The sequence below is a fragment of the Gilliamella sp. W8145 genome (assembly GCF_016101145.1).
In the GTDB taxonomy this organism is placed as follows: domain Bacteria; phylum Pseudomonadota; class Gammaproteobacteria; order Enterobacterales; family Orbaceae; genus Gilliamella; species Gilliamella apis_A.
The window spans coordinates 115,343-172,748 of sequence record NZ_JACFRC010000003.1 but is presented as its reverse complement, the minus strand read 5'-3'; the positions used below and the strand labels follow the sequence as shown (position 1 = coordinate 172,748).

At 33.3% G+C, this 57,406-nt stretch carries 64 protein-coding genes, 3 tRNA genes and 1 pseudogene (1 of these 68 only partly in view); 38 read left to right on the top strand and 30 right to left on the bottom strand.

Translation table 11 applies throughout. The annotated features are described in order from the left end of the window. The first annotated feature begins 211 nt into the window (after positions 1–211). Positions 212–1,219, top strand: a complete 1,008-nt coding sequence (argF, locus tag H3T80_RS09885) for an ornithine carbamoyltransferase (protein WP_086363536.1) — start codon at positions 212–214, stop codon at positions 1,217–1,219. Positions 1,220–1,321: 102 nt separating this feature from the next. After that, the gene (locus H3T80_RS09880) at positions 1,322–1,819 is read left to right on the top strand and encodes a phosphatidylglycerophosphatase A (RefSeq protein WP_198201571.1); all 498 of its coding nucleotides are present in this window, start codon (positions 1,322–1,324) and stop codon (positions 1,817–1,819) included. Positions 1,820–1,883: 64 nt separating this feature from the next. On the opposite strand, the gene nadK is transcribed toward H3T80_RS09880, so the two are convergent. Then, positions 1,884–2,762 (bottom strand): NAD(+) kinase, encoded by an 879-nt coding sequence (gene nadK / locus H3T80_RS09875; protein WP_086358329.1) that lies wholly within the window; start codon positions 2,760–2,762, stop codon positions 1,884–1,886. A 154-nt stretch (positions 2,763–2,916) separates the two neighbouring features. Between nadK and grpE the strand changes: the two genes are divergently transcribed. After that, positions 2,917–3,501, top strand: a complete 585-nt coding sequence (gene grpE, locus H3T80_RS09870) for a nucleotide exchange factor GrpE (RefSeq protein ID WP_086363534.1) — start codon at positions 2,917–2,919, stop codon at positions 3,499–3,501. Positions 3,502–3,548: 47 nt separating this feature from the next. On the opposite strand, the gene def is transcribed toward grpE, so the two are convergent. Continuing rightward, positions 3,549–4,061, bottom strand: a complete 513-nt coding sequence (gene def, locus H3T80_RS09865) for a peptide deformylase (RefSeq protein WP_110448742.1) — start codon at positions 4,059–4,061, stop codon at positions 3,549–3,551. Positions 4,062–4,219: 158 nt separating this feature from the next. On the opposite strand from def, the gene dprA reads away from it, so the two are divergent. Then, positions 4,220–5,320 (top strand): DNA-processing protein DprA, encoded by a 1,101-nt coding sequence (gene dprA / locus H3T80_RS09860; RefSeq protein ID WP_181414709.1) that lies wholly within the window; start codon positions 4,220–4,222, stop codon positions 5,318–5,320. Positions 5,321–5,418: 98 nt separating this feature from the next. On the opposite strand, the gene rraA is transcribed toward dprA, so the two are convergent. The 5 genes from rraA to H3T80_RS09835 all read right to left on the bottom strand — a co-directional run bounded on the left by rraA (position 5,419) and on the right by H3T80_RS09835 (position 10,270). Beyond that, positions 5,419–5,910 (bottom strand): ribonuclease E activity regulator RraA, encoded by a 492-nt coding sequence (rraA, locus tag H3T80_RS09855; protein ID WP_086358333.1) that lies wholly within the window; start codon positions 5,908–5,910, stop codon positions 5,419–5,421. Between the two features lie 89 nt (positions 5,911–5,999). Next, positions 6,000–6,935, bottom strand: a complete 936-nt coding sequence (locus tag H3T80_RS09850; RefSeq protein ID WP_232350174.1) for a 1,4-dihydroxy-2-naphthoate polyprenyltransferase — start codon at positions 6,933–6,935, stop codon at positions 6,000–6,002. Between the two features lie 40 nt (positions 6,936–6,975). Further along, entirely contained in the window at positions 6,976–8,163 is a 1,188-nt protein-coding gene (locus tag H3T80_RS09845; protein ID WP_065652037.1) for an ABC transporter permease, read from the bottom strand. A gap of 14 nt (positions 8,164–8,177) precedes the next feature. Next, the gene (locus tag H3T80_RS09840; protein ID WP_198201569.1) at positions 8,178–9,317 is read right to left on the bottom strand and encodes an ABC transporter permease; all 1,140 of its coding nucleotides are present in this window, start codon (positions 9,315–9,317) and stop codon (positions 8,178–8,180) included. Further along, positions 9,299–10,270 (bottom strand): HlyD family secretion protein, encoded by a 972-nt coding sequence (locus H3T80_RS09835; RefSeq protein ID WP_065579101.1) that lies wholly within the window; start codon positions 10,268–10,270, stop codon positions 9,299–9,301. The genes H3T80_RS09840 and H3T80_RS09835 overlap by 19 nt, the downstream gene beginning before the upstream one ends. Positions 10,271–10,605: 335 nt before the next feature. Between H3T80_RS09835 and H3T80_RS09830 the strand changes: the two genes are divergently transcribed. Together H3T80_RS09830 and H3T80_RS09825 are read left to right on the top strand one after the other, a co-directional pair. Continuing rightward, positions 10,606–11,895, top strand: coding sequence for an NAD(P)/FAD-dependent oxidoreductase (locus tag H3T80_RS09830; RefSeq protein ID WP_198201568.1), 1,290 nt, complete (start codon positions 10,606–10,608; stop codon positions 11,893–11,895). Between the two features lie 96 nt (positions 11,896–11,991). Beyond that, entirely contained in the window at positions 11,992–12,591 is a 600-nt protein-coding gene (locus H3T80_RS09825) for a YiiX family permuted papain-like enzyme (protein ID WP_370527384.1), read from the top strand. On the opposite strand, the gene rnhB is transcribed toward H3T80_RS09825, so the two are convergent. From rnhB to fabZ, 4 genes are read right to left on the bottom strand one after another with little or no spacing between them, the layout of a single operon-like run. After that, positions 12,588–13,178 carry a ribonuclease HII gene (rnhB, locus tag H3T80_RS09820; RefSeq protein ID WP_110448749.1) on the bottom strand — a complete coding sequence of 197 codons (591 nt, stop codon included), beginning with the start codon at positions 13,176–13,178 and terminating at the stop codon, positions 12,588–12,590. The two genes, H3T80_RS09825 and rnhB, sit on opposite strands and share 4 nt — an antisense overlap. Beyond that, the gene (gene lpxB / locus H3T80_RS09815) at positions 13,172–14,326 is read right to left on the bottom strand and encodes a lipid-A-disaccharide synthase (protein WP_198201567.1); all 1,155 of its coding nucleotides are present in this window, start codon (positions 14,324–14,326) and stop codon (positions 13,172–13,174) included. Before lpxB ends, rnhB begins: the two co-directional genes overlap by 7 nt. Continuing rightward, positions 14,326–15,105, bottom strand: coding sequence for an acyl-ACP--UDP-N-acetylglucosamine O-acyltransferase (gene lpxA / locus H3T80_RS09810; RefSeq protein WP_110448751.1), 780 nt, complete (start codon positions 15,103–15,105; stop codon positions 14,326–14,328). Before lpxA ends, lpxB begins: the two co-directional genes overlap by 1 nt. 40 nt (positions 15,106–15,145) lie before the next feature. Continuing rightward, complete coding sequence (fabZ, locus tag H3T80_RS09805) at positions 15,146–15,592, bottom strand: 3-hydroxyacyl-ACP dehydratase FabZ (protein ID WP_110448752.1); 447 nt, start codon at positions 15,590–15,592, stop codon at positions 15,146–15,148. A 231-nt stretch (positions 15,593–15,823) separates the two neighbouring features. Between fabZ and fkpA the strand changes: the two genes are divergently transcribed. Genes fkpA through tusC form a run of 3 tightly spaced genes read left to right on the top strand, consistent with a single transcriptional unit; the run spans position 15,824 to position 17,472 of the window. Continuing rightward, positions 15,824–16,714, top strand: a complete 891-nt coding sequence (gene fkpA / locus H3T80_RS09800; protein ID WP_198201566.1) for an FKBP-type peptidyl-prolyl cis-trans isomerase — start codon at positions 15,824–15,826, stop codon at positions 16,712–16,714. A 22-nt stretch (positions 16,715–16,736) separates the two neighbouring features. Then, positions 16,737–17,102, top strand: a complete 366-nt coding sequence (gene tusD / locus H3T80_RS09795) for a sulfurtransferase complex subunit TusD (RefSeq protein WP_198201565.1) — start codon at positions 16,737–16,739, stop codon at positions 17,100–17,102. 16 nt (positions 17,103–17,118) lie between these two features. Continuing rightward, positions 17,119–17,472 carry a sulfurtransferase complex subunit TusC gene (gene tusC / locus H3T80_RS09790; RefSeq protein ID WP_198201564.1) on the top strand — a complete coding sequence of 118 codons (354 nt, stop codon included), beginning with the start codon at positions 17,119–17,121 and terminating at the stop codon, positions 17,470–17,472. Between the two features lie 171 nt (positions 17,473–17,643). On the opposite strand, the gene nagE is transcribed toward tusC, so the two are convergent. Continuing rightward, the gene (gene nagE, locus H3T80_RS09785; protein WP_198201563.1) at positions 17,644–19,149 is read right to left on the bottom strand and encodes an N-acetylglucosamine-specific PTS transporter subunit IIBC; all 1,506 of its coding nucleotides are present in this window, start codon (positions 19,147–19,149) and stop codon (positions 17,644–17,646) included. Between the two features lie 246 nt (positions 19,150–19,395). Here nagE and nagB point away from each other — a divergent pair, with 246 nt between their 5' ends. From nagB to H3T80_RS09770, 3 genes are read left to right on the top strand one after another with little or no spacing between them, the layout of a single operon-like run. Continuing rightward, positions 19,396–20,202: a glucosamine-6-phosphate deaminase gene (gene nagB, locus H3T80_RS09780; RefSeq protein ID WP_110448757.1), complete on the top strand. Its 807-nt coding sequence runs from the start codon at positions 19,396–19,398 to the stop codon at positions 20,200–20,202. 11 nt (positions 20,203–20,213) lie between these two features. Further along, positions 20,214–21,356, top strand: coding sequence for an N-acetylglucosamine-6-phosphate deacetylase (gene nagA, locus H3T80_RS09775; protein WP_034903256.1), 1,143 nt, complete (start codon positions 20,214–20,216; stop codon positions 21,354–21,356). 36 nt (positions 21,357–21,392) lie between these two features. Continuing rightward, positions 21,393–22,616, top strand: a complete 1,224-nt coding sequence (locus H3T80_RS09770) for an ROK family protein (RefSeq protein WP_198201562.1) — start codon at positions 21,393–21,395, stop codon at positions 22,614–22,616. 56 nt (positions 22,617–22,672) lie between these two features. On the opposite strand, the gene asd is transcribed toward H3T80_RS09770, so the two are convergent. The 13 genes from asd to H3T80_RS09705 form a co-directional block, all read right to left on the bottom strand. Next, positions 22,673–23,776 (bottom strand): aspartate-semialdehyde dehydrogenase, encoded by a 1,104-nt coding sequence (gene asd, locus H3T80_RS09765; protein WP_110448759.1) that lies wholly within the window; start codon positions 23,774–23,776, stop codon positions 22,673–22,675. A 294-nt stretch (positions 23,777–24,070) separates the two neighbouring features. Next, positions 24,071–24,220, bottom strand: a complete 150-nt coding sequence (locus H3T80_RS09760) for a hypothetical protein (RefSeq protein ID WP_198201561.1) — start codon at positions 24,218–24,220, stop codon at positions 24,071–24,073. A gap of 215 nt (positions 24,221–24,435) precedes the next feature. Continuing rightward, a complete protein-coding gene (locus H3T80_RS09755; protein ID WP_198201560.1) occupies positions 24,436–24,867 on the bottom strand; it encodes a PTS sugar transporter subunit IIA in 432 nt (143 codons plus the stop codon). A gap of 17 nt (positions 24,868–24,884) precedes the next feature. Next, on the bottom strand, positions 24,885–25,883 hold the full coding sequence (locus H3T80_RS09750; RefSeq protein WP_065613650.1) for an SIS domain-containing protein: 999 nt from the start codon (positions 25,881–25,883) through the stop codon (positions 24,885–24,887). 2 nt (positions 25,884–25,885) lie between these two features. Beyond that, on the bottom strand, positions 25,886–26,965 hold the full coding sequence (locus H3T80_RS09745; protein ID WP_198201559.1) for an SIS domain-containing protein: 1,080 nt from the start codon (positions 26,963–26,965) through the stop codon (positions 25,886–25,888). Between the two features lie 13 nt (positions 26,966–26,978). After that, positions 26,979–27,803 carry a PTS system mannose/fructose/sorbose family transporter subunit IID gene (locus H3T80_RS09740; protein ID WP_110448763.1) on the bottom strand — a complete coding sequence of 275 codons (825 nt, stop codon included), beginning with the start codon at positions 27,801–27,803 and terminating at the stop codon, positions 26,979–26,981. Further along, on the bottom strand, positions 27,784–28,617 hold the full coding sequence (locus tag H3T80_RS09735; RefSeq protein ID WP_198201558.1) for a PTS sugar transporter subunit IIC: 834 nt from the start codon (positions 28,615–28,617) through the stop codon (positions 27,784–27,786). Before H3T80_RS09735 ends, H3T80_RS09740 begins: the two co-directional genes overlap by 20 nt. Before the next feature lie 17 nt (positions 28,618–28,634). After that, positions 28,635–29,102: a PTS sugar transporter subunit IIB gene (locus H3T80_RS09730; RefSeq protein WP_065613642.1), complete on the bottom strand. Its 468-nt coding sequence runs from the start codon at positions 29,100–29,102 to the stop codon at positions 28,635–28,637. Positions 29,103–29,116: 14 nt separating this feature from the next. Further along, on the bottom strand, positions 29,117–29,800 hold the full coding sequence (locus H3T80_RS09725) for a GntR family transcriptional regulator (RefSeq protein WP_110448765.1): 684 nt from the start codon (positions 29,798–29,800) through the stop codon (positions 29,117–29,119). Then, complete coding sequence (locus H3T80_RS09720) at positions 29,797–30,519, bottom strand: GntR family transcriptional regulator (protein WP_198201557.1); 723 nt, start codon at positions 30,517–30,519, stop codon at positions 29,797–29,799. The genes H3T80_RS09725 and H3T80_RS09720 overlap by 4 nt, the downstream gene beginning before the upstream one ends. 473 nt (positions 30,520–30,992) lie before the next feature. After that, positions 30,993–31,069 (bottom strand) — tRNA-Pro (locus tag H3T80_RS09715). A gap of 31 nt (positions 31,070–31,100) precedes the next feature. Further along, positions 31,101–31,176, bottom strand: a tRNA-His gene (locus H3T80_RS09710). A 124-nt stretch (positions 31,177–31,300) separates the two neighbouring features. Next, positions 31,301–32,596 carry a serine dehydratase subunit alpha family protein gene (locus H3T80_RS09705; RefSeq protein WP_198201556.1) on the bottom strand — a complete coding sequence of 432 codons (1,296 nt, stop codon included), beginning with the start codon at positions 32,594–32,596 and terminating at the stop codon, positions 31,301–31,303. A 381-nt stretch (positions 32,597–32,977) separates the two neighbouring features. Between H3T80_RS09705 and H3T80_RS09700 the strand changes: the two genes are divergently transcribed. Further along, positions 32,978–33,658 (top strand): response regulator transcription factor, encoded by a 681-nt coding sequence (locus H3T80_RS09700; RefSeq protein ID WP_034901087.1) that lies wholly within the window; start codon positions 32,978–32,980, stop codon positions 33,656–33,658. Between the two features lie 18 nt (positions 33,659–33,676). Continuing rightward, entirely contained in the window at positions 33,677–34,981 is a 1,305-nt protein-coding gene (locus H3T80_RS09695; RefSeq protein WP_110448768.1) for an ATP-binding protein, read from the top strand. Here H3T80_RS09695 and H3T80_RS09690 read toward each other — a convergent pair. Next, entirely contained in the window at positions 34,978–35,727 is a 750-nt protein-coding gene (locus tag H3T80_RS09690; protein ID WP_198201555.1) for a M15 family metallopeptidase, read from the bottom strand. The genes H3T80_RS09695 and H3T80_RS09690 overlap by 4 nt on opposite strands. Positions 35,728–35,830: 103 nt before the next feature. Here H3T80_RS09690 and H3T80_RS09685 point away from each other — a divergent pair, with 103 nt between their 5' ends. From H3T80_RS09685 to H3T80_RS09675, 3 genes are read left to right on the top strand one after another with little or no spacing between them, the layout of a single operon-like run. Beyond that, positions 35,831–37,021, top strand: a complete 1,191-nt coding sequence (locus H3T80_RS09685; protein WP_198201554.1) for a bifunctional tRNA (adenosine(37)-C2)-methyltransferase TrmG/ribosomal RNA large subunit methyltransferase RlmN — start codon at positions 35,831–35,833, stop codon at positions 37,019–37,021. A 19-nt stretch (positions 37,022–37,040) separates the two neighbouring features. Then, positions 37,041–37,655 carry a hypothetical protein gene (locus H3T80_RS09680; RefSeq protein ID WP_198201553.1) on the top strand — a complete coding sequence of 205 codons (615 nt, stop codon included), beginning with the start codon at positions 37,041–37,043 and terminating at the stop codon, positions 37,653–37,655. 51 nt (positions 37,656–37,706) lie between these two features. After that, the gene (locus H3T80_RS09675) at positions 37,707–38,285 is read left to right on the top strand and encodes a manganese efflux pump MntP family protein (protein ID WP_198201552.1); all 579 of its coding nucleotides are present in this window, start codon (positions 37,707–37,709) and stop codon (positions 38,283–38,285) included. Between the two features lie 84 nt (positions 38,286–38,369). On the opposite strand, the gene groL is transcribed toward H3T80_RS09675, so the two are convergent. The 3 genes from groL to H3T80_RS09660 all read right to left on the bottom strand — a co-directional run bounded on the left by groL (position 38,370) and on the right by H3T80_RS09660 (position 40,944). Continuing rightward, entirely contained in the window at positions 38,370–40,016 is a 1,647-nt protein-coding gene (gene groL, locus H3T80_RS09670) for a chaperonin GroEL (RefSeq protein ID WP_065613631.1), read from the bottom strand. A gap of 47 nt (positions 40,017–40,063) precedes the next feature. Then, positions 40,064–40,357, bottom strand: a complete 294-nt coding sequence (locus H3T80_RS09665) for a co-chaperone GroES (RefSeq protein WP_034901049.1) — start codon at positions 40,355–40,357, stop codon at positions 40,064–40,066. Positions 40,358–40,503: 146 nt separating this feature from the next. Continuing rightward, positions 40,504–40,944 carry an FxsA family protein gene (locus H3T80_RS09660; RefSeq protein ID WP_110448772.1) on the bottom strand — a complete coding sequence of 147 codons (441 nt, stop codon included), beginning with the start codon at positions 40,942–40,944 and terminating at the stop codon, positions 40,504–40,506. A 159-nt stretch (positions 40,945–41,103) separates the two neighbouring features. Between H3T80_RS09660 and H3T80_RS09655 the strand changes: the two genes are divergently transcribed. The 4 genes from H3T80_RS09655 (at position 41,104) to H3T80_RS09640 (ending at position 43,647) form a co-directional block, all read left to right on the top strand. Further along, positions 41,104–41,179 (top strand) — tRNA-Phe (locus H3T80_RS09655). Between the two features lie 341 nt (positions 41,180–41,520). Continuing rightward, the gene (locus tag H3T80_RS09650) at positions 41,521–42,393 is read left to right on the top strand and encodes a phosphorothioated DNA-binding restriction endonuclease (protein WP_198201551.1); all 873 of its coding nucleotides are present in this window, start codon (positions 41,521–41,523) and stop codon (positions 42,391–42,393) included. 14 nt (positions 42,394–42,407) lie between these two features. Then, entirely contained in the window at positions 42,408–43,247 is an 840-nt protein-coding gene (locus tag H3T80_RS09645) for an HNH endonuclease signature motif containing protein (protein WP_198201550.1), read from the top strand. Next, positions 43,240–43,647 carry a (deoxy)nucleoside triphosphate pyrophosphohydrolase gene (locus H3T80_RS09640; RefSeq protein ID WP_144190118.1) on the top strand — a complete coding sequence of 136 codons (408 nt, stop codon included), beginning with the start codon at positions 43,240–43,242 and terminating at the stop codon, positions 43,645–43,647. Before H3T80_RS09645 ends, H3T80_RS09640 begins: the two co-directional genes overlap by 8 nt. A 51-nt stretch (positions 43,648–43,698) precedes the next feature. Here the strand turns inward: H3T80_RS09640 and H3T80_RS09635 are convergent, their stop codons facing one another. Next, positions 43,699–44,802 carry a hypothetical protein gene (locus H3T80_RS09635; protein WP_198201549.1) on the bottom strand — a complete coding sequence of 368 codons (1,104 nt, stop codon included), beginning with the start codon at positions 44,800–44,802 and terminating at the stop codon, positions 43,699–43,701. Between the two features lie 169 nt (positions 44,803–44,971). Here H3T80_RS09635 and H3T80_RS12265 point away from each other — a divergent pair, with 169 nt between their 5' ends. The 17 genes and pseudogenes from H3T80_RS12265 to H3T80_RS09550 form a co-directional block, all read left to right on the top strand. Beyond that, positions 44,972–45,097: a hypothetical protein gene (locus H3T80_RS12265; protein ID WP_255547894.1), complete on the top strand. Its 126-nt coding sequence runs from the start codon at positions 44,972–44,974 to the stop codon at positions 45,095–45,097. A 110-nt stretch (positions 45,098–45,207) separates the two neighbouring features. Continuing rightward, a complete protein-coding gene (locus tag H3T80_RS09630; RefSeq protein WP_198201548.1) occupies positions 45,208–45,423 on the top strand; it encodes a hypothetical protein in 216 nt (71 codons plus the stop codon). A 333-nt stretch (positions 45,424–45,756) separates the two neighbouring features. Beyond that, a complete protein-coding gene (locus H3T80_RS09625; protein ID WP_086358381.1) occupies positions 45,757–46,206 on the top strand; it encodes an STY0301 family protein in 450 nt (149 codons plus the stop codon). A 902-nt stretch (positions 46,207–47,108) separates the two neighbouring features. Then, on the top strand, positions 47,109–47,708 hold the full coding sequence (locus H3T80_RS09620; protein ID WP_086356974.1) for an inovirus-type Gp2 protein: 600 nt from the start codon (positions 47,109–47,111) through the stop codon (positions 47,706–47,708). A gap of 414 nt (positions 47,709–48,122) precedes the next feature. Continuing rightward, positions 48,123–48,713 carry an EcsC family protein gene (locus H3T80_RS09615; protein WP_198201547.1) on the top strand — a complete coding sequence of 197 codons (591 nt, stop codon included), beginning with the start codon at positions 48,123–48,125 and terminating at the stop codon, positions 48,711–48,713. Positions 48,714–48,937: 224 nt separating this feature from the next. Further along, positions 48,938–49,012, top strand: coding sequence for a JAB domain-containing protein (locus H3T80_RS12435; protein ID WP_198201614.1), 75 nt, complete (start codon positions 48,938–48,940; stop codon positions 49,010–49,012). Between the two features lie 273 nt (positions 49,013–49,285). After that, on the top strand, positions 49,286–50,467 hold the full coding sequence (locus H3T80_RS09600; RefSeq protein WP_198201546.1) for a hypothetical protein: 1,182 nt from the start codon (positions 49,286–49,288) through the stop codon (positions 50,465–50,467). Positions 50,468–50,490: 23 nt separating this feature from the next. Next, positions 50,491–50,640, top strand: coding sequence for a hypothetical protein (locus tag H3T80_RS09595; RefSeq protein ID WP_198201545.1), 150 nt, complete (start codon positions 50,491–50,493; stop codon positions 50,638–50,640). Positions 50,641–50,649: 9 nt separating this feature from the next. Further along, the gene (locus tag H3T80_RS09590) at positions 50,650–50,949 is read left to right on the top strand and encodes a hypothetical protein (protein WP_198201544.1); all 300 of its coding nucleotides are present in this window, start codon (positions 50,650–50,652) and stop codon (positions 50,947–50,949) included. Positions 50,950–51,006: 57 nt separating this feature from the next. Further along, positions 51,007–51,633 (top strand): hypothetical protein, encoded by a 627-nt coding sequence (locus tag H3T80_RS09585; RefSeq protein ID WP_198201543.1) that lies wholly within the window; start codon positions 51,007–51,009, stop codon positions 51,631–51,633. Between the two features lie 54 nt (positions 51,634–51,687). Next, positions 51,688–52,233, top strand: coding sequence for a hypothetical protein (locus H3T80_RS09580; protein ID WP_198196422.1), 546 nt, complete (start codon positions 51,688–51,690; stop codon positions 52,231–52,233). Between the two features lie 30 nt (positions 52,234–52,263). Next, positions 52,264–52,590 (top strand): hypothetical protein, encoded by a 327-nt coding sequence (locus H3T80_RS09575; protein WP_198201542.1) that lies wholly within the window; start codon positions 52,264–52,266, stop codon positions 52,588–52,590. 15 nt (positions 52,591–52,605) lie between these two features. Next, positions 52,606–53,790, top strand: coding sequence for a hypothetical protein (locus H3T80_RS09570; RefSeq protein WP_198201541.1), 1,185 nt, complete (start codon positions 52,606–52,608; stop codon positions 53,788–53,790). 304 nt (positions 53,791–54,094) lie between these two features. After that, complete coding sequence (locus tag H3T80_RS09565) at positions 54,095–54,304, top strand: AlpA family transcriptional regulator (protein ID WP_198201540.1); 210 nt, start codon at positions 54,095–54,097, stop codon at positions 54,302–54,304. A gap of 83 nt (positions 54,305–54,387) precedes the next feature. After that, a complete protein-coding gene (locus H3T80_RS09560) occupies positions 54,388–55,635 on the top strand; it encodes an integrase arm-type DNA-binding domain-containing protein (protein WP_198201539.1) in 1,248 nt (415 codons plus the stop codon). A gap of 72 nt (positions 55,636–55,707) precedes the next feature. Further along, positions 55,708–55,902 (top strand): annotated as a pseudogene (locus tag H3T80_RS09555) (antirestriction protein ArdA); the annotation flags it as partial. Positions 55,903–56,091: 189 nt separating this feature from the next. Next, positions 56,092–57,406, top strand: the 5' portion of a protein-coding gene (locus H3T80_RS09550) for an N-6 DNA methylase (protein WP_198201537.1). The gene runs 536 nt beyond the window's last position; only the first 1,315 of its 1,851 coding nucleotides appear in the window; its start codon is at positions 56,092–56,094; its stop codon lies beyond the right edge, outside the window.

Here is a 57,406-nt window from a genome sequence, read left to right as displayed (position 1 = left end):
TTTTCTAAAGAGACAATATTTGGCCATTTTATTACAATTTTTTAAACAAAAAAAGCGATATTATAAAAAATAATTAAACAATAAAGTCTAATTTTTTAGACTATTCCATAATTTAACACCAATATCACATAAATATGAAATGTTTAACTTGAAATTGCATAATTATTCAAATAAAATCTTAATAATTTTTTACGGCTATTAGGAGCTCTGTATGCACGGTTTTTATCAACGTCATTTTTTACGTTTACTTGACTTTACTCCAGCAGAAATCAATCAATTGATTAATCTAGCTATTGAATTAAAAAAAGCCAAAAAACAAGGTACCGAAAAACAACATTTAGTCGGTAAAAATATTGCGCTTATTTTTGAAAAAGACTCAACTCGCACTCGTTGTGCATTTGAAGTTGGTGCATTTGATCAAGGTGCACAAGTTACCTATTTAGGGCCAAGTGGCAGCCAAATTGGACACAAAGAATCAATTGCGGACACGGCTCGAGTATTAGGCAGAATGTATGATGGCATTGAATACCGTGGCTATGGGCAAGAAATTGTTGAAACCTTAGCTAAATATTCTGGTGTTCCGGTTTGGAATGGTTTAACCACTGAAGCACATCCAACTCAAATTTTAGCTGATTTTATGACCATGCAAGAACATATTGGTGAGCGAGCATTAAGCAGTGTTAAATTTGCTTATTTAGGTGATGCCCGTAATAACATGGGTAACTCATTAATGGAAGGTGCTGCACTTATGGGCATGGAAATTCGTTTGGTGGCCCCTAAAGCTTGTCAGCCAGAAGCAGAATTGGTACAAAAATGTCAAGAAATAGCTAAAACGACTGGCGCAAAAATCATTTTAACGCAAGACGTTGCTGATGGTGTTAAAGATGTGGATTTTCTATATACCGATGTTTGGGTATCGATGGGCGAACCAAAAGAAGTTTGGGACGAAAGAGTCAAATTATTAACGCCATATCAAGTAAATCAGGATGTCATCAATTTAACTGGTAATCCAGAAGTCAAATTTATGCACTGTTTACCAGCATTTCATGATATGAATACCACTGTTGGTAAACAAATGGCAGCTCAGTATGGTTTAAAAAATGGTTTAGAAGTCACAGATGAAGTCTTTGAATCTAAACATAGCATCGTTTTTGATGAAGCTGAAAACCGCTTGCATACGATTAAAGCAGTAATGGTTGCAACGTTAGCTAAAGACTAATAATATATTTGATTATCATCATTGCTTGCTTAGCTTAACTTGGCTAAGAAACTTTTTGCCGACCTAATGTCGGCATAATTTTATCAAAAGATTTTTATCATAATGACTAAAAAACAGCGCAATAAAGATTTTAGAAAGTACCTTAAGCTAACTAATCCCATTCACTTTTTGGCTGTTGGCTTAGGTAGTGGTTTATCGCCAATCATGCCGGGTACTATGGGATCATTAATGGCGATCCCATTATGGCTGTTATTCTACGGTTTAACGCCAACGTTATATTGGGTGTTTATTTTAGTAACCTTTATTTTTGGTTGTTTTGTTTGCCAAAAAACTTCAGATGATACTCATACTCATGATTCAGGCCATATTGTCTGGGATGAATTTGTCGGTATGTGGATAACTTTATTTTTTATTCCACAGATTTCGATTTTATGGGTAACGATTGCTTTTGTTGCATTTAGAATCTTTGATATGGCCAAACCTTGGCCAATCCGTTGGTTTGATAAACGCGTACCAGGGGGATTTGGCATTATGGTTGATGATGTGATCGCGGCAATCTTTTCATCATTATCGGTTTATCTTTTAACCTTTATCATTTAAAGATAAATCTATCTTTAAATGATAATTTCAATATGAAAATAAGGGTTACTTAGCATAGCAACCCTTAAAACATTTTTTGTGACCATCCTAACTTACTCGATAAATTATTAAAATAATCATAGTCTTTAGTATGGATTAAATTAAATTCATAATTGGAGCGACGGATTATCACATCTTGGGTTGGCCTAACCGGTAAAATAATTTGGCTATCACAAGCTATATTAAGATCCAAAGCGGTAGTTGGAAATTTAAGATGAATAGGATCATCACTCTTAATCACTAAAGGTCTAACTGCCAAAGAGTGTGGAAACATTGGCGTAATAATTAACGCATCTAAATGTGGCGCCAGTATTGGCCCGCCAGCAGAAAGTGAATAAGCGGTCGAACCTGTCGGCGTGGCAATAATTAAACCATCAGCACGTTGTGAGAAAGCATTACGCTCATTGATATACACATCATAATCAATCATATGCGCAACAGTATTGGGGGTAACCACAATTTCGTTTACCGCAAAACCAGAATTAATCAATTGACCATCACTATAGATAGATACTTCTAGTAAAAATCGTGAATCTTCGTCATATTCACCTTTAATAACCGGTGTTAATTGTTCGATGACATGGTCGTGAGAAATATCAGTTAAAAAACCTAAATTACCTCGATTCACCCCAATTACTTTGATTTTATAGTGTGATAAGTGACGAGCGGAACGTAACATATTACCGTCACCCCCCACCACAATGGCTAAATCTGCTTGTTCACCAATAGTATCGAGAGATGCATAGACATTGCTAGGTAATTTAATATATTGAGCTAATCGATCTTCTACTAAAACTTCAATACCTAAGTTAACTAGCCAGTCATAAAGTACCTGATGAGTTTCTATCGCCTCTAACTTACGTGGAATCCCAACCAAACCAATACATTTAAATGGTCTACCCATAAAATATCCTTGTTCATTTTTGACTTAAGTATCATTATTTTTTAGTTATCAATTAAAAAACACGATATCATCTTATCGTTAAACTTGTAATAATAAAATTTGTCCCCATAATAACTGTTATTCACTAAGTTTTCGACTAAATTTGGAGTACCGTATGACAGAACAAGAGAACAATATGTCAGAAAATGAAACAAACATTGAAACCCCAGCTGAGCAAAGTACTGAAGAGCAAACCCCATCACAACCAAGTGTTGAAGATCAGTTAAAGGCCAAAGATGCTCGCATTAGCGAACTTGAACAAGCACTGCAACTTGCTAAGAAAAACGAGAGTGAAGCAATGATTCGTGCTCGTGCTGAAATCGATAATGTACGCAAACGTGTTGAACAAGATGTTGATAAAGCACGTAAATTTGCTCTTGAAAAATTCTCAAATGAACTTTTACCGGTGATTGATAATCTTGAACGGGCATTAGAATCTACCGATAAAAATAATCCTGAACATAAAGCAACGGTAGAAGGATTAGAATTAACACTTAAATCATTTTTAGATACGGTCAAAAAATTTGGTATTGAAGTTATCAATACAGCTGATTCACAGCTAAATCCTGATCTGCATCAAGCAATTAGTATGGTTGAATCACCAGAACATCAATCAGGACAAATTGTTAATACTATTCAAAAAGGCTATACACTTAATGGCCGATTAATTCGACCAGCAATGGTAATTGTAGCTAAATAAAGTTAGGCTATATAGTAAAAAACCGCCAAAATAGCTGGCGGTTTTTTTTATCGATTTTTCTGCTCCTCACGAGTCAGTTTTCTCATCTTTTGTTCAATACGTTGTCGCTTTAATGGCGAGAGATAATCAACAAACAGTTTACCTTTTAAATGATCCATTTCATGCTGTATACAGATGGCTAACAATTCATCAGCATCGATTTCGTAAGGATTACCATTACGATCTAACGCTTTAATCTTGATTTTTTCCGATCTAGGCACAAATCCACGGCAGTCAGGTATCGATAAGCATCCTTCTTCAATGCCTGTTTCACCCTCTTGACTAATCACTTCTGGATTAATAATCACATAAAGTTGGCTTTTATCTTCTGACACGTCAATGACAATAATTTGCTCATGCACATCAACTTGCGTTGCGGCAAGCCCAATGCCATGTTCAGCGTACATGGTTTCAACCATATTATCGATAATTTCTTGTAGCTCAGGTGTAAAATTAGAGACAGGCTTAGCGACTGTGCGAAGTCGTTCGTCTGGGAAACGTAATACCGGTAAAATAGCCATAAATTCTTCGATCTACTCCTCAATTTGGTGTTTTCTCAATTTCGTATACATTGTAAACATTTATTATGCCCATGAATAGCCTTAGTTGGCTATTGGTAAAATATATCTAATCAATTCTAGATATGGTTCAAGCTAACGATGTATATAAAAGGACTGTAATGAGTAAATATGAATTTTTATTGCGAATTTCAATGCTTGGCCATAAAAGAATAAGATATTTTGAAAAAATAGGTCTATATTTTAGTGCTGGTCTACCTAATAAAATAAATAATGTACCACTATTATTGGAAAAGATAGGCGTTTGTAAAACTCTTCAAAGTCGTTTTTTTGCCATTTCCTATCTTCATTTTGAACCCATCCTTGATTGGTTAGCTACTGCTAACCCAGCTAAACATTTGATTGCTTATTGTGACTCAGATTATCCAACATTACTTAAACAAATCAGTTCACCACCGTTATTGCTATTTGTTATGGGTAATAAACAACTATTACACTCTCCACAAATTGCAATGGTGGGTAGTCGTGAATTTAGTGAATATGGCGCTCAGTGGGGGCGCTATTTTGCTAGCGAATTAGCCATTAATGGTTTAACTGTTACTAGTGGGCTCGCTCTCGGTTTAGATGCCATTTGTCATCGTGGTGCACTAGAAGTATCCGGCAATACCATTGCTGTATTAGGTAGCGGTTTAGCGGAAATTACACCACGCGCCAATCTAAGATTGGCAAATGATATTTTAGCTCAAAATGGAGCGCTCATTTCAGAATTTAGCCCATTTGAAAAAGCAAGAGCAGTATACTTTCCTCGTCGAAATCGAATTATTAGTGGATTGAGCTTAGGGACATTTGTGCTTGAAGCTTCTGAGCAAAGTGGTTCACTTATTACCGCACGTTATGCTCTTGAGCAGAATCGTGATGTTTTTGCTTTACCTGGTGATATTGATAATCCAAATAGCCATGGTAGCCATTATTTAATCCAACAAGGCGCTTATCTGGTTACTAAACCAACCGATATTTTAGAACATTATAGTGGCTTTTTATCATCACTTAATCGACAGAATAATCATGAAAACAAAGAGGGTAATACCGTTTTATATCCAGAAATTTTTGCTGTTATTCATCATCAGCCTATTGCTGTTGATACAATCGCTACGCTAGTTGATTTACCCATTCCTGAGTTAACCATTAAATTATTAGATATGGAAATAGCTGGCTTAATTATCACCGTCACTGGAGGCTATATTCGTAACCGCACGATATAAAGTTATCGAAAAAATTGAGGAACGGGGTTTTTCAACATAAAAAACCGCTGTAAAAATACTGCGGTTTATTTTAAAAATAATAACGAAGAAGAACCAAGTTATTTATCGTCTACTTCAAGTGCAATTTCAGATAAGATAATGCCAGTATTATCAGCATAAACAAAATCACCTGAGAAGAAAGTTACACCGCCAAAATTGACACGAATATCAACTTCGCCAACACCTTGATCTTCTGCACCAACAGGAATTGCAGCTAGTGCTTGAATACCAATTTCAGCATCAGCAAGATAATCTACTTGGCGCACTGCACCATAAACAATAATGCCTTCCCATTGGTTTTGTAGGGCAATATCAATTAATTCGGCATCTATCAATGCTCGACGCACCGAACCACCGCCATCAATAACCAATACTTTCCCAGCACCATTGGATTGTAACACTTCGTACAAAATGCCGTTATCTTCAAAACATTTAACGGTGACAACTTGGCCAGAAAATGAAGCCACACCACCAAAGTTACTAAATATCGGTTCGACAACGTTCACATCTTCTGGGTAGTAATCGCAAAGAATTGATGTATCAAATTCCATGGTCGAGTCTCCTTATACAGTAATATCTATTCGATTCTAGTATAACGCTAACATGAAGTAAAACGATATAAATTTGGAATAAACGTGAGCTAGCTCAAAATAATACCTAAACAATAAAGTAAATTAGTCAATAAAGCAAGTTTGACCATTTGTACTAATAGTGGCACAGCGTCTTTATTCGTATTAAATTTAAACACCATGTACATATGTTTAAGATACAACGGCAGTGTTAATAAAAAGATACCACTGCAATAAGTGTGTAACTGTTGATAAGCAAATAAACCAAAGAAACATAATGATACAATTAACAAAACTAACTGATAACAACAACCATAAGTTTTACCAATCAGCACAATCAAAGTCCGTTTATGATGTTGTTTATCACTTTCATAATCACGCAAATTATTAATATTCAGCACTCCCACTGCCAACAAACCACTAGCTATTGCAGGAAAAACTATTGATGCCGATAAAGTTTTAGTCTGTAAATAATAACTGCCCATCACACCAACTAAGCCAAAGAAGATTAACACCGATAGATCACCTAAGCCAATATAGCCATAAGGTTTTTTACCGACGGTATAAGTAATTGCTGCGATGATTGAAGATAAACCTAATAAGATAAAAATTAATAATTGATAAGCGTTATTACAGGCTAACCAAAGTAGAGTCAATCCAGAGCAAACACACAATATAATGGTGATCCAGATAGCTATTTTTAACTGATTAAGAGTGATTAGACCTAGCTGTAAACCACGTTGATGGCCGATTAAATTGTGTTTATCGCCACCTTTAACCGCATCACCATAATCGTTGGCTAAATTGGATAAAATTTGTAACAACGCTGCAGTAATCATTGCTAACAACATAATAATTAGATCAAAAGAATGTTGCCAATACGCAAGCGCATTGCCCAACAAAATAGCAGAAAACGATAAAGCTAATGTTTTCGGACGTAAACTAATAATCCATGGATAACATTTATTGGCCATATAACTGTTTTTTTTTGCGAAAAAATCAATCATTCATCATATCAGTAATTGATAGTATATTCATCCATTAGCACTAACTAATAGATGGTTTATTATCAATTTTTTTATTATTGGAATGCATAAATTTCTTTATTTTTCTGATGTATCCTCTGATTTTACCCTCTCGCAATGCTGCAATAAAAAAGCCTAACGAACCATAAATTGCACCAAGAAATAGAATCATAAAGATATTAAATAAATTATCTGACAAACCTAATCCCATCTGATTTACGCCAGCAATCATATTGGTTGCCCAAGTTGATGGTAACATCCGTGATACCGTTTGTACCCATAACGGCATGGCATCAAGTGGCCATATGGTACCGGATAGATAAAATACCGGTGTTGTCAAAAAAGCTAAAGTTAAGTAAATCATCTCGGTTCGATGTAAACATTCAGTCAGTAATTTACTTAAGCCTAATACACCTAATAATAGCGGAAATGTCATCACCAAAATCGCTGGTATGCTAGCTAATTGCCGATAACCAAGCACCCATGGCCATAATCCAAACAGAACTAAAGACAAAAATAACCATATCGGAATAAGACCACACAAGCTACCAAATATGACAATTTTTGGCGGTTTTCCTTGTGGCAGTGAATGCAAAGTTAGATTAGTTCGTGTTGAAGCTATTAAAAAGGTATGTTGCAATAACATAACTAACAAACCAGGAAACGTTATCGCCGCAAAACTGATACCAGCATTATAAAGCGGCATAGTTTGCCCTTTAATTGGTGATAAGATGATATTAATCTGTGGATCAGAAAAACCACTATTCCGCATCACACGGGTATTATATTCGGTCAATATTTGTTGATATATTCCTCTAATATCCACCTGTATCAGACCATTTGCTAAACGGCTAGAGGCATCACCATAAGCTGGGATTGTCACATCCTCACCATTCAATAGTCGCTTTTCAAAATCCCGTGGAATGGTGAACACCGCAAATAACTTACGGCTGTTAATATCATCGTAGGCTTGCAATGAATTTTCATAAGTAAGCACATCAATTTTGGAACTGGTATTTAAAGAACGAATCAGACTTCGACTGGTGGTAGTATGATCTTGATCAACAATCGCAACCGGCAAATTGGTGATGGTACCATTCACATATACTAAACTCATTAACGAGACAGACACCAACAGCAACAGCCACATTGGTCGCATTAGCATATAAAAAAACATCTTTACTGCTGAAGATAAAAATAGCTTAAGCATGCCAATATAGCCTCTTACTGTGAATGTAAACGTTTGACTAAACGTTTTCTTACTAATACTGTAATAATTATTGGATAGATCATTAAAATAGCACAGGTTTTCAATACCGATATATAACTAGAATGCCGTAAAAATAGATCGAATAATTTATTTAGCGCATAGGTTAAAGGTTCAAGTGACGAGATAAATCTCGCTATCCACGGCATCGACAATTCTGGCACAACCACCCCCGAATAAGTTAATGCCAATCCAACTAACACCCCAATATAGGTATAGGCATCTAATACATTTTTGGTAAACGTATAAAGTAAAATACCGATACTTTGTGCTGCAATCACATAAAAAAACACCACTAGCATCATAGCGAATGGAGAACCTGATACCCTAGCATCAGAAAATAACACCAGCATGGCTATTTCAAACATTAATAACATAGTATACCAAATGGTATAAGGTGCTAATTTACCCAAAACAAACGGATAATTAGGCCGAGTTCGCTTAGGCAAGCGAGATAAAATATAAATAGTTGTTGTTACAACAAATAATTGTAATAAATGTACAACTGCAGAAAACTGCTGAAAGTACATTGAGTTACCACTGGCATTAAATAGCCCATCATAATTGAAATTAACTTGTGCAAGTTTCGGTACCGGCAAACCAATACTTGTTGCCATTGTGGTACGATATTGAGTGTTTAATGAGGCTATTAAACCTGAATAATCCATTATAGAATAGAGGCCAGCACTATAGTATAAAGCATTATAATAGAGCATCGGTGTTGGTTGACGACCCGCTAACACATCAGCTTCAAAATTAGGTGGAATATACAAAATAGCGTAGATTTTTGCTTTTTCTAAATCGCGTTCTGCGCTCTCAAGCTGATTATCATAATTGAATAAATTTGCATGCGCACCCGCATTAAGATCGCGAACAATTTCACGAGATAAAGTACTTTTATCTTGATCGACATAGCCTACTGGCAGATCAAATAACACACCTCGGTAAAAGATACTACTGATGATCACAAAGATAATCAGCGGTAAAATCCACATTAACCAGTGGAAAGTAAAGCGCTTAAATATATCTGGGATTTCATCGTTAAATGCGTCTTTAAAGCGATGCCAGAAGTCTAAAATTAGTCGTCGATTTTCCATAATGTACTCATACCTGCACGTAAGCCTTCTACAGGTTTAGTTGGATAAAGTCTAATTTCAAACGTTTTTAAATCAAAATCACCAGTCGCTCGCGTTGCCCGTTTAGTCGCATAATCTCCCATTGGTGCAATAAAACGAATTTCAGCTTCAATTTCTTTATTACCAAGCGCAGGAACTTCCAGCTTAACATGATCACCTTTGTGAATATTAGGCATAATATTTTCACGCAGATTAAACACAAAATAAGCTTGCGGTAAGCGAATAACCGTTAATAGTGGACTATTAGGATTAAATAGCTCGCCAACTTCAGCAGGAATTGAACCTACCTCCCCATCTACTGGCGCTTTAACTTGCAAATCATCATATTGGATCTGTAGTTGTTTAAGCTGCTCTTCAGCCTCTTTTAATTTAGCATTATAGATTTCACGTTGTTCAACCCGATCGCCATTTTTGGCTTGATCTAAATTAGCTTGAGCTGACAACACTTGTTGATAAGCCGCATCGCGAGTTTTTAGCGCACTATCTAATATTGATTGCGAGACAAAGCCTTTGGCCGAAATCGCTTTGTTACGATTGTATTCTTTAGAAGCATTATCGTAAGCAACTTTAGCTTGTTCAAGTAATGCTTCATAATAACGAATACTCTCTTCACGAGTACCATTTTGAGAAAGTTGCACTTGTGCTTGCGCTTGCTCTCTAGCTGCTTCAGCGGCTTTAACTTGCGCTAACAATTCAGGACTATCGAGTGTAATTAAGATGTCATTTTGCTTAACATCATCACCTCGATTGACATGAATAGTCTGCACTCGCCCCTTTGCTTTTGAGGAAATGCTAACATTAGGTGCATCCACTTCACCTTGCAAAATTAGCTGGCTACTATGAGCACGAATTAAAATCGTCATTGAAATTAAAATAACAATCAATGCAACTACAATAAAAATTTTTTTATTCATATATTTTTTAGATTAATAAGTATCAGATAAGACCTAAACAACTAGGATAATTGTATGTAATAAAGAATTAGCATACTTCAATTACAAATATTATATCATGGGATATCGTGCTGAATTTAAACAATCAAAGCTATATTTTATGCTCAAATAACAATTAGAAGGAATTATTTACAACTATATTACAGATTATTCTATTTTAGACTTAGATAAATTTCAATAATTGTAAACCATCATTTTAATAGATTTTATTTATAAATGTTATCAGTCAAAAGAAATAGATAAAAACCTACTTATTTAGTATGATATTTTTTAATTGAAATAATAAGGCTTAAAATATGCAAAAAATAATTATTATTGGCGGTGGTGCTGGCGGTTTAGAGCTTGCTACCGACCTAGGCGATAAATTAGGCAAAACGGATAAAGCTCAAATTACCTTAATTGATAAAAACAGTTATCATCTATGGAAACCACTATTACATGAAGTAGCAACTGGTGTACTTGATGAGCAAGTTGATAATATTTATTATGCATCGCAAGGACAACAGCATAATTTCGAATTTACTCAAGGTACCTTCACCAACCTTGATCGCAACCAAAAGCAAATTAGCATTATCAATCATAACGATGAAACTGTTCTTGTTGATTATGATATTTTAGTTATTGCTATTGGTAGCACTTCTAATGACTTTGGTACCCCTGGTGTGAAAGAACATTGTATCTTCTTAGATGACCAAAATGCCGCTATTCGCCTACGTGAAACCTTAATTAATAAACTTACTGGTTTTTGTTCGATCATTGATGACGATCAAACCACAAAAGAAGATAAAATTCATATTGCTATCGTTGGAGGTGGTGCGACTGGAGTTGAATTAGCCTCTGAACTACCTCATATGGTGGAAACATTTGGTGCTTGCGGTCGTAATAAAATGTGTTCCGATCTATTAGATGTTTCAGTCATTGAAGCAACCGATCGTATTTTACCGGCTTTACCAGAAAAAACCGCAGCTAGTATTACTAAAACACTTAAAAAACAAGGGATTCATGTATTAACCAATACTATGATTACTAAAGCGGAAAGCGATGGATTTTATCCGAAAGAAGGTGAAACCATTAAAGCCGATATGATGATTTGGACTGCTGGCGTTAAAGCGCCTGATTATTTAAAAGAGATCGCAGGTCTAGAATCAAGCCGATCAAATCAATTAGTGGTAAAACCAACATTACAAACATCTCGTGATGACAGTATTTTTGTTATTGGTGATTGCGCATACGCAATGCAAGACAATGGTCATGCTTCACCACCTACCGCTCAAGCAGCTCATCAAATGGCAAAAGTTTGCTATGAAAATATCGTTAGATTATTAAACAACCAATCATTAAAAACATTTAAATATACTGATAAAGGTACTGTGATTTCATTACATGATACCGCTGAAGGTGTAGTCAAATTAATTGGTAATAGTGAAATGGGAGTGAGAGGATTTTTCGCTTTAATGATCCACAAACTACTCTATCGTATGCATCAAGCAAGCTTACTTGGTATTTTTAAAACTATTCGTTTTGCCAGTGCTAGCAAATTTATGTATAAAACCAAATCAACTTCGATTTTTAGTAATCGTGATTAATTGCTAAAAAATATTTAACAGCTACTGAAAAATTTTGTTAAGTAGCTGTTTTCGCTTATACTATTATTTTAATTACAACTATATAGATAATAGATGATGCGTTTTATTTTCATTTTTAGTTTACTTTTCGCTAGTTACACAGCTATAGCAAATTATCAGCCACACGATGGCGATATTATTTTCCAATCTTCTCAATCAAACCAAAGTAAAGCCATTGAGCAAGCAACAAATTCACCTTATAGTCATGTAGGAATAATTTTTATTAAAAATGGCAAACCTTATGTTTTTGAAGCCGCAAGTAAAGTTATTTATACCCCGTTAGATAAATGGATAAATCGTGGCAAAAATAAAACATATGTGATTAAACGATTAAAAAATCATCCATTATCTCAGCAAGAAATTACCAGTTTAAAACAAGTCGCCCATAAATTTGAAAATAAACCTTACGATATTTGGTTTGGTTGGGATGACAAATATATTTATTGTTCAGAATTAGTGTGGAAAATTTATAATCGAGCGCTTAAATTAAAAATTGGTCAATTACAAACAATTAAAGATTTTAATTTATCATCGCCGGCGGTTAAACAAAAACTAAAAGAACGTTATGGTAATAACATTCCATATCAAGAAACAGTGATATCACCGGTTGCGATATTTAATTCACCACTACTTAGCACAGTTGATAAGCGCGATTAAATTAGTAATAATCTTTTTATTGGTGCAAAGCTTTTACGATATAGATGATTCACGCCATGTTGTTCAATGGCGTTTAAATGATCTTTGGTTGGATAGCCTTTATGTTTGGCTAAACCATATTGAGGGTATAACTTATCAAGCTCAACCATTTCACGATCACGCGTCACTTTGGCTAAAATCGATGCAGCACTAATTTCAGCCACTAACAGATCGCCTTTAACCACTGCTTGGGTTCGAATACCAAAATTAGGGCAACGATTACCATCAACTAATACATAATTTGGTTTAATGTTTAAGCCTGACACCGCTCGTTGCATCGCCAGCATAGTAGCATGTAGGATATTGAGTTCATCAATCTCATCTACAGATGCCCTAGCCACACACCATGCTAATGCATTTTTTTTAATAACATCGAAGAGCGCTTCACGTTTTTTTTCTGACAATTTTTTCGAATCAGTTAATCCAACAATGGGGTTATTTGGATCTAAAATAACAGCAGCAGTAACAACATCACCACAAAGTGGACCACGACCGACTTCATCAACACCAGCAATTAACGTTGCATCTGGATAAGTAAATTTTAACAATTAGAGGGATCCTTTAATACATCTAACACCGCTTGCGCAGCTTGTTCATCAGCATTACAACGAATTTGTTTATGCAAAGCCAAAAATGTTGCTTTTAATTCGCTATTATCACTTTTTAACAAGGGAACAATATGGTTAGCAATATTTTCTGGCGTACAATCATGCTGTAGTAATTCCGGAACAATTTCCTTGCCAGCAAGAATATTCGGTAATGAAACATAAGGTGTTTTAATTAGTTTTTTCGCCAACCAAAAGGTGAAAGCCTTCATTTTATAGCCAACAACCATTGGGCATTTAGCCAGCATACACTCAAGTGCCACTGTTCCCGAAGCTAAAATTGAAGCATTACTGGCAATCATCGCTTCCCGAGCATGACCATCTAATAATTGCAGATTAAGTTTTGGTGCAATCTCTGCCTTTATTTGTTCAAATTCCGCTCTTCTTTTACCATTTACTAACGGAACTACAATATGCAGATCAGGAAATTTATCACGTAACAATTGCGCTGCTTTTAAAAAAGGTTCAGATAATAACGTTACTTCGGCATGACGACTACCGGGCAATAAGGCTAAGCATTGGCAATCAACAGGAATACCTAACTGTTGACGCATAGCTGTTTGATCGGGTTCGAGAGGAATATCATCAGCCATTTTATGACCAATAAATCGACAAGGTACATCAAATTTATCATAAAAGGCTTTTTCAAAAGGAAGAAAAGCTAAAATCAAATTAGTATTGCGTTTAATCTTAAATACTCGTTTTTGCTTCCAAGCCCAAACAGAAGGACTGACATAATGAATCGTTTTAATACCAGCTTGTTTAAGTTTACCTTCTAAAGAGAGATTAAAATCCGGCGCATCAATACCAATAAAAACATCGGGTTTGAGATCAATTAAACGTTTAGTAATATCACGACGAATAGCTAAAATACGCCGTAGCCGACCTAATACCTCGACAATCCCCATCACTGATAGCTCTTCCATTTCATACCAAGCTTGGCAACCTTCAGCTTGCATTCGTGGACCAGCAATACCGACAAATTTAATATTAGGATGATGTTTTTTAAGAGTACGAATTAAACCAGCACCGAGAATATCGCCAGATGTTTCACCGGCGACCAGAGCAATTGTTAACTGCTTATCTGTCATTAACGGATAATGCCTCGGGTTGAACGATCAAAAAAGTCAATAAACAGCTGCACTTCTGGGTGCTGTTTAGCAAGCGTTGCAATTTCAACTTTAGCATCGTCAAGCGTTAACCCATTTCGATATAGAATTTTGTATGTGTTACGGATGGCTTGTAGTGCTTCTTTACTAAAGCCTCGACGTTTCAAGCCTTCATAATTGACGCCATGTGGTGTTGCGTGATTTCCTTGAGCAATAACATAAGGAGGTACATCTTGAGCAACGCCAGAACAACCGCCAACCATAACGTGAGAACCGATTACACAAAATTGGTGTACTGCTGTCATACCGCCAATAATCACATGATTATCTAACTGAACATGACCACCAAGTGTGGCATTATTAGCTAAAATACAACGATCACCAATAATACAGTCATGCGCAACATGGGCATTAATCATCAATAAATTATCACTGCCTATACGGGTTAATTCACCTCCTTGAACGGTACCACGATGAATCGTCACACTTTCACGAATCATATTGCGATCACCTATTTCGGTGCGAGTTGGTTCACCACGATATTTCAGATCTTGGTTAACTTCACCAATTGAAGCAAATTGATAGATTTGATTATTTTGACCAATTTTGGTGTGTCCGTTAACCACTACATGTGATTTTAAAAAGGTACCATCACCTATTTCAACATTTTCACCAATATAACAAAAAGGCCCGATTTTGACATTATCACCAATCTTTGCCCCCTTTTCTACTACTGAACTTGGGTGTATTTCCGTTGCCATAGCAATTCCTTAATACGTTTGGGATATTTCAAAATCAAAATTATTTACGAGCACACATCATCTCTGCTTCGCAAACTAATTTGCCATCGACGGTTGCAACACCATGGAACAATGCAATGCCTCGACGCTCTTTAATATATTCAACATCAAGCATAATTTGATCACCTGGTACCACCGGTCGTTTAAAGCGAGCTTTATCAATTGAAGCAAAATAATAAAGTTGACCTGGTGACAATTCTTCAATACTTTTAAACGCTAAAATTCCAGTTGCTTGTGCCATCGCTTCTAAAATCAATACGCCAGGAAAAATAGGTTTATTCGGGAAGTGACCTTGGAAGAATGGTTCATTTACAGTTACATTTTTAATGGCTTTTAATGTTTTACCTTTCTCATAACTAATTACGCGATCAACCATCAAAAACGGATAACGGTGTGGAAGTAAACTGATAATTTCTTCAATATCAAGGGTATTAAGTTCGGTAGTCAAAATAGCTATCCTTATACATTATTTTCTATAAATTTTTTCTATTATAACTGAGGATACCACTTTCACTCAAGGAGTGATTTAAACTGCAGATTTTAAAATTTGTGCTGACTAAAAAATCAAATAAATGCAATAAATTATCTAAATGATATGTAAATACTATTTTATACTATATTAGATCATATATAATAAGTTTAATATTTAGCTAAAAAGATGTTTAACCTGGAGAGTAGAATGAAATCATTTATAAAAATGACATTAGTAAGTAGTGCTATCGTATTAGCATTAGCTGGCTGTGATGACAAAAAGACCACCGAAGAAAACAAAGCACCAGCAACAACCACTGCAACGGCAAATAGTGCTGAAAATACCAATGCGACAGAAAGCAAAACTGAAGCAGCTACTGCACAAAACTCAGCAGATAAAGCGACAATTTCAACTGATGCGCAAAAAGAAGCCTATGCATTAGGTTCTTCATTTGCTAATTATATGAAATCAAATTTAGAACAAAATGAAGTAACTGCCGATCAAGAATACCTAATCAGTGGTTTTAATGAAACCATGCGTGGCGCCTCACAACTTAGCCAAGATGAAGTTAAAAATGTGTTAGATGCATTTGGTAAACGAATTCAAGAAGAAAGCCAAGCCCGTTTTGAAAAACAAAAAACCGAAAATACCGCTGCTGGTGAAAAATACCGCGAGGATTTTGCTAAGCAAGAAGGTGTAATTAAAACTAAATCTGGTTTAATGTATAAAGTCATTAATGAAGGAACTGGTCGTCATCCGACAGCAGAAGATACTGTTATTGTCCATTATGTTGGTACATTAACAGATGGTCGTACATTTGACAGTTCTTATGATCATAATGAACCAGCAACTTTCCCACTTAATGGGGTAATTAAAGGTTGGACAGAAGGCATCCAATTAATCGGTGTCGGTGGTAAAATTAAACTAGTTGTGCCACCTGAATTAGCATATGGTGACCAAAGTTTCCCTGCTCAAGGTGATAAAGCGAGAATTACACCAGCATCAACTTTAGTTTTTGACGTTGAGCTACTTGGTATTGATAACGATAAGGAAGAAATTCCAGCATCAGCTCCTACTAAAGCAGATCAAGCTAAATAATAACTATCAGCAAACTAATTCGATGAAACCATTAGATTATACACTGGTTATTATGGGTCCCGCTTATGGGACCCAATCTGCTTATTGTGCCTTTCAATTTGCTCAAACATTACTTTCAAGTAGCAACCATTCGATTGCTAACATATTTTTCTATGCTGATGGCGTTTATAATGCTAACTGTTATAGTGATCCAGCCAATGATGAATTTGATTTAGTCAAAGCTTGGCAGAGCTTAGCAAAACAATATTCGTTAAAACTAACTGTTTGTGTAGCTGCCGCGCAAAGACGTGGTATCGGTGTAAATAATCTTGCCGAACATTTTGAATTAACCGGCCTTGGCGAGTTAAGTGAAGCTGTAGCAAGTTCAGATCGAGTTCTACAATTTTAAATAATAGGCAGATAACATGAAAAAAGTAGCAATCATTATTAGCTCAGCACCACATGGCTGTGCCAAAGGCCGAGAAGCATTAGATACCGCTTTAGCCCTTTCAACATTCAATCATATATCTGTCTTTTTTATCGGCGATGGTGTATTTCATCTATTAGCTAATCAACATCCAGAGTTGATATTGATGCGTGATTACATTGCTACTTTCAATATGTTGGAACTTTATGACATTGAAGATGTTTATGTCTGTAAAGCATCATTAGATGAACGAAACTTAAACCAAACTCCTCTCAATATTGCAAACCAATTAATTGATGATAAACAGTTAACTCAACTATTAGCCAATCAAGACGCTGTTTTACGCTTCTAAAACCTGCTAAAAACCCCTCTCCTCAAAATTCTTATATAATCTTATCGATAATTTAGTGACCAGAAAATAGATTAATCACTTTTAAAACGATATAAAAATCCCCATGACTTTTATCATTACTGATTAAGTCACGGGGATAATTTTACTAAAAATTGCTAGATAAAATTTCGATTAAACGAGTTTTTTCATTTGATCTGCAATCTTTTCAGCTTGTTGACCAACCACGATTTGCACACCTGTTTTACCTAATTTTATGACAGCCATTGCACCTAGCGCTTTAGCTGCTTGTTCATCAATTAGATCGGTATCATGAACATTCAAACGTAAACGAGTAATACATGAATCAATATTAGTTAAGTTATCTTTACCACCAATAACTACTAAATATTGTTCAGCAAGTTTAGATAAATCACCACCAGCTGGTGCATTTTCTTGTGCTAATGTTTCTTCAGTAACTACCGTTGCATTAGCAATTTCATCTTCACGACCTGGTGTTTTAAGATTGAATTTCACAATTACAAAGCGGAATACGATATAGTAAACAAAGAAGAATACGATACCTTGTAGAATTAACATATACCAATGTACTGCTAATGGATTACGAGATTGTAACAACATATCGATTAGACCTGCACTGAATGCAAATCCAGATATCCATTGCATTGTTGCAGCAATAAATAGTGAGATACCCGTTAAAACAGCATGAATTACATATAACACAGGCGCAACAAACATAAACGCAAACTCTAATGGTTCAGTAATACCAGTAAAGAAGGCCGCAAAAGACGCCGCTAACATGATTGAAGCTGTTTTATCTTTATTACCTTTTTTAGCAGTATGATAAATTGCCAATGCCGCACCAGGTAAACCAAACATCATAATAGGGAAGAAACCTGCTTGATAACGACCAGTTATACCTGCAATCGCTTTACCAGAATCAATAGAACCTTGTCCGCCTAAGAAGTTAGGAATATCATTAACACCAGCAACGTCAAACCAAAATACTGAGTTTAAAGCGTGGTGTAGACCAACAGGAATTAATAACCGGTTAAAGAAACCATAAATACCTGCACCTATTGAACCTAAATTTTTAATCCATTCACCAAAAGAAACTAATGCGCTAAATACCATAGGCCAAATAAAATATAGCACTACTGAAACAAGTAACATAACAATAGAAACAATGATAGGAACTAGACGTTTACCACTGAAAAAAGCTAAGGTTTTATGTAGTTCAACAGAACTAAAGCGGTTATATAGTTCAGCAGAAATAATTCCAACTAAAATACCGATAAATTGGTTATTTATCTTACTAAAAGCTGGTGATATTTGTGCATTCCAACCGTCCACACTGGTATCAACCCCTTCAAATAGAGCAATAGTATTTGGTGATAATAGTGTAGTAATGATTAAAAAGCCTACCAATCCAGATAATGCTGCTGCACCATCTTTATCTTTAGACATACCATACGCAACACCAATTGCGAAAAGGATTGGCATATTATCGATGATAGCACCGCCGGATTTAATCAAAAATGCCGCAGCAATATTGTTGGTTCCCCAACCATTTGGATCAATCCAATAACCAATACCTAAAAGTATTGCAGCAGCAGGTAATACTGCCACAGGCACCATTAGCGAGCGCCCAATTCGTTGTAAATAAGCTAAAATTCCCATAGTTTTGCCTCATATTATCATTCGGGAGTTACTTAAAAATAATAAAATCTCACATCATTAAGTAAAAGAAGTAAGTCAAATACATTTGACATTATATTATTTTACTTCGCAAATTAAATGTTTGCCTTTTGTGATTTATATCACGCTTTTTTTTTGCTTAATTAGTTTAATATAGTAAAATAACCACAACATATTTTACTTTAAAAAAAAAGATTTATTCAATTATATCAGAAGAGATTATATTTTATGAGACTTATTCCTTTAAAAAATGCGCAAGAAGTTGGCGCGTGGGTTGCTCAGCGCATCGTAAACAAAATTAATCAATTTAATCCAACTGCAGATCGTCCTTTTTTACTAGGTTTACCAACGGGAAGTTCACCATTAGTGATGTATCAACAACTAATTAAACAGTACCAAGCGGGTAAAGTAAGTTTTAAACATGTTGTGACATTTAATATGGACGAATATGTCGGTATTCCTGAAGATCATCCACAAAGTTATCACACTTTTATGTATGAAAATTTCTTCAACCATATTGATATTGATAAAAACAACATCCATATATTAAATGGTAATGCAGCTGATATCGAAAAAGAATGCCAAGAATATGAAGAAAAAATCAAATCCTACGGCAAAATCAATATTTTCCTTGGTGGCGTAGGCCAAGATGGACATATTGCATTTAATGAGCCAGGTTCTTCACTTTGTTCACGAACTCGTATCAAAACTTTAACTGAAGATACCATTATTGCCAACTCACGCTTTTTTGATAATGATATCAAACAAGTGCCAAAACATGCATTAACCATTGGTGTTGCAACATTAATGGATGCCGAAGAGGTAATTTTATTAGTTTGTGGACACAACAAAAGTTTAGCATTACAAGCAGCGGTAGAAGGAAGTGTTAACCATTTATGGACTGTTTCCGCATTACAAATGCATCCAAAATCAATTATTGTTTGTGATGAGACAAGCACTGATGATCTAAAGGTAAAAACATTAAAATATTTTAAACAAATGGAAGCAGATAATCTTCAAGTAACCATTTTATAAAGGATAACTCAATGTACGCATTAACCAATTGTCGTATTTACACTGGTTATGAAATTCTTGATAATCACGCTGTTATTATTGACGGTGATAAAATTGCAAAAATTTGTAAACAAGAACAATTACCAGCTGATATCACCATTAAAGATTTACAAGGTGCAAATGTTGCACCAGGCTTGATTGATATTCAAGTCAATGGCTGTGGTGGTGTGCAATTTAATGAAACTCTTGATGCACTAAGTATTGAAACCTTAGAAGCTATGCAGGCAACTAACCTCGTGTATGGTTGTACTAGCTATTTACCAACCTTAATCACTTCAACTGATGAGTTTATGATCAAAGCAGTAAACGTGATGCGTGAATATTTAGCTAAGCACCCTAACCAAGCATTAGGTTTACATCTTGAAGGGCCTTATATTAATCCTGAGAAGAAAGGTATTCATAATATAAATTACATTCGTCAACCTTCACAGGAGATGATCGACTTTCTTTGTGCAAACGCCGATGTAATCAAAATCATTACCCTAGCTCCAGAAAAAGTTGATGCCAAACATATTAAACAACTATGTGATGCCGGAATTCATGTTTCAGTTGGACATTCTAACGGCCACTATGATGATTGCCGTCGTGGTTTCAATGCGGGTATCCGCCTAGGTACGCATCTATTTAATGCTATGCCTTATATTACTGGTCGCGAACCAGGTGTTGTTGGCGCAATTTATGATGAACCAGAAGTGTATGTCGGTATCATTGCTGATGGCCAGCATGTAAGTTGGGCGAACATTCGTAATAGCCACAAAATTAAACAAGATCATTTAATTTTGATTACTGATGCGATGTTATTAGCTGGCTCTAATTTAACTTCTGGTGTATTTGCTGATAAAACTATCTATTATAAAGATGGCCGTTGTGTTGATGAAAATGGCACATTGGGGGGATCAGCATTAACCATGATTGAAGCAGTAAAAAATGCAGTAGAGTATGTTGGTATTGCTTTAGATGAAGCATTAAGAATGGCAACACTTTACCCAGCCAAAGCGATTGGTGTTGATAAACAACTTGGTACAATTAGTGAAAGCAAAATTGCCAACTTAGTTATTTTTAATCGTGACTTTTCAAATGTGAAAACTATTGTTAATGGAGAGATGAGCCGTTAGAATGTCGGATAGTTAATGAAAATATTGAGATAAAATATGACCTTTAATTATCTACATCTAGTCGGCAATGCTGAACTAATCAAGCAATTAAATTATGCAATGATTTATCGTTTGATTGTTCAGCAAGCGCCCATTTCACGTATTCAACTCGCCGAAATTAGTCAATTAGCACCAGCTAGTATCACCAAAATAACTCGCCAACTCCTCAAAAAGAATATGATCAAAGAAGTTGATGCCCAACAATCAACGGGGGGACGACCTGCGGTTTCAATACAAGCAAAATTTGGTTACTACCAGACAATTGCCATACAATTGAGCCGTTCGCATGTCACGATTGAACTTTATGATTTAGGTGCCAATAGTCTAGCATTTGAAGTTTATCCACTTACTACTTTTACGCAACAGTTAGCACAAGAATATTTAATTGCACTCATTAAACAGTTCATCGAAAAAAATAATAAAAAAGTTAAACATCTTGTTGCGATCTCAGTGGTTTTACCCGGTTTAATTGATTCAGTGCGAGGGATCATTCGTTATACTCCACATATTCAAGTTAAAGCATGGCCTTTAGCGGATGTATTACGTGAGCAGTTTAATGTTTCGATTTTTATTGGTAATGATATTCAAAGTTTGGCATTAGCTGAGAGTTATTTCGGTTCAACTCAAGATGTCGATGATTCAATTTTAATTCGTGTACATCGTGGTGTTGGTTCAGGGGTTATCATTAATCAACAATTACTCACTAACCATAACCAAACCGCTTGTGAAGTTGGACACATCCAAATTGATGCATTAGGTGAACGTTGTCATTGTGGAAATTTTGGCTGTTTAGAAAATCGAGTAGTTCACAAGGCCATTGAAGCACGAGCAAAACAGATGATAGAACAAGGTTATCCAACTAAATTAAGTTTAGATAACATAAATATCAGCAATATTTGCAAATATGCCAATCAAGGAGATGAGTTAGCGCTTAAGTTAGTTAAAGATGCCGGTGAAAATCTGGGTAGAGCTGTCGCGATAATGGTGAATATTTTTAACCCACAACGGATTGTATTAGCTGGCGAATTAACAAAATCACCCGATGTATTATTAAATGCAGTAACTAGTGCGTTAAATGCTCAAAGTTTAGAAGAGTTAAGAAACAATCTAACTATCAATTGTTCAACACTTAATGACCGTTCAGCAATTGGTGCATTTGCCTTAGTACAACAAGCATTATTTAACGGTTCACTGTTAATGACCTTGTTAGAAACAATCTAATAAATTGCTTTACAATAAAAATAAAAGCCCATAAACAGGGCTTTTTTTATTCATCATTAAGCTAAGATGCGTAGCATTCTTCGTAATGGTTCAGCAGCACCCCATAATAACTGATCGCCAACCGTAAAGGCTGATAGATACTCTTTACCCATATTCAATTTACGTAAACGTCCAACTGGTGTACTTAAGGTACCTGTAACCGCAGCTGGAGTAAGTTCTCGCATAGAAAGTTCACGATCATTTGGTACAACTTTAACCCAATCATTATGAGCAGCAAGTAGTTTTTCAATCTCAGGAATGCTGATATCTTTCTTCAATTTAATCGTGAATGATTGACTATGGCAACGTAATGCCCCAACTCGTACACAAAGTCCATCAACTGGAATAATCTGACTCGTTCCTAGAATTTTATTGGTTTCCGCTTGGCCTTTCCACTCTTCACGACTTTGGCCGTTATCAAGAGCTTTATCAATCCATGGGATTAAGCTACCCGCTAAAGGCACGCCAAAATTATCAGTCGGTAAACTACCATCACGCATTTTTTGCGTCACTTTGCGTTCAATATCTAAAATAGAAGAGTTAGGATCTTGTAGTTCTTTAGCAACTTCAGCGTTTAACATTCCCATTTGGGTCAGTAATTCACGCATATGACGTGCACCACCACCAGAAGCCGCTTGATAAGTTGAGACAGAAACCCAATCGATTAAGTTTTCAGCAAATAATCCACCAAGTGACATCAACATTAAACTTACTGTACAGTTACCACCAACAAAAGTTTTAATGCCTCTATCTAAGGCTGATTGAATGTTAGCTTTATTCACTGGATCAAGAACAATAATTGCATCATCTTCCATACGTAAAGTTGACGCAGCATCAATCCAGTAGCCTTGCCAACCGGTTGCACGCAATTTTGCATAAATTTCAGAGGTATAATCACCACCTTGGCAGGTGACAATAATATCTAATGCTTTTAAAGCATCAATATCATCGGCACTTTGTAATATTCCTGTTTTTCCGCCAAAAGAAGGAGCTGCTTGACCAGCTTGAGAAGTAGAAAAGAAAACAGGATTGATATAATCAAAATCATGCTCTTCAACCATACGTTGCATAAGAACAGAGCCCACCATTCCTCGCCAACCGACAAAACCAACATTTTTCATAGTTTATTTCCAAAAGTAGATGTTATATAAAGAAATATTCATTTACTATTAAAGCAAAAAATCACCATAAAACAAGTCAGATAAGAATTATTTTTCTAGTCAAGCAGATAATAACGTGGTGTTATATATAATTTTATAGGCAAAACTGAATATTATGCTAAAACTAGCACTTCATAAACTAGTCAGTCATATTCGTTTTCCACATAAAAAACACCACCATATTGACAAAATTATTAATAAAATGGCCATCTTCTTGGTTAGCTACAATAAAGACGTTTTCATTTTGAGAATGATTTATCTCACCGAGTCGGTTAGATCCTTTTCTGTTTCTATCCAACCATAACTGTCAACTGATGAATAAGAGTGGTTAGATACACAACTAATACAGTTCACTAATGATAAAAAGACGATCATGATAAAAAAAATTTTTTTTAACCAGAACATTATTGATCTCCTTTTATCATGCTCTATAAAAAATAAAACTAGAATAATTATCTAGTTCTATCATTTATATCTTAATGTATCAAACGATTATTATTCATTCGCTTTGGCTAACTCTTCGTCTAAAAGATAGATTATTATTGTAATTTAGATAATTGGTTTTTGATAAAACAAAGCCCGAATTATCGGGCTTATTGTAGTTTTGTGCGTTGTCAATTTTAGAAATCTTCATCACTTGGTTCATCTGCTGCCATTGCTGCAATATTATACCGCTCAATCCCTTGAGTTCCGGCTTGTATAATATCTGGTAACAATGTTACTAGATTTGCGTCAGAGCGTTGCATAAAGGTTTCTAACAACATAGGGACATTTACACCAGTGACTATTTCTATATTAGGAAAATCAGCCATCAATCTAACTAAAGTATTAAATGGTGTTCCACCTTTTAAATCAACAAAACATACAATTTCTGAGCCAAAATGCTGTAACTCTTCTAGCTTTTGTTGCAGTTGTTGTTGAAAATCATCTGTTGATTGCCCCATTGCAAACGAAACCGATTCACACTGAGATTGTTTACCACAAATCATTTCAGTCGTTTCAATTAAGCTTTTCGCTGTTGAACCATGTGTACTGACTAATACAGAAATCATCGATTTAAGTTCCTATTTTAGTAATCTAAACAACGATAATAACGACGGATTGACATTGGATGACGATTTAAATGTTCAACATAAGCATCGATACGATTATTGATAGCACGGAAAACAAATGGTGAAAGATTGCCACGATATTTTTCTGATATACCCGGTAATTCATAATCTTTGGTATCAATAATAGTATAATTACCACAAATTTGCGGTAAGAACTTAGCGACTCTTTCACTTAATGGGCGTTGAGTATCTTCACCGACATAAACGGTTACCGCAGTATCACGATCAATAACTTCTAATGTACCATGGAAAAATTCTGCTGACTCAATTGATTTTGAACGTAACCAATGTTGTTCTTCCCAATAACACATAGCATGAGAATAAGTTGCCCCCCATTGATTACCTGCGCCAACAAAATAGTGCATTGGATCATTATGATGTTTTTCAGCAACTTCTTGACCAAATTTATCGGCTTTTTTCGCAACGGCAACAATATTTTTAGCAAAATGTTGATCCATTTGTTGGTAGAACTCGTCATAATCAGGGAATTCTCCAGCTAAAAACATTAAACGATCAGCAGTCATAAAGAATTTTAATTGTTCATTCATTGGATAAACAACTACATGATCAGCCATATTTCCTAATGGAGTATCGGCTTTATCCATGAAAGCAAATACAGTTGAACCAACTTCTTTTTGGATTTTTTCAATAGCAGCAACCACTTCTTGTGTTGTGCCAGTTACAGATGAAATAATGATAAGCGTATCTTTAGTAATACGTTTGTTACCAGTTACTAAATATTCAGCAGCGTGTTGCACAAAAGTCTCAATCGCTGTTTTTTCTTTCATATGTACAACTGCTTGCATTGATGATGCATAAGTACCACCAATACCTAACCAACAAACGTTGCTATAACCACGCGCGTGGATTTTATCAATAAATTCATTAATTTGTGGTCTTAATGCTAATGCACCATTCATGCTGTCTAATTCTTTCTTTTCGTCATATTTTCTCATTTTTAAATCCTCTTAATTTTTGAGCTAGTTATTTCATCAAATTCTGGATAGGTTGATTTTTCAAGGTTATGACCTTTTAATCGTGAAACTTGGTAACTTAATAGATGAATTGGTATTGTCATAAATAATGATGCGTACAGTTCATCTATATCAATATTAAGACACAAATCGTCTTGTTTAACGTTGCTACTGTTATTGGCGTAAATCGTAGAAATATTTTTAACATGTTTAGTTAAAAATACTTTTAACAATTCAGCACGGTTAGATAACACGCCATGCGGCTCAAGAAAAACGATATTATCATTCTCATGTAAACCTAAATATGGGCCATGCATATACTCCTCGAGTTCTTTACCGAAAGCATTATTACGTATAGTTTCGGTGAATTTTGTTTCGCCTTCTCGAGCAATACCATAGGTTGCACCGTAGCCAATAAATATGACTCGTTGAGAATGATAAAATTTGTGTTGATATTGATTTACCCAAGCTTGGGATTGTTCGATAACTTTAGGTAGCAAACCTGCAACTTTTCTAAGTTGATCGAAATAACTGGCAAATTGTTGATCATCCATGCTGCCATTTTTTTGTGCAATGACTAAAGCAATTAATATCAAATCAAGTATCGTAACGCTATAACCAGCACTGACATAAGGCATTTCCTCAATAGGAATACCCATAGATAATACATTATTGCTAATTTTATATAATGGGCTATCAGGATTACTGGTAAGCGTATAGATAGTTTGATTATTCTTGATAAACTCTTCAACTAAATGAATCGTTGAATAGCTTTCTCCCCCTTGCGAAATAGCAAAATAGAGGGTATTAGGATCGCTGTAATGTAAATAATTAGCAGCGATTGAAGGATCTTCAATATAAACGGGAACCTTTAAGATTTTACTCATTAAAGGTCTCGCCCCATAAGCTGCGTTAGAACTTGAACCAGTAGCAAAGATAACAATTGAATTAAATTGTTTAACTTTACTTGAATCAATAGTATCAACAAACAATGTTTGATAATTGTCTAAAATACTTTGATAATATTCAGGTTCTAATGCTACATAATCAGCAATACTTTTCATTAAATCGTCCCTGTTATTGACCTAGTAATCCACTCCAAGCACCAAAGATACCAATACCAGCAATCAGTAATAAGATCCAATGTGCTTTTAGTCCTTTTCTGTCTAATAAAAAGATAAATAAAGTAAATAATAACGGCAATATTTGCGGAACAATGCCATCGAAAATATCCTGTAATGACGTTGCATCAGAGCCTGAGCCAATGGTTAGTGGCATATTTAATGTCACCATCGTCGCCACCATGGCCCCTACCACCGAGAGCCCCAAGATAGATGCTCCATAAGACAATTTATCCATCAAGCCAGTTTTTTGTACTTTTTCAATAAAAGATGCACCAATGTTATAACCAATAAATAGACCAAAATAACGAGCAATAATGGCTGGAATATTGAAAATTAATAAAAATAGTAGTGGCCCTAAGATATTACCTTGCATCGCCAGTGAAGTACCAATACCTGTTGCAATAACTCGTAATGTTCCCCAGAAGAATGAATCTCCCAAACCACTTAGTGGTCCCATTAATGCGATTTTGACGTCATTTATTGAACTTTCATCAAAATTTTCATTTACGGCATTTTGCTCTTCCATAGCAATAGAAATACCTAATGGGAAAGTAATTAACCATGGCGTAACATTATAAAACTCTAAATGTCGTTGATAAGCAGTAGTTAATTGTTCTGGTTTTTGGCTATAAATTTTTTCTAAAGCAGGACGAATCGCAAAAGAATAACCTAAATTCATTTGTCGTTCATAGTTCCATGACCACTCAGCAGTGAAAGAACGCCAAAATGTTCGCATTAAATCCTTTTTAGTAATTAAATTAGAATTCTTCATCTTCATAATTGATCTCCTGTCCTACTAAAGCATTGCCTGATTGATTATTAACTTCTTGATTATCTGTGGTGGTAAGTTTTTTGCCGGTAAATGAAGAGTAACCGGTAAGAATTAACGCCATACAAGCGCCAAAAACTGCAACACCAGTGACAGGTACTTTCATATATACTGCTACAGCAAAACCAAGAATAAAGAATGTCGCATTGGTTTTTTTGATCATAATCTTCATTAACATAGCAAAACCAAATGCAGGTAATAAGCCTGTTGCAATTCCTAAACCGTTAATGACAAACTCAGGGATCACATCAAGTAAGCTTTTTATTGCTTCACTACCAAATAAGTAAGAAAAACCAACAACTAAACCAATTGGTAGGTTGATAGAAAAGAAACCGCCGAAAATATTCATGCGATCAACGCCTTTACCATTACCTTCACTAGCATACTTATCTGCTTTATGTACAAAGTAAGGTAAAATGAACAAGAAACATAAGTTTTTAACCACTAAAACCAAAGAAGCAATTGGAATCCCTAAAGTTAAGGCTACTGCCGTACTTTTACCGGCACCAATCGCAAACGCAGTTCCTAATACACTACCTGAAATAATTTCTGGAGGAATAGATGCACCAATAGAAAAAGAACCAACAAACGCCAACTCTAATGTCGCACCGATGATAATTCCTTGTGTAACATCCCCCATTACTAGCCCTGCTAAGGTACAAGTAACTAAAGGCCTTGATAACATAGATGAACCTAAAAAGTATTCACCATTGGCTAACATAGCAATCAAGGCCAAAATAATTGCTGTAATAACAATACTCATTTTGTATTCCTTTTTGTCTATTTTTCAAATTTTTGCTTAGATTCACTTGGGATCTGTTGTATATACACTTCAACACCATCTTGTTGTAATCCAGCTAATAAGTCCGCTTCTAACTCTGTCAAATTAATTGTTTTAGAATAATTTTTGGTTCCTTCACGAGGTTTAGTTCCTCCTAAATTAAGACTAGTTATTTGTCCTTGAGTTCCTCGGATGAGTTTTTCTGCATCTTCTACCGATTCCACCACAATTAACATCTGATATTTATCTGTTACACCAGAATTAATAGCGCCAATACTGTCATCAATTGACTTCATGACTAGTTTGGCATTTTCAGGTTTAGCTAATCGGATCGCTGATTTACGAAATTCATCATTAGCAACAGCATCGTTGGCAACTAAAATAGTATTAGCTCCAACATTATCGAACCATGAAACAACAACCTGACCATGCAATAAGCGGTGATCGACACGTAACAATTTAATCATTGGTTTTCTTCCTCCTAGGTGAAATCCACCACATATTTGGTATTACTAGCGAATTTGTATTCAATAGCAATCGGTTCGCTATTTATATCAAAATAGTGATTAGACACTTTAAATAATGGTTCATCAATTTGGCAGCGTAATTGCTTAGCCAATTCGGCATTGGCAACAATTAGCTGTAAATCTTGTTCTAATTTATCGACTTTTTTCTTACCCGAATTAGTAATTTCAAGTGCTGATAGCACTTTTATTATTGAAACTTGAAAATCAGGGAAATAGTGAAGGGGTAAAAGAAAAATCTCTTTTACTACACTAGTTTTAGCAACTTCTAAAAAACTAATATAATAAATTAGTGCTGACGGTTTTATCTTTAATAACTGGCTATAGTAAGGGCCAGCTTTTCTTAAATAATTCTCTTTAAGAATTTTTTTATGATGTTGATAAGTGCCAGGTTTAATAATACCAGTCATCTCAAGAATATTTTGGGTAGACAGCATTGGTGCAACAAATAAACCAATCCCTTTTTTTCGTACAACCAAATTTTTTTCTACTAATAGGTCAATAGCTTTACGAACAGTAGTACGACTGACATCAAAATCTTTTTGTAATTGAACTTCTGGGGGGAGCTCCGCACCCACACCATATTGACCCGAGTTGATCTGTCCCATTAAATGATCGGCAATTTTTTCAAACAATTTCATAATTGTTTTTCTCCATAATTGAAGATATTTTTCGCCGATAAATGATATTTAAATCGCTTTCCTGATAGATATTGCTCGGTATATTCAAATGGTTGAAAGTTAATATCAAAGCTATTACTCGATACTTTATAAATGGGTGTTCCTTCAATAACCTCCAAATATTTAGCTTTATCTTCGGTTGCTGACTCATAAGTAATTTCTTCACGACCGTGACTTGGCTTGAATGGATAATGCTCTTTCAAAAATTGATAAAGAGAAACATTATTCAAATCGACTTGTTCTAAACCTTTGAATCTATTAGATGGTAAATATGTTACTTCGTAGGAAAGCGGAGTTTTGTTTAATATCCTTTGCCGAACAATTCTAATCAATTTTTCATTCGAACCAAAAAAAGATCTCAATTCAGCTGGCATATTAATAATTTGATTGGTGAGAACTTTAATATTAAGGTCAATATCGTCTTCTTTTTTAACTTCTTCACTGAAAGAAGACATTTTTAACATATTAATCTCAAAAATTTTATGTGGTTCCACATCAGTATCATTTTGGAATACATAACCTTCCATAGCTAAATCATTTAAAGCGTTTCTTATTGTTGTACGACTTACACCAAAATGTTCTGCTAGTGCTCGTTCTGTCAATTTCTTACTGACAATAGTCGGATTAGCTTTAATCTGTTCTTCAACATAAGTTTTTGAAGCTATTTCACGATATTCCAAAAAACACACTCCATTGATGGACTTTTTTATAAAATAGATATACGTTAAGATAACGTAAACATTGTTAAAAAATAAACAAAAAAATACATGTTGTCAATTTTAAGTACCAAATTTGTTGTATAGATCACAGTTTTTATAATTATTTATAATTAAATCAATATGATATATTTAAAAATGTATCTGTTTATTTGATTTACAATAAAGGAAGATTTGAAGAAAACTCAATGTAAAAACGCAATTTTATCAAGTCATAAGAAGGAACGAAGTATAAAATGTTTGTAGAGTTAATTATAAAGAGCATGGTAAATATGCATAGTTACAGCTTAGATAATTTAGAAGGATAATAATGTCTAGTCGTTGCTAAAGCAACGCTGTCTCGTGCTACTCGGCTCGAACCTCTTATCGGTTCGAATCAAATGCATTGTTGTAGTAACAAAAAAGCCCACTCAAACGAGTAGGCTTTCTTATTAAATTGGTCGGCGAGAGAGGATTCGAACCTCCGACCCACTGGTCCCAAACCAGTTGCGCTACCAAGCTGCGCTACTCGCCGTCAGAAATTGCTTCACATTCTAAATATAAAATGGGGTGGCTAATGGGACTCGAACCCACGACAACTGGAATCACAATCCAGGGCTCTACCAACTGAGCTATAGCCACCATAGAAGCAGGACGAAATATTACGCATAAAAAATAATATTGTCCAGCATATTTTTTAAAAATAATACCAATTGGTCATATTAAAAGCGTTAAAAGGTTATTCTTTTAGCATTTTTCAAAAAAATTAGGCTTTATGCGACATAATATCAATTATCTGAGTGTCAGTTGCTTTCATACTATTGCTAACTATCGCCCCTAAATTATTAATTGAAGTTTCAACGCTATCACAAACAATACCTTCATTACCTGTAACACGAATTCGGTTTAGCGCCATTAATACAGCTTTAAATCCGGATGAAACCGAAGTTGAAACTTTCATTGCACAGCTATTTGACGCACCATCACAAATTATTCCAGACAAATCACCAATCATGTTACATATGGCCATATCAACTGCCTCATATTGGCCTTTACCCAGTAACCACGCCATACCGGCAGCCGATCCCATGGCTGCTGTTGAGGCTGCACAAAGAGCTGATAATGGCGGAAATTTACTATGAATATAAATGGCAATGGTATGCGATAAAATAAGCGCTCTCGCTAATTGTTCTGGCGTTGACTCTAAATAATCGGCAACAACAACGACTGGCATAGTTGCAGTAATACCTTGATTGCCTGAACCTGAATTACTCATAGCTGGTAACGTTGCACCACCCATGCGAGCATCTGATGCAGCAGTAGTACGAATAATCACTTTAGACAATAGATCATCAGCTAATAAGCCATTTTTAGTTTGTTCATGTAATGTCGCCGCAATACTTAAGCCATAATCTCGTCTTAAGCCTTCCTGAGATAAGGCATCATTTAATTCTGCTGAGTGTAAAATAAATTCGATATCAGCAAAATCAGCCTGCGAGGCAAATTCATATATCTGTTTTACCGACATCAATTTGATGATAGCCGCGTCTTTCGAATCATCTTGCTTTTGGTTATCGGCTTTAAAAATTATTTTGTCATTTTTTTCAATCAAAATCACATTAGTATGTGAGCTTTCAATACAGACGCGGACATGATCATGATTAGTATAAATATTAGCTTCAGAATAAATAGCGGTATTATTATCGGCAATTTGCACATTAATTTTATGCTCATTGAGCATCGTTTTAGCTTGTTCGATCTGTTGCTGAGTTATATTTTTAAGGACTTCAAGGCCTGCCCCAGCATCACCACCAATGGCGCCGATGGCCGCTGCAATAGCTAATCCCACCATACCAGTGCCCGGAACCGTAACACCCATGCCATTTTTCATTAAATTGGGCGAGACATAAGCATCAATGTGGCTAATTTTATTTTTATCAATATATTGAGTTGCCGTAGCAGCAGCTAAAGCAAGTGAGATAGGTTCAGTGCAACCAAGTGCTGGCAAGACTTCATGCTTCACCAATTTGATTAATTGTTGCCACATTACTTGTTGTTCCATTTTTTATCTCCATATTACTAACCGTAATGTTAGCAAGTGAAACGTTTAGCCATGAAATTAAGTGATTATTTTATTCTATTTAACTTGAAAACTGAATGTTAAGCTCACATATCAAAGAGTAAGTGAACATAATTTATCAGTTCAATACTGATTTTATTAATACGTTAAACCACTATAAACAGATTTTTATTCAATCACTTTTTGTTTAAAACATACACGACAAAAATAGACTAAATCTGAAACATCTATACTTAACTGCATAGTAAATAAATTAATCAGGAATAGTTCAAAATATGTAATATTTTAGTAAAACCACCTGACTTTTTTTTTATTATTGCAATAATGTAACTATCAAAAATTAAATAATAATGGCGAGATATGATAAATATTTTATTAATTGATGATGATGTAGAATTATCACAAATGCTTAGCGAATATTTAACCAATGAAGGTTTTAATATTAAAAGTGTTTATTTAGGTAAGGATGGTATTGATGAAGCGCTATCAGGTAAATATCGTGCAGCAATTTTAGATGTGATGTTACCTGATATTAATGGCATTGATGTCCTAAAAAGCATTCGTCAACAATGTAATATGCCAGTTATTATGTTAACTGCCAAAGGTGATAATATTGATCGCGTATTAGGGTTAGAATTAGGTGCTGATGATTACATTCCAAAACCATGTTACCCACGTGAATTATTGGCAAGATTGAGAGCGGTGTTACGTCGGTTTGACGAACGTTCAGTCGAATTAGTTGATGAGAAAAAATATCATTTTAATGGCTTAACTTTAGATCTACCACAACGACTTTGTACTTGGAACGGTCAACCGATAGATCTCACCTCTACTGAATTTAACTTGTTAGTTTTACTCGTTAAACATAGTGAGCGAGTGGTAACTAAAGAAGAATTGTCTGAAATAGGTCTGGGTCGTGCTCGAGAATTATATGATCGCAGCGTCGATGTTCATATCAGCAATATTCGCCAAAAACTACATCAAGTAGCACAAAATGATGTGACCATTGAAACAATAAGAGCGGTTGGCTATCGTATCCGTTAATCAAGCCATAGGTTTGCTATGAATCGTCGATTATTTTGGAAAATACTGGTTATATTTTGGATAATTTTTTATCTTACTTTCCAATTAACTTGGATTGCTTTCTCTTATTATATAGAAAGTAGAAATCAACGATTCTTAAATCATATGCCGACTAAAGTGGATATGATTGCTCAATTATTGCATGTTGCCGGTGAAGATGAAACACTCAATTTTATTGCACATTTACCCGAACGTGAGCGAGTTTTATTGTCAATAAAATTGGTGTCTCCACAATATGATCAAGTTAATATCATCACAGATGAATTAGAACCTAGCTCTTATGTATATCAACGGATGGCAGTGGCGCCCGATGGCACCCTCTATTCGGTATCATTTAAAGACGATAAAACCGATCACAGCAATAACAAAAATAAAACTTTATTTAATATGCCGACCCCTATTTTGTTAATGGGGATCTGTGTTGGTTTAGTATTCAGCCTATTTTTAGCATGGAACTTAACTAGACCAATGAAATTACTAAGACAAGGATTTTTCCGTGTATCGCAAGGTGATCTGTCGGTTCGGTTATTTAAAAAGTTAAAACCTCGTCGTGATGAACTGAGTGAATTAGGTAAAGATTTTGACATGATGGTTGAGCAACTCAACATCTTAATATCTGATCGTCAAGCGCTACTTCATGATGTTTCTCATGAACTCAGAACCCCTCTGGCCCGCTTACAATTGGCAATCGGTCTTGCCCAACAAAATAAACAAAATATCGATACAGCTTTAGCTAGAATTGAGTTAGAGTCGCAACGATTAGATCAATTAATTGGTGAGATTCTTAATTATTCACGTGCAGAAATGAATAATCGAACCGATGAATACTTTGACTTAAAAGAGTTAATTGGTGTAGTGGTTAATGATGCCAACTACGAAGCCAATCACCAATCTATTGAAGTAGAGTTTAACTTATCATCCATTAATCACTCTATTGTTAAAGGTAATTCTGAACAGATACGACGCGCGATTGAAAATATTATTCGTAATGCTATCCGCTTTTCTAATGCAGGCCAAACGGTTGAGGTATCATTAAAAGAAGCAGGAAAATATTTACAAATTGAAGTTAAAGATCGTGGTCCGGGTGTCGATGCCAGCAAATTATCGAGTATTTTTGAACCCTTTGTCCGTATTCAGTCAGCACAGTTAGGTAAAGGCTATGGACTAGGTCTAGCCATCGTCAGAAAGACCGTTATTATGCATAACGGCACTATTCAAGCTAATAATCGCGATGGTGGTGGTTTAGTGGTAACAATCAAACTACCTTATTGGCGAAAAAATTAATAACAATCCGGATTAACGGTTAATACATACTCTTTTACCAGACTTTCTAAGGTAATTTTATCGTAACCAGTAAAATTCAGATTTTGCATAATCATCTGTGGATTGCTATCAAGTATTGCTTTATATTCAGCAAGATATTGTTTGGCGATTGGTTTATATGACCAATGCCACTCTTCTGGCAAATAGCCCCCTTTTCGTCCCTCATTGAATGGTTGACAAAAACCATATTTTGGTAAGTTTTCACGAAGCCATTGATACAAAATAATTCCCTGTTTATCATTTTTAAAATATTCAGACGATACACTAGTAATATCAATATCTGTTCCCCAATGATGTCTTGATGTACCAGGCATTGAAGATAATTTTAAAATTTGTTCAGCAATTTTTTGTGGATTATTCAACTTAGGTAATAATGCATCCCACTTACGTTGCCAAATACCATTTTGATAGGTGTAATTACGCGTAGCACTCACTACAATAAAAGGAATATTAGGATAAGATTTTTTAAAATCATTATAAGCCTTAATCAACTGCTCAGTTGGTTCCTTCTGTAAATACATACCTTTTTTGTTTACGGGTAATATTGTTGAGTCGAGAGCAATATAATTACTATCTTTTTTTTCATCAAATTGCCCAGTAAGTTTATTTAATGGAATAGATTGTGCCATAGCAAAGGTTGAACATAAGAGTAAAGTTAAAGTTGAGCTAAAATGAGTAACTGTTTTCAATGTTATTATTTTTTTCATCATTTAGATTCTAATTAATATTATATTAGCCAGACAGGGTGAAAACCAGTATAATCCTTTCCCTAAAAATTGAAATAGCCATAATGTGTAAAAACGAGGCCATATGTTAACATCAGCTACACACAAATCGTCTAATAATTGTTTGGACGTGACAAATACAACTAATCAAAACACCACCAATCCAACTAACGAAAAAATAAACTTACTTAACTTTACCAGACAACAGTTAAGAGAATTTTTTATTTCGTTAGGAGAAAAACCATTTAGAGCGGATCAAGTGATGAAATGGATCTATCATTTTGGGATAGATGATTTCGATCTTATGACCGACATTAACAAAAAATTACGTGAGCAATTAAAAAAATTAGCTGAAATTAAAGCACCTAAAATTGCCATCGAGCAACGTTCATCCGATGGCACTATAAAATGGGCTTTAGATGTAGGCAATAATCAAATGATTGAATCAGTTTATATTCCTGAACGTGATCGTGCGACCTTATGTGTTTCATCACAAGTGGGCTGTGCTTTGGAATGTAAATTCTGTTCAACAGCGCAACAAGGTTTTAACCGTAATTTAACCGTATCTGAAATTATTGGCCAAGTTTGGCGCGCATCAAATGCCATTGGCGTAACAGGTAAATTAGCCGATCGACCTATCACTAACGTTGTTATGATGGGAATGGGTGAACCTTTACTTAACTTATCCAATGTCGCACCAGCAATGGAAATTATGCTAGATGATTTTGGTTATGGTTTATCCAAAAGACGCGTGACGCTTTCTACTTCTGGTGTCGTACCCGCTTTAGATAAATTAGCTGGCATGATTGATGTAGCATTAGCTATTTCATTACATGCACCAAATGATGAAATTCGTAGTGAGATTATGCCAATTAACCAAAAATATAATATGGCAATGTTACGTGATTCAATTTTACGTTATCTTTCAACCTCGAATGCTAATCATGGTAAAGTGACCATCGAATATGTATTACTCAACCAGATCAATGATAGTGTTGAACATGCCCATGAGCTGGCTAAATTCCTGAAAAATGTACCAAGTAAAATCAATTTAATTCCATGGAATCCTTTCCCTGGTGCGCCTTATGCGCGTTGTTCAAACACCCGAATTGATCGGTTTATGAAAACATTAATGGGTTATGGATTTACGGTTATCGTTCGGAAGACTCGTGGCGATGATATTGATGCTGCTTGTGGTCAACTTGCTGGCGAAGTTGTAGATCGTACCAAACGAACGCTTTATAAAAAGCAAAATCTTGTTCAACAAACAGCCTAAAACAACCGAGGAGTTGTACATGAAAAACGTATTAATAGCATTAAGCAGTTTGGTCATGCTAATGCTAACAGGCTGTCAAATGAATGGTCGTGAGGATTTTGATCCAGAAACCGCTGCGTTAGCAAGAATGCGATTAGGCTTAGGTTATTTAGCCAAAGCCAATGAATCTGAAGATAACGTTAAAGCGGCACATTATAATCTAAAATTGGCCGCTCAATATTCACCCAATAATCCTCAAATCATGCTAGCAATGGCAATGTTTGATCAACATGTTGGTGAATATAATGAAGCAGAGATGATTTATAAACGAATCACATTAATGCAACCAGGTAATGGTTTATATCGTGTGCACTATGGTTCCTTTTTATGTGGTAGAGATCGTTACCAAGAAGCGAAACAACAATTTGCCAAAAGTCTAGAACTAGATCGGCACCGCTGGAAAGCAGATACCTATGAGCAATATGGTTATTGTGCTATCCAAAACGGCGATAAGAAAACGGCAGATCTAATGTTTAAACAACTTTTTGCATATGATACCAGTCGTCGAACTAATGTAGCAAAAACAGCCGAACTTTATAAAAATAAAGGCGACAACAAGATAGCTAACTATCTATTTTTAGTATCAAAAAAATAAATTATAAATACAAAATTAAAATTAACATCACTGGAAGCAAGAGTATATATCATGAGTTTTTTGGCTATTTTACTGCTAGCATTAGCCATGTCTACAGATGCCTTTGCGGTAGCGATTTGTCGTGGCGTATCACTAAAATCAACGCCGTTTTTAGGCGCATTAAAAGTGGGGATCTTATTTGGTTTTGTTGAAGCCATCACGCCATTACTAGGCTGGTTAATTGGCTATATTGCCCTACAATATATTGAAAGATGGGATCATTGGATTGTTTTTACCGTCATGTTATTGTTAGGTCTAAACATGATCTATCATAGTTTTAAGGAAGATAACGATGACAACTGTGATGCAAAACCACTTCCTTCATCGAAAAAATCATTTTTAATATTAGTTCTTACTGCGATTTCAACAAGTATTGATGCATTTGCTGTTGGTGTCGGATTAGCACTTGTCAGCGTTAATATTTATATTGCCGCCACCATGATTGGACTTGCAACCTGTATCATGGTTACGTTGGGCTTATTGCTAGGTAAAAAAATTGGTTGTTTAATTGGTAAACAAGCATCATTTATCGGTGGCATCGTTCTTATTGTCATCGGTTCAATAACATTGTACCAACATCTCACTATATAATTTTATTCTTTACTTAAGTTTAGATATAAAAAAACCACTCACATATTGGAGTGGTTTTTTATTTTGACTGGTTAAATAGGGGAATTACATCATTCCGCCCATTCCTCCCATGCCGCCCATACCACCAGCAGCACCTAAGTCAGCTTTATCATCTTTAGGTAAATCAGTAACCATACATTCAGTTGTGATCATAAGACCTGCTACTGATGCAGCATATTGTAATGCACTACGTGTTACTTTAGTTGGATCTAAAATACCCATGGCAATCATATCACCATATTCTTCAGTTGAGGCATTGTAACCATAGTTACCTTTCCCGCCTTTAACCGCATTAACCACAACAGAAGCTTCTTCACCGCAGTTAGTAACGATTTGACGTAATGGCGCTTCCATCGCACGAAGAGCAACTTTAATACCAACGTTTTGATCTTCGTTTGCACCTTTAAGGTCTAAAATTGCAGAAGCAGCACGAACTAACGCAACACCACCACCAGCAACAACACCTTCTTCAACTGCTGCACGAGTCGCATGTAATGCATCTTCAACACGTGCTTTTTTCTCTTTCATTTCAACTTCAGTTGCTGCACCAACTTTAATTACTGCAACACCGCCAGCTAATTTAGCCACACGCTCTTGAAGTTTTTCTTTATCGTAATCAGAAGTTGATTCTTCGATTTGTTTACGAATTTGTTCAACTCGTGCATTAATTAATGATTCTTCACCAACACCGTCGATGATAGTTGTGTTATCTTTATTGATAACCACACGTTTAGCTTGACCTAAATCTTCAAGTGTTGCTTTTTCAAGCTCTAAACCAATTTCTTCAGAAATTACAGTACCAGCAGTTAAGATTGCGATATCTTGTAACATTGCTTTACGACGGTCACCAAAACCAGGTGCTTTAACCGCTGCAACTTTAACAATACCACGCATAGTATTGACAACTAATGTTGCTAATGCTTCACCTTCAACATCTTCAGCGATGATTAATAAAGATTTACCTGCTTTAGCAACGGCTTCTAATACTGGTAATAATTCACGGATATTAGAGATTTTTTTATCTGCTAATAAAATATACGGACTATCTAATTCAACAGTCGCAGTTTCTGGTTTGTTGATGAAATATGGAGATAAATAACCACGGTCAAACTGCATACCTTCAACAACATCAAGTTCATCTTGTAAACCAGTACCATCTTCAACAGTGATAACACCTTCCTTACCTACTTTTTCCATTGCTTGAGCAATTAAAGTACCAACTGTTTCATCAGAGTTTGCTGAAATAGTACCAACTTGTGCAATCGCTTTAGAATCAGCACATGGTGAAGATAATTTTTTAAGCTCTTCAACTGCTGCAACTACTGCTTTATCAATACCACGTTTTAAATCCATAGGATTCATACCAGCAGCAACCGCTTTTAAACCTTCGTTAACGATAGCTTGCGCAAGTACAGTTGCAGTAGTGGTACCATCACCTGCTGCATCGTTTGCTTTTGAAGCGACTTCTTTAACCATTTGCGCACCCATGTTTTCGAATTTATCTTCTAATTCGATTTCACGAGCAACTGATACACCATCTTTAGTGATAGTTGGCGCACCAAATGATTTATCTAATACAACATTACGTCCTTTTGGACCTAAAGTTACTTTAACTGCATCAGCTAATACATTAACGCCTTTAAGCATTTTAGCACGAGCGTCATTTCCAAATTTTACATCTTTAGCTGCCATCTTCGTATTTCTCCTAAATTCTGTATATAAGTTAAATTATCTGCCAGTTATTCTTGAACAATGGCTAAAATATCGCTTTCTGATAAGATAAGCACTTCTTCGTTATCAATTTTTTCTGTTTTAACGCCATATCCTTCATTGAAAATTACGATATCACCAACTTTAACATCTAATGGTTGAACTTGACCATTTTCTAAAATGCGACCATTACCAACAGCTAAAACTTCACCACGTGTTGATTTACCTGCTGCTGAGCCAGTTAACACAATACCGCCAGCTGATTTTGATTCTACTTCTTTGCGTTTAATGATCACACGATCATGCAATGGACGAATTTTCATTAGTTATCTCCTAGCACTAATTTTTACTTAAGTAATTATTAACAATAAATCATAAAATTATGATATGTATCATATAGTGCATAATAGATGGGGATTAATTTATATTCTTCAAGAGAATAAAATAAAAAAATTTTCTAATTGATTAATTATTCATCATCCTTCCGTTCAAATTCTCCTTCTATCACATCATTATTTACTTGTACATTGCGACTAGAAGAAAATGAATAAACTTTAGTAGGAAGTTTTTTAACAATAAAGCGCACAATATATTCCTGAACATATGGAATTAATAAAATCCCCCCTAAGATATCCGTTAGAAAACCTGGAATAAATAAGAAAAAACCAGCAAATAATAGCGAAACACTGTTAATAATTTCTTCTTTTGGGTTTTGTTGATTAGCAATCTTTTGTTGCATAAGGCTTAAATTTTTTAACCCTTGCTTTTTAATTAATGAAAAACCAATAATCGAGGTAGCAATAATTCCGATTAATGCAAGCAATACCCCCACTGAATTAGCAATTGCGATAAAAAAACTAATCTCACAATAAACATAAATAAAAAATATAATAAAACCAATAACTCGCATACAAAAATTCCTCTAAATATAGAGCGACATTATTTTCAATTAGTTATTAAAATGGTGACAATTAGCTAAATTTCAACCAAACAGTATATATTTTTAAAAATATCTTACAAAAAGGATTGACGAATAATCTCTAATCGTGTTTAATACAGCTCCATTGTTGCCCGGATAGCTCAGTCGGTAGAGCAGGGGATTGAAAATCCCCGTGTCCGTGGTTCGATTCCGCGTCCGGGCACCAATCACCAAATTTTAAGACCTGCTTCTAGCAGTTTTTTTTATGTCTAAAGCCTTTTCCAAGCTACCTTTCAAGGGATTTTCTTTGTCAACCGACATCAACTGAGATTACCCCATATCAAGTGCAAAATCGGATACAAACCCGGATAAATTTGGTTCGATAATGACGTGTATCCATAAAATAGCTTTAAAGCCTTTATTTTCAATGGCTATAAGAAATTGCTTGAGCACTACCATTTATGATTAATATTTTTTCACACCAACTCAAAATTTTGTGAGGTAGATCACAAAAAGAATGTGATATTTGTAATATTTTTTTACTTATTACCTTTATTTTGAGTATTGATGGATATTAAACAATTACAACAACAAATTACCGATATCACTATTTGGAAAAAAGGCGATCAACGAGCTCCACATAAACCTTTATTGCTACTTTATGTATTAGGACAATATAAGCAAGGTCATGATCGCTTATTTGATTATGAAAAAGAAATTGAAAAACCTTTACACGATTTACTCGCTCGATTTGGTCCTCAACGTAAACACTATTACCCCAATATGCCTTTTTGGCGTTTGAAAAATGACGGGTTTTGGCAACTCATTAATTCTGAAAATTGCACTAATCCAATTTTGACAAGTAAAGAACCAACTAGCAAAACCCTTGCTTCACACCAAGTACTCGGTGGTTTTGATGAACAAACGTATCGACTGATAAAAACAAATCCTTCCATTATTGATCAATTAGCCGAACAAATTTTAAGTCAGCATTTTACTGAAAGTGTGCAAGAAAACTTAATTAATCGATTTGGTTTCAATCTAATGGAATCCAATAAATACCGAGATCCTAAATTCAGACAAATCGTATTACGTGCATACAACTATCAATGTGCCATCTGCGGTTACGATTTAAGGTATGACTCAGTATCAATCGGTCTTGAAGCTGCTCACGTAAAATGGAAACAACATGGCGGACCATGCATTGTAAATAATGGCTTAGCACTATGTTCATTACATCATTCCGCTTTCGATATGGGTGCTATCGGGCTTGATTGTAATCTAAAAATCAAAGTATCAAGTGGGGTAAATGGAAACCACATAGTTGAAAAACTATTTTGGGATTTCGATGGCAAAAACATCTTATTACCTCGCATGAAAAGCGATTATTTACATGATAGGTTTATTGAATGGCATGTTAGAGAAGTGTTTAGGGATTAAGGAAAACAATAATAATGGACAAAATTAAAAATCTAACGCCTGGAGTTATCCTAAATAATAAACAATTGTGTGAAATATTTAAGTGTAGTCCTCAAGGGGGAATGAGAAAATCCAATAAAACAAGTACATTAGTTCTTATTACTAATCATATTGAATCTGTTTACTCTGATACTTGGAATGGAGACATACTCTACTACACAGGGATGGGGCAAAAAGGAGATCAAAGCTTGGATTTTATGCAAAATAAGACACTAAATGAAATTGAATCTAATGGTATTAGTGTACATTATTTTGAAGTATTTAAAGATAAAGAATATACCTATTTAGGCCGTCTTACCAAGGCTGCTGAGCCTTATCAAACTCAGCAATTAGATGCAAACCAAAGTTTACGTAAAGTATGGATATTTCCACTCAAGCTTGTCGAAAACAAATTACCTATAACAGTATTATCTAATTATACGAAAGCTAAAGAACATCAGGTTCATAAATATAAGACTGATAAATTGTTAAATAAAGTTATTAATCAAAATAAAAAACCTGGGAAACGCGAAGTTCTTACTCCTCAATATATAAGAAGTCCTGAACTAGCTGAATTTATTAAACGTAAAGCTAACGGTAGATGTGATCTTTGTGAAAATCCAGCACCATTTACAACAAAAGACAAAATTCCTTACTTAGAATGCCATCATATTATTTGGTTGTCTGAAGGTGGTGAGGATGCAATTGAAAATACTGTTGCACTATGTCCTAATTGCCATCGAAAAATGCATATTGTTAAAGATATAGATGATATAAATAAATTGAAAAAAATTGCAACTTTAAGGGGGCGAGATATCGCTTCAAAGAATGTATAAAATTATTAATGTTGTTGCTGCTGTAATTATTAAAAATGGTAAATTTCTATGTACTCAACGAGCTAACACGAAATATCTAGCCTATAAATGGGAATTTCCTGGTGGAAAAGTTGAGCCCGGCGAACAATTAGAAGATGCACTCATTCGGGAAATTAAAGAAGAATTAGGTTGTAGTATCTCAATCAAAAAATATTTATTAACAACAGAACATAATTATGATTTTGGTTCAGTTAAAATCAACGCTTTTATTTGTCAGCTAATTAATAATGATCCAATATGTTTAGAACATAATAAAATTTGTTGGCTAGATATTAATGAACTAAATAATCTTGATTGGGCTGAAGCTGATTTACCGATTGTTTCATATTTGCGGAAATGGAAAAAGACATTAAATATTTAGATGCATTAATTATATATAATCAATGCATTAATAATTTAATATACTTTTTTATTATTGTTCCGACTTATTTTCTGGTAATAATTTATGAAATGTAACTTTACTTGCATCCAATAGAACACATTTATTGACTTTATCTTTTAGTTGTTTACGAGAAGTTGTTACTTTCAAAGTATCCATATTATAAAGAGCACTATTTTTTAAATCTTCATAAGTTTTTTGGGGACAAAATAAAACAGTTTTAGATAAATTAAATAATCTTTCCCCTTTAACATGATATACATTTTTATCTTTAGGTGATTCTTCTAGCAACCATTCATTATCATTAAAAACATCTTCTGAATAATCATTTTTGTTAATTATGAGATTATATTCATTTTTATCAATTATATAAAAAACTTGATAAGCTCTATAAAAAATATTTGTAAACGAAGAATATAAAATTGTAACAAGCATAATTGCTAAAATACTTATGGATAATAAATGTCTTCTAAAGGATACATTATATATAAAATATAAGGTGAAATATTCAATAATTAACATAACTAGACAAAGTGAAAGCAATATTATTAAGGATAATATAGACTTCCCTCCAGTCATAAAATTCAAAATTAACCAAAAAGGGGTAACAGAGGTTAGTGACGGAAAGCCTACTACTATAAAAGTTGATTTATCTTTTTGATAATAAAAAAATAGAATAATAAGATATAAACTAAAACAAATTAAAATAGCATATGATGGAATTTCTATTTTCCAAAAAACATATAAATAAGAGTTAACACAAATTAATATCATAAATACCATTGAACAAATAAAGTTCCTTTTAATTAATTCATTAACTGATAAATCTGTTGTTTCTTTATATTTGATTTTATAAAGATAAAAATATAAAGAAAAAACAATACATGGAAGATATAAATTAATTAACACAGCAAACATATAAACCAAAAAAGCAATTGAGATAATAATCGGTGCAACTGTATCTGAAATGATGGCTTGAAAAATATCAGGTCGCCCAATAAACAATAAAAATCCCCATAACAGATAAAAACCACCAAGAATAGGTGAAATAGCGAAAAGTACTGAAATTAAATTATGAATAAATTTGTTATTAATCAATCCATTTTCTTGTTCTAATTTATTTAAATCTCTTTCCATCGTTTACCTCTTCTTTGTTAATATTTTTAAAAGTTAAAACTACTATAACTATCAGATAATATTTATAATTATTCAAATTGATGCAATATTAATCACAATTACGGCAAAAACAATAAATAAAAAGTAAAGATTGTAAATATTGTTTTATGAGATATTTGAGATTGATTAAATGAAGAATAGTAAATTAAGTGATTTTAATTTAGAAACGGGAACAGATGCTTTGTTAGATCGATTACCTCTTAATTACGATGAAACAACATTAAGTCGATTGAGCAAATTGATATTATTTGGTTAAAAGGACGCTCAATTGTTTGTGCATTTGAAGTCGAACATACAACATCCGTTTATTCAAGTTTATTACGAATGGTTGATTTACTTGCTCTTTAACCGAATATGAATATTAATTTGCACATTGTTGCGTCGGATAATCGACAAGAAAAAGTATTCCAAGAAATTCAAAGGCCTGTATTTTCTCTTTTAGAAAAAGGCCCTTTATGCAAAAGTTGTAGCTATATTTCTTATAGTAATTTGAAAGGACTTAGTAAACAAAAATATTTAGATCGCATGACGGGCGCAGTGCTAGATGATTATGCAGAATTGCTTCAAAGTAGTATTTTATAAAAAAATAATAAGTTTTAACTGGTTATTAAGAGGCTAAAATTTAAGAAAATAACAATAAAAGGAAAAATTAATTACTACTAATCATCCCTATGTTCCTATGATAAAAAAATAACCGAGTATTAAAAATAGCTTGCTCGATTACTTGCAAAATATAACTGATAGAATCCAGAATTTATTAACTTCAATATTGTCTATTTAACATTTTAAATGCATCGAATGCTAAATAACTTGCTTGACAATAATTAACATATCATACTTGAGTTCGCATAGAGTAAAGGCATAATTGTTTAGTCTATAAAATAACATCACAGATGTATGATAAGGAATAAGAAAATGAAAATCGCATGTATCATCGCTTCCATTTGTTTAGGTATGATTAGCACTGCCAGTGCATATGAAATTGTTTGCCCGTCTGAAATCGAAGTTAAATACAATCAACCGGAAATTAAAGATATACCAGATGGATGGGAAATGTCTTACAAAAAAAACCTTATTCATTTTCTTGATAGAATTGACGTTTATTATGATAAACCTGTTTATTTAGGTATGTTAAAGCCAGAGCCAGGAATCATTAACGGCAAAAGATATGAATCCACATGGCAGCTTGGTTCTATCTATGATAAAAAAGATAGTTATGTTAGTTGCTCTTATTCAGGAATCTACTTAATAAAGAAAATTGACCCTTCCATGAAAAGCTGTTGGAGTATTGAATCTAAAAATGAGTCTGGATACCCACAATTTAAACTTGTTTGCAGCACACAAGAGTTAGAAATGATTGAATAGTTTTCTTGAATACACAATAGAGAATTTAATATTTTCCAAATAAAGGTGTTACAGATGATTTTATTTTATAATATACCCGATATAAGTATAGTTAGATATTACTTAACTATTTATCCTAAAATTAAAATAAATAAAAAATGACTACTACTTATTACGCTTTGCTTCCCTATGGTAAGTAGTGCTGATTGTGAAAAAAGGATTGATTATTTATTTGAAAATACCACTCTTCTCGTATGAGTAATAACTGTTTGTAAAATATGGCCTACTGATGAAAGTAAAATAATTGTGGTTTTACCGCTTCCTGGTGGATCATAGGATTCTATTTTATATGATCTTGATGTATTACTTGTTGATACGCAAAGTAGTAAATTGATAACTCATCATTGGGAACCGATACATTTGGTTCGATAATGACGTGTATCCTAGAAATAACTTTAAAGCCTTTATTTGCAAGGGCTATAGAGAATTGCTTGCCAAATGATTATGTATTCATTATTTGTACTGTTACTTTCAATTGATACCGTTACTACTTTATTCTTTTTGTAAATATTTATTTACATTACACCGGTTGTTTAATCATAAAAGAATTATGCACTATTCATCTTCATCCATTCATATTCTGATGGATTGATCGTTTTATGACAATAATATTATTACATTAGCGTTTCACTATTTTGCAATTTAAAATATTAATTTCTATCAAATGTTTTCGATGTTTTATTAAGGCTAAAGATAAGATAAAAAAATAATCATTAAAGGTTAATTAATATTATTATATAAAAGAAAATTATTAGATAAATAACACCAATACCCCCTTATCTGAGTAAACCATCAGTTACTAAAACAGTAAAAAAATAATTTTAGCTCTTATCAAATGATTCTAATTTGATAAGAGCCATCACATGAAAAATAAAAACTTTACTATTCATACCCAACTCAATCAGCAACTAATTACACACCTAAATAAATTACAAGATAGATACTCAAAAATTTTACCAATTCGAATCGACATTCATTATGCTAAGGATGATAAATTCAATACAAATATTCATATAGCGAAACAAGAAATCACATGCTTACTTTTTCAAGCAATGCAATTTGAACTAGATATTGTAGGGTATGCTGTTGTTATGGAGTTCAATCAAAATAAACATATTCATTTCCATGCTATTTTTTATGTAAATGGTCAAAAAAGACAAAAATACTATCCTGTTTATGTTGAACTAGAACGTGCATGGCATGAACTGACTAATGGTTACTTATATGACTGTCAACGCAATAATTATTGTATAAATGGGTTAAAAATGATAAACCATCATGATCATGAAGCATTTCGTTCGGCTTGTTATATGCTAAGTTATTTAGCTAAAACAGAACAAAAAGAGCCATTTAAAAAACGTTATAGTGATTGTCTCTTTTTAAGTGAAGTTCCTCCACCTAGCCATCGTGGAAAACCAAGAACACTTGGTGTAAGTAAATTTTTAATACCTCTCTCTATTTAATAATACAAAAACAGGCTCATTGATATAGCTCCAATTCATATAGAGGAATCTAAAAATAGATAAATATTATGCTCTAATACTAAATAAGCTAAAAGCTCATGATAAATCGTTATTTACATGTTATGGAAAAAAGAAGAAGTAACAACAATAATCGTTACTCTTATTCGTAAGGCAAACTCATTTATAATGTATGCATCATACTTCTCCAATATATTAACTACACACTCTTATTATAAATAATTTTAGATAGATATTATTAATTGAACATACCAATATGTCCATTCAATTAACATTTTTATAAGGAGAGTATCATGTTAGATCGTCAAATATTACAAAATACCTTATTTTATTTATCAGAGCCTTATTACAATCATTTTCATTATTTGTTTAAGTCGACAAATAAGGAATTATGATATGTCAGATAAATTATCTTTACTACTTGATAAACTCTATCAGCTTTGTTTGACCGGTGGTTATGGTTTTTCATCTGCTTATACCTTAGCTGAGCAACATAAAGCCAATTTTTCCCTACATTCAGAAAATTTAAATAAACTTATCAAAGATGAAGCAGACAAAGCAACAGTTACAGGCTTTATCACAGGGTTAGGAGGAGTTCTAAGTTTACCTATAACTTTCCCAACAAACGCCTTAAGTGTCTTGCTTATTCAAATGAGGCTCGTTACAACCATTGCTATATTGCAAGGTCATGATGTGTATGATGAAAGAATCAAAATCTTAATTTTCTTATCATTATGTGTGATGGCAAGTAAGTCAAAATTACAGCAGTTTTGTTTAGCTACATTAATGAAACAGCCAAATGAAGTAATCCGTAAAATAAGCCTATCAGTCATTAAACAGCTTATTAGTATTATAAGTACAAAGCATAGCTTAAAGTTAATTAAAGTAATCCCAATTTTTGGTGGTGTGATGGGAGCTATAGTTGATCGTATTATTACTTATCGTATTGGCCAATTTGCTAAAAATCAATTTAATCAATTCAATTAGAAAAATAACACTAATAATTATTTATGCAAAAATTCATCTAATTATGAATTTATCTGATTCATTTCCGTTTTTTACATAAAGAAATCGTGCTTTAACCAAACTTAACAGGAGAAAAATGAAAGAGTACTCTTTGTTGCTAGGTATCTAAATAATCAACATCAGTTAATTAAAATAGTAACCATTTTATGAGTACAGTTAACTCTGTGTAAATCCATCACTGAGAAATAATTAAGCAAGTACTTAAGTATAATGCAGTAGCTGTTATTTTTTTCCATAACAATCCATCAGGTAAATCGTAATCTAGTAATGCAGTTTGTAATATCAATCAAAAGTTAACAAAAATATTAAATATCGTTAATATCCGAATATTAGATCAGTTCGTGATCGTATTTTTATTTTGCATAACAAGTGAAAGGGTAATTTTTGAAGATTTATTGATCGTTTTTAACGATCAATAAGATCTTATTGATCTGTTTAAACGATATGACTTTAGTGTAACGATCAGTAAAAATTAAAAAAACTAAATTGAAATATTTTTGAATAAAAAATTGATAATGGAGAGTATTTTTATTATGAAAAATACCTTGCTGGAGTTTTTAACTAAAAATAATTTTTATGGTACTGAAAAAATTTATTTAGCACCAACAATACCAAATACAAAGTTATCAAATGCACTATCTTGTTATGGTCAAGGATTAAGGGCTGAAGAAATTTATATATTAATTGATAATACTGTATTTGGTGGAGCTAAAGATGGTGTATTAATTACAAATGATCAAATAATTTTTAAAGAACCTTTTGAATCTCCTATTAGAATAAATTTTTCTGATATAAAAAAAATTTACTCAGAAAAATCTAATATATTTATTAATGGTTCTAAGTTAATCTCTTTATCAATGCCTAGTGCAGCCGATATTTACCGTTTATGTTTACTGTTACAATTATTTATTGAACAACAAAATGAAAAACAAGAAGAATCACTAGACACTTCACAAACAACAATTTTTTCCGATCAAAACTGCCAATATATAAATAATAAAAGCTATACAAACTCTACCATTGAATCTAATGAGATTGAAAAATCCACTAAAGATTCATTAAATCAAATAGATAAAGATGTAACATTCAAGTATATTCCATCCGATGAAATCTATAATTTATTATGTAAGATAAAATTAGTCAGCTCAATTTCAACAATCTTTTTTTTAGATAAAAGAGAAAGCCCTCATACTTACATTTGTAATGAATTTATAAGTATTGTTGTTTCATTTATAAAACAATTTAGAAATAAAATTATAGAAAAAAAACAAATTAGAGAATTAAAAAATGATATTGCTACCATTGAAATGCAAGCTTTTGCTTGTTTTTTAATTATCTTTAATATTCGATATCGAGGTGTTGATGAAAGGCTATGTCAACAAATAGCTAATGAAAGTATAAGATCATTGCCAAGTATGAATAATAGACGATACTCACAACATTTTTTATCTATTATCCAAACATATGACGATATCAATGAAGAAGAAGAAATTATTTTTAAATTTATTGTCCGTTTGACTTTTACTAATTTGCTAGAAAAATCACTTTCTGATTTATCAAGCATTAAAGAACATTATACAGATACTGAAATCGAAAAGAGCCTTATTACTTTATCTTCAAATCTTGATCCAGAATTTAGCAGTTTAATTAATCAGTCGACTAATCAAATTTCAAATTTTGTTAGTCAAATATTTAACACATTTAATTATTATTAATTTTTAGAATAAGGAAATAAAAAATGTTTAAAAAAATTATTTTCGCTTATTTTGTTATTGCTTTCTTAGTTGCGATTTATAACTACTTTACTCTTCCTTCAAATGGTAACACTCCTTATATGCTTGGAGTTGCATCAGCAAAAGGAATTTCGTGGTTATTCAGGTTATTTTAAAGGTATAAAATGAAAAAAATAATTCTAATAATCATTTTATCCTGTTTGCTATTGCAAGGATGTTCTGATCCAAAATCAGATGCTATCAAAAATATGAAAGATGGTTGTATTCTTGCAACCGATTATTCAAATCGTTCAATTAAATATTGTGAATGTATTGCTGAGAATTCAGTTTCTCAATTAAACGAAGAGGAAATTGAAATATTTAATAAAGCAACCAATAAATTTACACAACAAGATCTTATACACGTTCAAGAAATTTTTTCAAAAATAACAGGAAAAAATTTAGAATCAAAATGCCAATACTAATTTTAAAAAGTATCACCTAGCTAATTATAATCTACAGAAGATGAAAGGAATAACAAAATGTCAAAAATAAATTCAACCTTTTTTATAGCTGTATCTCTACTATTTGCAGGAAGTTCATTAGCAAATAACAATCCTTACCATGATAGCGAAATATATACGAATGAATCTCAATTAAGTAACATGCAACCAATACCACAATATAATTATGTTCCAGTCTATCCTGAACGTTTAAAAACTTTTAATGAATTACTTAAAAGGGAAATACAACATAAAAAGATTACTTTAGACCACGTTCAATGTATTGATGTTGATGAAGGAGGGTTATGTGAACCTAAAAAAGTAGTTGTTAGATTGGAGTTCGATCTTAGTTATGTTCTTATTGATGGTAAAACCGAAAAAGATGTTCGACTATGGGATATGGATAATACTGATAGACGAGATGCATTTATTGATATTATTGAAGACGATCTTGATAGCTGGTTAAACACTCATGGGCTTCCAATTCGTTCAAGTCGTGATCATGTATTTGCTTTAACTTTAGAAGCTAGGAAATGGTATAAAGATGCGCCATTTTACGTTGTTGGCCTACAACCAACAAAAGTTGAATATATAACTTATAAATATACTGAACCAGGGTTATCTAGAGTAGATGATGCAAACCAATACGAGAAAAGCCCTTTTTAATCTTGGTTATTTAAATTTACTAAATTAATAAAAACAGAATAATAGAACAAAATTATGAAACATTTAATTATATTACTTTTATCTATTGTATTTTCAATTAGTATAGCAAATGCACAAAACAACGATGATATTAAACAAGAAAGATTAAATCGACATTTAGCGGTTATCAAAAATGGAGTTGATACTATACTTGTTCCTGTTAAGTTTAATGGGATACGTGACTATTATAATAATGCTGATATTGTTACAGTTATATTTGAATTACGTTATGGCTTTTTAAATAAAGAACAAAAAGATAAGTTTTGGGAAGAAAAATCAAAAGATGGCTCACTTAAAGCTTGGGAGTCTGAAGTCATCGATGGTTTAACAAATAATATTACAGGAAGATTTGACGTGGAAGGCGATACTGATATATCAGTTGACTACAGTAAAACACGTGAAATGGTTTACAACTATACTAAAGACGCTAAAAAATACTTTAAGAGTAATAACATACCCGCCTATGTAATTAGTTTTCAACCTATTTTAGTATCTTACGAAAAATTCACTATTACCGATCCTAACTTATATCCAGATGAAAAACTTATAAATAATTATTAATCTTACTTAATTTTTAGATAAGGAATAAATATGAAAAAATTTATTATAACAACATTGCTATTATTTAGTAGCCATGCATTCACTTTACCAAATTTAGTTGTTGAAAAAAATGGATACTATAACGAACGTATAGATGGTTTTGTGCAACAGGCTTTTATTACTTCTAGGGAAAATAGTATAAAGATTAATAGAGTCATCATAAATCGAAATAACTGCGAAATTATTTCACCTTCACAAAATTACCTTGTCGAACTTAAGTTTGGAGAAAAAGTCAAAGTAACACCTAAATTAGGGTGTGACATACTTGAAGTAACAATTGATACCAATAAAGGTTCAGAAACTTATGTGTTTGATTAATGGAAATGTCAGTTTATGAAAAAATTGTTTTTTATTATCGTAATACTATTAACTGGTTGCGAAGATTCTGAAAATATTACAAAAGTAAAATCTTTAGTTTATCCTCAATTAGATAAAACAATAACTATAGGTAATGTTTTAGATAATCGCAGTTTATGTAAAACTGTAAACTGGCAATATTTAAAGGATGAAAAGCAAAGAGATATTGTTGAATATAGTTGTAATCTAGATACAAAAAAGGCAGAAAATTTCTTATATACTCAATTAGATCATGAGTTAAATACTCTTAAATCCAAATTTGTAGAAACAAACATTAAGGTTTCTCCAGAAGATTATAAAAAATTCAGAATAGATGAAGTTAAAGCTTCAAAAGACAAACGGTACAAATATACTATTTATAATAATTATGTCGATATAAATGCACAAGAATTTATTTACGCTAATGCGAAATTGGAGGCTTATAACCTATTAGAACAAGCATTGGATGATATTAGTAAATCGAAAGCATTTATCCGTTATCAACAAAATCGAAATTATTTTTTAAGTAACAAAGAAAGTATTAAAAAAAATATTTCAGGTAGTGATTTTAATGGCTATAGTATTAGTGACCAAATAATCGATTTTATTTATTCTACTTCACATTCTTCTTTAGTTGGAGATATTTTTTGGGCTAAAACAGGCGATTATCCAGGTTATGACAATAGCTGGAAATATATATCAGATAAAACTATTTATAACAAAATAGAAGAAATGCTTATTGATATTAAAGATATTCATAATCAACTGAAAAAGCATAAAATTTATTTTAGTAACTCATATTTAGTTTCAACGACGATGAGCTCTCGAATTAATAGTAAAGAGATTGAGTACTCAGATCGATTACTTAAAATTGATCAAGATGGAATGATTAACCTAGCTCACAGTAATGCTTGTAGTGAAACATTCCTATATTTTCTAGAGGGAGAAATACCGAAGATTGTTAATATTTATGACAAAAAATTAGAAACAAAAATTTCAGCAAATAATTACCGAGAGTTACTTGAGTCATTAAAAGCGACACAAAAAAATATTATTTCAAAGATGATATCTGATGTCCTACTTCCTCATAACAATGCAAATAAATCCAATATTGAGATTGTACAAAAATTTCAAAACGATCTAAAAATCAAAAGTTATGACCAAAAAATACGTGGTCTTTAGTAGGGAAACAAGAACCAGTATTAACCAGCTGTGAATTAATTATAGAAACTAACTCATTTCCAAAGGTACTTTCAGATCCTAAACTGGCTAATCATTGTTTTAGTGCTACTTATTCAGATCAATATATAGACTCAGTATATAATGATCCTCTTTATCAAATTTTGAATAATATTAATTCTAACTTAAAAAAATAAGGATCTAATCAATGTAGATATAAGGAATGTATTATCAAATAGTAAAAAAATATTGTTGATACCTATCTATTGAATGTAATTAATCCACATCACTCAATAGAGGTACAACAATGTCAACATTCTTACCCCCTTTGGATGCACAAATACATCCTGATTACCTAGTTGATATGAAATATATCACCACACTTACAGGCATGACTGATAAATGGTTTTATGCTTTGATAAAGCAGAATAAATTTCCACACCCTATAAAACTAGGAAGATCCTCGCGTTGGCGCCTAAAAGAAGTTGAAGCATGGATAAAGACTAAAACTAATTAACAGTTAAATTTCTATCACCCAAGCCACATAGTCAAATATGTGGCTTTTTTTATATCTAAATATTTATAATTGAGGAATTCGTTATGTCCTTGACTGATTTAAAAATCAAATCCGCCAAACCACACAATAAACAATATAAACTTTCTGATGGTGATGGTTTATTCTTACTTGTTCATTCAAATGGTTCTAAATATTGGCGTTTTCGCTATTATTTCAATGCTAAAGTAAAATTAATGTCTATAGGCCAATATCCTAATGTTTTATTAAGCGAAGCTAGAAAGATACGAGATGAAGCCAAATCATTACTAGCTAGAAATATTGACCCGCAGGTAGAAAAGAAAGCAAAACAGTTTGAAGATGAAATACAAGTTACTTTTGAGCAAGTTGCACGTAAATGGTGTACCAATAACAAAACTTGGTCTGAGCCACATAGAGCAAAAGTACTACGAACATTAGAATTGTATTTATTTCCTAAAATTGGAGCTTATTCTATTTCAGCATTAACTACCCGTCAGTTAATTGTTCCAATTAAAGCTGTTGAAGAAAATGGTCGGTTTGAAGTCGCTAGCCGATTACAGCAACGTACTTCAGCAATAATGCGCTATGCAATACAAAATGGTTACATCTCTTATAATCCTGCTCAAGATCTAAAAGGGGTAGTGAGTAAAGTAAAAGTGAATCATCGGCCTGCACTTGAACTCGAAAAAATACCTGAACTTTTAGAACGCATTGATAATTTTAAAGGACGAGAGTTAACTAAATTAGCAATAAAACTCTCTCTACTTATATTTATTCGTTCTAGTGAACTACGGTTTGCTCGTTGGTTAGAAACTGATTTCGATAAAAAAATTTGGACTATTCCTGCTGAAAGGGAAGAAATTGATGGTGTACCTCATTCTCAACGAGGTTCCAAAATGAGAACACCTCATTTAGTTCCACTAAGTGATCAAGCAATTGAAATCTTAAAACAGATTCATGAAATTAGTGGCATGTACGAACTAGTATTTATTGGGGATCACTCAGCAAGAAAGCCAATGAGCGAAAACACAATAAACAAAGCATTACGTTCTATTGGCTATGATACCAAAACAGAACTTTGTGGGCATGGGTTTAGAACAATGGCCTGTAGTGCTTTGGTTGAATCTAATCTCTGGTCACGAGATGCTGTGGAACGCCAGATGAGTCATCAAGAACGTAATGGTGTAAGGGCTGCTTATATTCATAAAGCACAGCACATTATTGAACGAACAAAAATGGTTCAGTGGTGGGCTGATTACTTAGATTCAATCCGAACTGAATATGTCATGCCTTATGAATTCAAAACTGCTTAAAAAGCACTCTACTATTTAATTCTCTTTTCAAAAATCAATTATTTTAATATCTAAAAATTTAAGGAGATGTTTATGCAAACATTACCGAATGTATCGTCATACCCTGAATCCACTGCGGTGGGTTCAGGTACGATCTCAGTATTTGTAACTAATTTAGGAAAATATAACGAAGGTGAGTTAGTGGGCGAATGGCTTGCCTTGCCAACAACATCTGAACAAGTAAAACAATGCTTTGAAAGAATTGGTATTGATGGTATTAATTATGAATTCGTTATCATTGAGCTTGAGTAAAAAGTTATATTTTCTTTTCTGAAAATAGGGTTATTTTAAAATAATGATAAAGATAAGTTTATTAAATTGAGTGGAAATAATTTATCCTTTATGAGATAATCATACAATTTGTCATTTATGACAATAATTATAAATGAAGTATTTTCAAATAGATAGGTGCTTTTGATGAGTGAAAAATCAAAAAAAATTCAAGTGTCTGTTTCTTTGCCTCATAAACTTTTTTGTGATTTAGAAAAAGTTGTTAATGGAAAAACTCGTTCAGAGGTAATTCGAGACTTGTTAGAAAAATCAATAAAAGAAGTCGATAAGAGAAAAAAAAATGGAGTGGTATACACTCCAAAATATCTTGCAGAATATGTTTCCAATAAAATTATAAATTATTTTGATGTAAATATATCATGCACCAAAAAAACTAATTGTTATGTTCTCGATCCAGCATGTGGTGAAGGCATTTTACTCCAGTCCATCAAAACCTCATTAATAAATAAAAGAATAGATTGTAAATATGTTGGTATTGATATAGATAATTCTGCTCTAAAAAAAGCAAAAAAAAATTTGACAAAAAATTTTTATGGGTTTAACACAAATGCCTTGTGTCCGTTTAACAATAATAGATTTATAGGTTGGGATAAAATTAATAATAATTTAGGTAATGGTAATGGGTTTGATCTTATAATTGCCAATCCGCCTTGGGGAGCTGATATATCAAATTATAAAAAATGGATTAACAAAGAAGATTATCAGATGTTGTATGGGCAATACGATACATCAGACTTATTTATTGAATTATCTATTTCATTATTAAAAGAAAATGGTGTTGCTGGTTTGATCATTCCTGATTCACTTTTTTCTCATGATCGAGCTCAATTGCGGAAACTTTTGCTAGATAATACTAAAATTTTATTTATAGGGCGATTTGGTGAAAAAATATTTAAAGATATTAATCGTGCTTGTGCTGTAGTAATCTTTCAAAAAAGAACAAACTTCAATGAACCTTATGAGATTGATTGTTTTCGTTTACCTGCTGAGGAGAAAAATAATGTAATTAATGGTACTAATACTTTAAGTGCTATTGAGAAAAAATACCTACATAAAGTGGCCATTTCTCGTTTTAATGTAGAACCCGATTATTTATTTAATCTAGATATTGACTCAACTTTAGAAAAAACATACCAAAAAATAGCATCAAATAAGAATAAACTTGGTGATTATTTAGATAATCATCGTGGTGTAGAGTTATCTAAAAAAGGGAAAATAATCCAATGTTCATCTTGTGAATTATGGAGTCCACTTCCTAAAGGATTAGATTTTACATGTAAAAGCTGTGGGAAAAAAAGGTCTATTGATACCTCAATTTCAAAAGTGATTATACACAAATCATTTGATAAAGATTTCTATTCTATTATAGTTGGTGAAGATATTAATCGTTATAAAATTAATCATAATTTCTGGATAGACATATCGAACTCAGGTGTGAATT

What these genes read in the sequence shown, in the direction of transcription:
- argF (WP_086363536.1), top strand. Translation starts at nt 212, where the DNA reads ATGCACGGTTTTTATCAACGTCATTTTTTACGTTTACTTGACTTTACT.
- H3T80_RS09880 (WP_198201571.1), top strand. Translation starts at nt 1,322, where the DNA reads ATGACTAAAAAACAGCGCAATAAAGATTTTAGAAAGTACCTTAAGCTA.
- nadK (WP_086358329.1), bottom strand. Translation starts at nt 2,762, where the DNA reads ATGGGTAGACCATTTAAATGTATTGGTTTGGTTGGGATTCCACGTAAG.
- grpE (WP_086363534.1), top strand. Translation starts at nt 2,917, where the DNA reads ATGACAGAACAAGAGAACAATATGTCAGAAAATGAAACAAACATTGAA.
- def (WP_110448742.1), bottom strand. Translation starts at nt 4,061, where the DNA reads ATGGCTATTTTACCGGTATTACGTTTCCCAGACGAACGACTTCGCACA.
- dprA (WP_181414709.1), top strand. Translation starts at nt 4,220, where the DNA reads ATGAGTAAATATGAATTTTTATTGCGAATTTCAATGCTTGGCCATAAA.
- rraA (WP_086358333.1), bottom strand. Translation starts at nt 5,910, where the DNA reads ATGGAATTTGATACATCAATTCTTTGCGATTACTACCCAGAAGATGTG.
- H3T80_RS09850 (WP_232350174.1), bottom strand. Translation starts at nt 6,935, where the DNA reads ATGATTGATTTTTTCGCAAAAAAAAACAGTTATATGGCCAATAAATGT.
- H3T80_RS09845 (WP_065652037.1), bottom strand. Translation starts at nt 8,163, where the DNA reads ATGCTTAAGCTATTTTTATCTTCAGCAGTAAAGATGTTTTTTTATATG.
- H3T80_RS09840 (WP_198201569.1), bottom strand. Translation starts at nt 9,317, where the DNA reads ATGGAAAATCGACGACTAATTTTAGACTTCTGGCATCGCTTTAAAGAC.
- H3T80_RS09835 (WP_065579101.1), bottom strand. Translation starts at nt 10,270, where the DNA reads ATGAATAAAAAAATTTTTATTGTAGTTGCATTGATTGTTATTTTAATT.
- H3T80_RS09830 (WP_198201568.1), top strand. Translation starts at nt 10,606, where the DNA reads ATGCAAAAAATAATTATTATTGGCGGTGGTGCTGGCGGTTTAGAGCTT.
- H3T80_RS09825 (WP_370527384.1), top strand. Translation starts at nt 11,992, where the DNA reads ATGCGTTTTATTTTCATTTTTAGTTTACTTTTCGCTAGTTACACAGCT.
- lpxB (WP_198201567.1), bottom strand. Translation starts at nt 14,326, where the DNA reads ATGACAGATAAGCAGTTAACAATTGCTCTGGTCGCCGGTGAAACATCT.
- lpxA (WP_110448751.1), bottom strand. Translation starts at nt 15,105, where the DNA reads ATGGCAACGGAAATACACCCAAGTTCAGTAGTAGAAAAGGGGGCAAAG.
- fkpA (WP_198201566.1), top strand. Translation starts at nt 15,824, where the DNA reads ATGAAATCATTTATAAAAATGACATTAGTAAGTAGTGCTATCGTATTA.
- tusD (WP_198201565.1), top strand. Translation starts at nt 16,737, where the DNA reads ATGAAACCATTAGATTATACACTGGTTATTATGGGTCCCGCTTATGGG.
- tusC (WP_198201564.1), top strand. Translation starts at nt 17,119, where the DNA reads ATGAAAAAAGTAGCAATCATTATTAGCTCAGCACCACATGGCTGTGCC.
- nagE (WP_198201563.1), bottom strand. Translation starts at nt 19,149, where the DNA reads ATGGGAATTTTAGCTTATTTACAACGAATTGGGCGCTCGCTAATGGTG.
- nagB (WP_110448757.1), top strand. Translation starts at nt 19,396, where the DNA reads ATGAGACTTATTCCTTTAAAAAATGCGCAAGAAGTTGGCGCGTGGGTT.
- nagA (WP_034903256.1), top strand. Translation starts at nt 20,214, where the DNA reads ATGTACGCATTAACCAATTGTCGTATTTACACTGGTTATGAAATTCTT.
- H3T80_RS09770 (WP_198201562.1), top strand. Translation starts at nt 21,393, where the DNA reads ATGACCTTTAATTATCTACATCTAGTCGGCAATGCTGAACTAATCAAG.
- asd (WP_110448759.1), bottom strand. Translation starts at nt 23,776, where the DNA reads ATGAAAAATGTTGGTTTTGTCGGTTGGCGAGGAATGGTGGGCTCTGTT.
- H3T80_RS09760 (WP_198201561.1), bottom strand. Translation starts at nt 24,220, where the DNA reads ATGTTCTGGTTAAAAAAAATTTTTTTTATCATGATCGTCTTTTTATCA.
- H3T80_RS09755 (WP_198201560.1), bottom strand. Translation starts at nt 24,867, where the DNA reads ATGATTTCTGTATTAGTCAGTACACATGGTTCAACAGCGAAAAGCTTA.
- H3T80_RS09750 (WP_065613650.1), bottom strand. Translation starts at nt 25,883, where the DNA reads ATGAGAAAATATGACGAAAAGAAAGAATTAGACAGCATGAATGGTGCA.
- H3T80_RS09745 (WP_198201559.1), bottom strand. Translation starts at nt 26,965, where the DNA reads ATGAAAAGTATTGCTGATTATGTAGCATTAGAACCTGAATATTATCAA.
- H3T80_RS09740 (WP_110448763.1), bottom strand. Translation starts at nt 27,803, where the DNA reads ATGAAGATGAAGAATTCTAATTTAATTACTAAAAAGGATTTAATGCGA.
- H3T80_RS09735 (WP_198201558.1), bottom strand. Translation starts at nt 28,617, where the DNA reads ATGAGTATTGTTATTACAGCAATTATTTTGGCCTTGATTGCTATGTTA.
- H3T80_RS09730 (WP_065613642.1), bottom strand. Translation starts at nt 29,102, where the DNA reads ATGATTAAATTGTTACGTGTCGATCACCGCTTATTGCATGGTCAGGTT.
- H3T80_RS09725 (WP_110448765.1), bottom strand. Translation starts at nt 29,800, where the DNA reads ATGAAATTGTTTGAAAAAATTGCCGATCATTTAATGGGACAGATCAAC.
- H3T80_RS09705 (WP_198201556.1), bottom strand. Translation starts at nt 32,596, where the DNA reads ATGGAACAACAAGTAATGTGGCAACAATTAATCAAATTGGTGAAGCAT.
- H3T80_RS09695 (WP_110448768.1), top strand. Translation starts at nt 33,677, where the DNA reads ATGAATCGTCGATTATTTTGGAAAATACTGGTTATATTTTGGATAATT.
- H3T80_RS09690 (WP_198201555.1), bottom strand. Translation starts at nt 35,727, where the DNA reads ATGAAAAAAATAATAACATTGAAAACAGTTACTCATTTTAGCTCAACT.
- H3T80_RS09685 (WP_198201554.1), top strand. Translation starts at nt 35,831, where the DNA reads ATGTTAACATCAGCTACACACAAATCGTCTAATAATTGTTTGGACGTG.
- H3T80_RS09680 (WP_198201553.1), top strand. Translation starts at nt 37,041, where the DNA reads ATGAAAAACGTATTAATAGCATTAAGCAGTTTGGTCATGCTAATGCTA.
- H3T80_RS09675 (WP_198201552.1), top strand. Translation starts at nt 37,707, where the DNA reads ATGAGTTTTTTGGCTATTTTACTGCTAGCATTAGCCATGTCTACAGAT.
- groL (WP_065613631.1), bottom strand. Translation starts at nt 40,016, where the DNA reads ATGGCAGCTAAAGATGTAAAATTTGGAAATGACGCTCGTGCTAAAATG.
- H3T80_RS09665 (WP_034901049.1), bottom strand. Translation starts at nt 40,357, where the DNA reads ATGAAAATTCGTCCATTGCATGATCGTGTGATCATTAAACGCAAAGAA.
- H3T80_RS09660 (WP_110448772.1), bottom strand. Translation starts at nt 40,944, where the DNA reads ATGCGAGTTATTGGTTTTATTATATTTTTTATTTATGTTTATTGTGAG.
- H3T80_RS09650 (WP_198201551.1), top strand. Translation starts at nt 41,521, where the DNA reads ATGGATATTAAACAATTACAACAACAAATTACCGATATCACTATTTGG.
- H3T80_RS09645 (WP_198201550.1), top strand. Translation starts at nt 42,408, where the DNA reads ATGGACAAAATTAAAAATCTAACGCCTGGAGTTATCCTAAATAATAAA.
- H3T80_RS09640 (WP_144190118.1), top strand. Translation starts at nt 43,240, where the DNA reads ATGTATAAAATTATTAATGTTGTTGCTGCTGTAATTATTAAAAATGGT.
- H3T80_RS09635 (WP_198201549.1), bottom strand. Translation starts at nt 44,802, where the DNA reads ATGGAAAGAGATTTAAATAAATTAGAACAAGAAAATGGATTGATTAAT.
- H3T80_RS12265 (WP_255547894.1), top strand. Translation starts at nt 44,972, where the DNA reads ATGAAGAATAGTAAATTAAGTGATTTTAATTTAGAAACGGGAACAGAT.
- H3T80_RS09625 (WP_086358381.1), top strand. Translation starts at nt 45,757, where the DNA reads ATGAAAATCGCATGTATCATCGCTTCCATTTGTTTAGGTATGATTAGC.
- H3T80_RS09620 (WP_086356974.1), top strand. Translation starts at nt 47,109, where the DNA reads ATGAAAAATAAAAACTTTACTATTCATACCCAACTCAATCAGCAACTA.
- H3T80_RS09615 (WP_198201547.1), top strand. Translation starts at nt 48,123, where the DNA reads ATGTCAGATAAATTATCTTTACTACTTGATAAACTCTATCAGCTTTGT.
- H3T80_RS09600 (WP_198201546.1), top strand. Translation starts at nt 49,286, where the DNA reads ATGAAAAATACCTTGCTGGAGTTTTTAACTAAAAATAATTTTTATGGT.
- H3T80_RS09595 (WP_198201545.1), top strand. Translation starts at nt 50,491, where the DNA reads ATGTTTAAAAAAATTATTTTCGCTTATTTTGTTATTGCTTTCTTAGTT.
- H3T80_RS09590 (WP_198201544.1), top strand. Translation starts at nt 50,650, where the DNA reads ATGAAAAAAATAATTCTAATAATCATTTTATCCTGTTTGCTATTGCAA.
- H3T80_RS09585 (WP_198201543.1), top strand. Translation starts at nt 51,007, where the DNA reads ATGTCAAAAATAAATTCAACCTTTTTTATAGCTGTATCTCTACTATTT.
- H3T80_RS09580 (WP_198196422.1), top strand. Translation starts at nt 51,688, where the DNA reads ATGAAACATTTAATTATATTACTTTTATCTATTGTATTTTCAATTAGT.
- H3T80_RS09575 (WP_198201542.1), top strand. Translation starts at nt 52,264, where the DNA reads ATGAAAAAATTTATTATAACAACATTGCTATTATTTAGTAGCCATGCA.
- H3T80_RS09570 (WP_198201541.1), top strand. Translation starts at nt 52,606, where the DNA reads ATGAAAAAATTGTTTTTTATTATCGTAATACTATTAACTGGTTGCGAA.
- H3T80_RS09565 (WP_198201540.1), top strand. Translation starts at nt 54,095, where the DNA reads ATGTCAACATTCTTACCCCCTTTGGATGCACAAATACATCCTGATTAC.
- H3T80_RS09560 (WP_198201539.1), top strand. Translation starts at nt 54,388, where the DNA reads ATGTCCTTGACTGATTTAAAAATCAAATCCGCCAAACCACACAATAAA.